General features: G+C 64.6%; 61 protein-coding genes and 4 tRNA genes (1 of these 65 only partly in view). 14 read left to right on the top strand and 51 right to left on the bottom strand.

Annotation, left to right across the window (positions count from 1 at the left end; all coding sequences use genetic code 11):
- A protein-coding gene (gene rapA / locus ACR80S_RS16440) for an RNA polymerase-associated protein RapA (protein ID WP_435403834.1) crosses the window boundary here: on the top strand, positions 1-2240 show its 3' portion. 709 nt of this gene lie to the left of the window's left edge; the window shows 2240 of its 2949 coding nt (coding positions 710-2949); the start codon falls outside the window, past its left edge; the stop codon is at positions 2238-2240.
- On the opposite strand, the gene ACR80S_RS16435 is transcribed toward rapA, so the two are convergent.
- On the bottom strand, positions 2237-3142 hold the full coding sequence (locus ACR80S_RS16435) for a TIGR01777 family oxidoreductase (RefSeq protein WP_435401169.1): 906 nt from the start codon (positions 3140-3142) through the stop codon (positions 2237-2239). The two genes, rapA and ACR80S_RS16435, sit on opposite strands and share 4 nt — an antisense overlap.
- A 118-nt stretch (positions 3143-3260) precedes the next feature.
- On the opposite strand from ACR80S_RS16435, the gene ACR80S_RS16430 reads away from it, so the two are divergent.
- The 11 genes from ACR80S_RS16430 (at position 3261) to fabB (ending at position 13872) form a co-directional block, all read left to right on the top strand.
- Entirely contained in the window at positions 3261-4298 is a 1038-nt protein-coding gene (locus ACR80S_RS16430; protein WP_435403833.1) for an NAD(P)/FAD-dependent oxidoreductase, read from the top strand.
- 76 nt (positions 4299-4374) lie between these two features.
- Positions 4375-5307: a MerR family transcriptional regulator gene (locus ACR80S_RS16425; RefSeq protein WP_435401167.1), complete on the top strand. Its 933-nt coding sequence runs from the start codon at positions 4375-4377 to the stop codon at positions 5305-5307.
- Positions 5308-5314: 7 nt separating this feature from the next.
- Entirely contained in the window at positions 5315-6730 is a 1416-nt protein-coding gene (gene phrB / locus ACR80S_RS16420; protein ID WP_435403832.1) for a deoxyribodipyrimidine photo-lyase, read from the top strand.
- 30 nt (positions 6731-6760) lie between these two features.
- Complete coding sequence (locus ACR80S_RS16415; RefSeq protein ID WP_435401165.1) at positions 6761-7201, top strand: nuclear transport factor 2 family protein; 441 nt, start codon at positions 6761-6763, stop codon at positions 7199-7201.
- A 57-nt stretch (positions 7202-7258) separates the two neighbouring features.
- A complete protein-coding gene (locus tag ACR80S_RS16410) occupies positions 7259-8050 on the top strand; it encodes an SDR family NAD(P)-dependent oxidoreductase (RefSeq protein WP_435403831.1) in 792 nt (263 codons plus the stop codon).
- Positions 8047-9402 carry an NAD(P)/FAD-dependent oxidoreductase gene (locus tag ACR80S_RS16405; protein ID WP_435403830.1) on the top strand — a complete coding sequence of 452 codons (1356 nt, stop codon included), beginning with the start codon at positions 8047-8049 and terminating at the stop codon, positions 9400-9402. Before ACR80S_RS16410 ends, ACR80S_RS16405 begins: the two co-directional genes overlap by 4 nt.
- Entirely contained in the window at positions 9399-10226 is an 828-nt protein-coding gene (locus ACR80S_RS16400) for a DUF1365 domain-containing protein (RefSeq protein ID WP_435401162.1), read from the top strand. Before ACR80S_RS16405 ends, ACR80S_RS16400 begins: the two co-directional genes overlap by 4 nt.
- Positions 10223-11494, top strand: a complete 1272-nt coding sequence (locus tag ACR80S_RS16395) for a class I SAM-dependent methyltransferase (RefSeq protein WP_435401161.1) — start codon at positions 10223-10225, stop codon at positions 11492-11494. Before ACR80S_RS16400 ends, ACR80S_RS16395 begins: the two co-directional genes overlap by 4 nt.
- Before the next feature lie 21 nt (positions 11495-11515).
- On the top strand, positions 11516-12052 hold the full coding sequence (locus ACR80S_RS16390; RefSeq protein ID WP_435403844.1) for a DUF2878 domain-containing protein: 537 nt from the start codon (positions 11516-11518) through the stop codon (positions 12050-12052).
- Between the two features lie 72 nt (positions 12053-12124).
- Positions 12125-12640 carry a 3-hydroxyacyl-[acyl-carrier-protein] dehydratase FabA gene (gene fabA / locus ACR80S_RS16385; protein WP_435401160.1) on the top strand — a complete coding sequence of 172 codons (516 nt, stop codon included), beginning with the start codon at positions 12125-12127 and terminating at the stop codon, positions 12638-12640.
- 14 nt (positions 12641-12654) lie between these two features.
- Entirely contained in the window at positions 12655-13872 is a 1218-nt protein-coding gene (gene fabB, locus ACR80S_RS16380; protein ID WP_435401159.1) for a beta-ketoacyl-ACP synthase I, read from the top strand.
- Between the two features lie 126 nt (positions 13873-13998).
- On the opposite strand, the gene ACR80S_RS16375 is transcribed toward fabB, so the two are convergent.
- The 4 genes from ACR80S_RS16375 to ACR80S_RS16360 form a co-directional block, all read right to left on the bottom strand.
- Positions 13999-14763, bottom strand: coding sequence for a lysophospholipid acyltransferase family protein (locus ACR80S_RS16375; RefSeq protein WP_435401158.1), 765 nt, complete (start codon positions 14761-14763; stop codon positions 13999-14001).
- Positions 14760-15653 (bottom strand): sugar nucleotide-binding protein, encoded by an 894-nt coding sequence (locus tag ACR80S_RS16370; protein ID WP_435401157.1) that lies wholly within the window; start codon positions 15651-15653, stop codon positions 14760-14762. The genes ACR80S_RS16375 and ACR80S_RS16370 overlap by 4 nt, the downstream gene beginning before the upstream one ends.
- Before the next feature lie 36 nt (positions 15654-15689).
- Positions 15690-16328 carry a single-stranded DNA-binding protein gene (locus ACR80S_RS16365; RefSeq protein ID WP_435403829.1) on the bottom strand — a complete coding sequence of 213 codons (639 nt, stop codon included), beginning with the start codon at positions 16326-16328 and terminating at the stop codon, positions 15690-15692.
- Positions 16329-16427: 99 nt separating this feature from the next.
- The gene (locus tag ACR80S_RS16360; RefSeq protein WP_435401155.1) at positions 16428-17816 is read right to left on the bottom strand and encodes an MFS transporter; all 1389 of its coding nucleotides are present in this window, start codon (positions 17814-17816) and stop codon (positions 16428-16430) included.
- A gap of 161 nt (positions 17817-17977) precedes the next feature.
- Here ACR80S_RS16360 and uvrA point away from each other — a divergent pair, with 161 nt between their 5' ends.
- Positions 17978-20830, top strand: coding sequence for an excinuclease ABC subunit UvrA (uvrA, locus tag ACR80S_RS16355; protein WP_435401154.1), 2853 nt, complete (start codon positions 17978-17980; stop codon positions 20828-20830).
- A 60-nt stretch (positions 20831-20890) separates the two neighbouring features.
- Here uvrA and rplQ read toward each other — a convergent pair whose 3' ends face one another.
- The 46 genes from rplQ to ACR80S_RS16125 form a co-directional block, all read right to left on the bottom strand.
- A complete protein-coding gene (gene rplQ, locus ACR80S_RS16350) occupies positions 20891-21283 on the bottom strand; it encodes a 50S ribosomal protein L17 (RefSeq protein WP_435401153.1) in 393 nt (130 codons plus the stop codon).
- Between the two features lie 39 nt (positions 21284-21322).
- Complete coding sequence (locus ACR80S_RS16345; protein ID WP_435401152.1) at positions 21323-22321, bottom strand: DNA-directed RNA polymerase subunit alpha; 999 nt, start codon at positions 22319-22321, stop codon at positions 21323-21325.
- Positions 22322-22401: 80 nt separating this feature from the next.
- On the bottom strand, positions 22402-23022 hold the full coding sequence (rpsD, locus tag ACR80S_RS16340; protein WP_435401151.1) for a 30S ribosomal protein S4: 621 nt from the start codon (positions 23020-23022) through the stop codon (positions 22402-22404).
- A 12-nt stretch (positions 23023-23034) separates the two neighbouring features.
- Positions 23035-23421, bottom strand: a complete 387-nt coding sequence (rpsK, locus tag ACR80S_RS16335) for a 30S ribosomal protein S11 (RefSeq protein ID WP_040183105.1) — start codon at positions 23419-23421, stop codon at positions 23035-23037.
- A gap of 39 nt (positions 23422-23460) precedes the next feature.
- On the bottom strand, positions 23461-23817 hold the full coding sequence (gene rpsM, locus ACR80S_RS16330; RefSeq protein ID WP_290906785.1) for a 30S ribosomal protein S13: 357 nt from the start codon (positions 23815-23817) through the stop codon (positions 23461-23463).
- 122 nt (positions 23818-23939) lie between these two features.
- Positions 23940-24053 carry a 50S ribosomal protein L36 gene (rpmJ, locus tag ACR80S_RS16325; RefSeq protein ID WP_008959154.1) on the bottom strand — a complete coding sequence of 38 codons (114 nt, stop codon included), beginning with the start codon at positions 24051-24053 and terminating at the stop codon, positions 23940-23942.
- Positions 24054-24130: 77 nt separating this feature from the next.
- Positions 24131-25462 (bottom strand): preprotein translocase subunit SecY, encoded by a 1332-nt coding sequence (secY, locus tag ACR80S_RS16320; protein ID WP_435401150.1) that lies wholly within the window; start codon positions 25460-25462, stop codon positions 24131-24133.
- Complete coding sequence (rplO, locus tag ACR80S_RS16315; RefSeq protein ID WP_435401149.1) at positions 25463-25897, bottom strand: 50S ribosomal protein L15; 435 nt, start codon at positions 25895-25897, stop codon at positions 25463-25465. It abuts the gene before it with no gap.
- A 3-nt stretch (positions 25898-25900) separates the two neighbouring features.
- The gene (gene rpmD, locus ACR80S_RS16310; RefSeq protein WP_290906756.1) at positions 25901-26083 is read right to left on the bottom strand and encodes a 50S ribosomal protein L30; all 183 of its coding nucleotides are present in this window, start codon (positions 26081-26083) and stop codon (positions 25901-25903) included.
- A gap of 5 nt (positions 26084-26088) precedes the next feature.
- Entirely contained in the window at positions 26089-26589 is a 501-nt protein-coding gene (gene rpsE, locus ACR80S_RS16305) for a 30S ribosomal protein S5 (protein ID WP_290906758.1), read from the bottom strand.
- Between the two features lie 11 nt (positions 26590-26600).
- Complete coding sequence (rplR, locus tag ACR80S_RS16300; protein ID WP_023007536.1) at positions 26601-26951, bottom strand: 50S ribosomal protein L18; 351 nt, start codon at positions 26949-26951, stop codon at positions 26601-26603.
- 9 nt (positions 26952-26960) lie between these two features.
- Complete coding sequence (rplF, locus tag ACR80S_RS16295) at positions 26961-27491, bottom strand: 50S ribosomal protein L6 (RefSeq protein WP_290906759.1); 531 nt, start codon at positions 27489-27491, stop codon at positions 26961-26963.
- A gap of 9 nt (positions 27492-27500) precedes the next feature.
- Positions 27501-27893, bottom strand: a complete 393-nt coding sequence (gene rpsH, locus ACR80S_RS16290) for a 30S ribosomal protein S8 (protein ID WP_290906760.1) — start codon at positions 27891-27893, stop codon at positions 27501-27503.
- Positions 27894-27922: 29 nt separating this feature from the next.
- Positions 27923-28228 carry a 30S ribosomal protein S14 gene (rpsN, locus tag ACR80S_RS16285; protein WP_290906761.1) on the bottom strand — a complete coding sequence of 102 codons (306 nt, stop codon included), beginning with the start codon at positions 28226-28228 and terminating at the stop codon, positions 27923-27925.
- A gap of 10 nt (positions 28229-28238) precedes the next feature.
- Entirely contained in the window at positions 28239-28778 is a 540-nt protein-coding gene (gene rplE, locus ACR80S_RS16280) for a 50S ribosomal protein L5 (protein WP_379761254.1), read from the bottom strand.
- 18 nt (positions 28779-28796) lie between these two features.
- Positions 28797-29114 (bottom strand): 50S ribosomal protein L24, encoded by a 318-nt coding sequence (gene rplX, locus ACR80S_RS16275; RefSeq protein ID WP_435401148.1) that lies wholly within the window; start codon positions 29112-29114, stop codon positions 28797-28799.
- A 14-nt stretch (positions 29115-29128) separates the two neighbouring features.
- Complete coding sequence (rplN, locus tag ACR80S_RS16270; RefSeq protein WP_290906764.1) at positions 29129-29500, bottom strand: 50S ribosomal protein L14; 372 nt, start codon at positions 29498-29500, stop codon at positions 29129-29131.
- A 52-nt stretch (positions 29501-29552) separates the two neighbouring features.
- Positions 29553-29813 (bottom strand): 30S ribosomal protein S17, encoded by a 261-nt coding sequence (rpsQ, locus tag ACR80S_RS16265; RefSeq protein ID WP_290906786.1) that lies wholly within the window; start codon positions 29811-29813, stop codon positions 29553-29555.
- Between the two features lies 1 nt (position 29814).
- Complete coding sequence (gene rpmC / locus ACR80S_RS16260) at positions 29815-30006, bottom strand: 50S ribosomal protein L29 (RefSeq protein WP_290906765.1); 192 nt, start codon at positions 30004-30006, stop codon at positions 29815-29817.
- On the bottom strand, positions 30006-30419 hold the full coding sequence (gene rplP / locus ACR80S_RS16255) for a 50S ribosomal protein L16 (protein WP_290906766.1): 414 nt from the start codon (positions 30417-30419) through the stop codon (positions 30006-30008). Before rplP ends, rpmC begins: the two co-directional genes overlap by 1 nt.
- Positions 30420-30434: 15 nt before the next feature.
- Positions 30435-31133, bottom strand: a complete 699-nt coding sequence (gene rpsC / locus ACR80S_RS16250) for a 30S ribosomal protein S3 (RefSeq protein WP_435403828.1) — start codon at positions 31131-31133, stop codon at positions 30435-30437.
- A gap of 11 nt (positions 31134-31144) precedes the next feature.
- The gene (gene rplV, locus ACR80S_RS16245; protein WP_010626471.1) at positions 31145-31477 is read right to left on the bottom strand and encodes a 50S ribosomal protein L22; all 333 of its coding nucleotides are present in this window, start codon (positions 31475-31477) and stop codon (positions 31145-31147) included.
- 18 nt (positions 31478-31495) lie between these two features.
- Complete coding sequence (gene rpsS, locus ACR80S_RS16240) at positions 31496-31771, bottom strand: 30S ribosomal protein S19 (protein ID WP_290906768.1); 276 nt, start codon at positions 31769-31771, stop codon at positions 31496-31498.
- 33 nt (positions 31772-31804) lie between these two features.
- A complete protein-coding gene (gene rplB, locus ACR80S_RS16235) occupies positions 31805-32635 on the bottom strand; it encodes a 50S ribosomal protein L2 (protein ID WP_435401146.1) in 831 nt (276 codons plus the stop codon).
- A 17-nt stretch (positions 32636-32652) separates the two neighbouring features.
- Positions 32653-32949: a 50S ribosomal protein L23 gene (gene rplW, locus ACR80S_RS16230; RefSeq protein WP_290906770.1), complete on the bottom strand. Its 297-nt coding sequence runs from the start codon at positions 32947-32949 to the stop codon at positions 32653-32655.
- Positions 32946-33551 (bottom strand): 50S ribosomal protein L4, encoded by a 606-nt coding sequence (gene rplD / locus ACR80S_RS16225; RefSeq protein WP_435401145.1) that lies wholly within the window; start codon positions 33549-33551, stop codon positions 32946-32948. Before rplD ends, rplW begins: the two co-directional genes overlap by 4 nt.
- Before the next feature lie 15 nt (positions 33552-33566).
- The gene (rplC, locus tag ACR80S_RS16220; protein WP_435401144.1) at positions 33567-34205 is read right to left on the bottom strand and encodes a 50S ribosomal protein L3; all 639 of its coding nucleotides are present in this window, start codon (positions 34203-34205) and stop codon (positions 33567-33569) included.
- 161 nt (positions 34206-34366) lie between these two features.
- Complete coding sequence (rpsJ, locus tag ACR80S_RS16215; protein WP_021819602.1) at positions 34367-34678, bottom strand: 30S ribosomal protein S10; 312 nt, start codon at positions 34676-34678, stop codon at positions 34367-34369.
- 161 nt (positions 34679-34839) lie between these two features.
- Positions 34840-36033 carry an elongation factor Tu gene (tuf, locus tag ACR80S_RS16210; RefSeq protein WP_435401143.1) on the bottom strand — a complete coding sequence of 398 codons (1194 nt, stop codon included), beginning with the start codon at positions 36031-36033 and terminating at the stop codon, positions 34840-34842.
- 29 nt (positions 36034-36062) lie between these two features.
- A complete protein-coding gene (fusA, locus tag ACR80S_RS16205; protein WP_435401142.1) occupies positions 36063-38183 on the bottom strand; it encodes an elongation factor G in 2121 nt (706 codons plus the stop codon).
- A 45-nt stretch (positions 38184-38228) separates the two neighbouring features.
- On the bottom strand, positions 38229-38699 hold the full coding sequence (gene rpsG, locus ACR80S_RS16200; RefSeq protein ID WP_435401141.1) for a 30S ribosomal protein S7: 471 nt from the start codon (positions 38697-38699) through the stop codon (positions 38229-38231).
- Between the two features lie 130 nt (positions 38700-38829).
- Positions 38830-39204 carry a 30S ribosomal protein S12 gene (rpsL, locus tag ACR80S_RS16195; RefSeq protein WP_110070664.1) on the bottom strand — a complete coding sequence of 125 codons (375 nt, stop codon included), beginning with the start codon at positions 39202-39204 and terminating at the stop codon, positions 38830-38832.
- A 160-nt stretch (positions 39205-39364) separates the two neighbouring features.
- On the bottom strand, positions 39365-43585 hold the full coding sequence (gene rpoC / locus ACR80S_RS16190) for a DNA-directed RNA polymerase subunit beta' (protein WP_435403827.1): 4221 nt from the start codon (positions 43583-43585) through the stop codon (positions 39365-39367).
- Between the two features lie 10 nt (positions 43586-43595).
- Positions 43596-47675 (bottom strand): DNA-directed RNA polymerase subunit beta, encoded by a 4080-nt coding sequence (rpoB, locus tag ACR80S_RS16185; protein WP_435403826.1) that lies wholly within the window; start codon positions 47673-47675, stop codon positions 43596-43598.
- A gap of 236 nt (positions 47676-47911) precedes the next feature.
- Positions 47912-48280 (bottom strand): 50S ribosomal protein L7/L12, encoded by a 369-nt coding sequence (gene rplL / locus ACR80S_RS16180; protein WP_435401138.1) that lies wholly within the window; start codon positions 48278-48280, stop codon positions 47912-47914.
- Between the two features lie 104 nt (positions 48281-48384).
- The gene (gene rplJ / locus ACR80S_RS16175) at positions 48385-48888 is read right to left on the bottom strand and encodes a 50S ribosomal protein L10 (RefSeq protein WP_435401329.1); all 504 of its coding nucleotides are present in this window, start codon (positions 48886-48888) and stop codon (positions 48385-48387) included.
- A 273-nt stretch (positions 48889-49161) separates the two neighbouring features.
- Positions 49162-49854 carry a 50S ribosomal protein L1 gene (gene rplA / locus ACR80S_RS16170; RefSeq protein WP_435401137.1) on the bottom strand — a complete coding sequence of 231 codons (693 nt, stop codon included), beginning with the start codon at positions 49852-49854 and terminating at the stop codon, positions 49162-49164.
- A 2-nt stretch (positions 49855-49856) separates the two neighbouring features.
- Complete coding sequence (gene rplK, locus ACR80S_RS16165) at positions 49857-50288, bottom strand: 50S ribosomal protein L11 (protein ID WP_016419070.1); 432 nt, start codon at positions 50286-50288, stop codon at positions 49857-49859.
- A gap of 89 nt (positions 50289-50377) precedes the next feature.
- A complete protein-coding gene (gene nusG / locus ACR80S_RS16160; protein ID WP_290906782.1) occupies positions 50378-50911 on the bottom strand; it encodes a transcription termination/antitermination protein NusG in 534 nt (177 codons plus the stop codon).
- 8 nt (positions 50912-50919) lie between these two features.
- Positions 50920-51288 (bottom strand): preprotein translocase subunit SecE, encoded by a 369-nt coding sequence (gene secE, locus ACR80S_RS16155; protein ID WP_435401136.1) that lies wholly within the window; start codon positions 51286-51288, stop codon positions 50920-50922.
- Positions 51289-51360: 72 nt separating this feature from the next.
- Positions 51361-51436, bottom strand: a tRNA-Trp gene (locus ACR80S_RS16150).
- Between the two features lie 144 nt (positions 51437-51580).
- Positions 51581-51655 (bottom strand) — tRNA-Thr (locus ACR80S_RS16145).
- Positions 51656-51678: 23 nt separating this feature from the next.
- Positions 51679-51752, bottom strand: a tRNA-Gly gene (locus ACR80S_RS16140).
- Positions 51753-51797: 45 nt separating this feature from the next.
- Positions 51798-51881 (bottom strand) — tRNA-Tyr (locus ACR80S_RS16135).
- 121 nt (positions 51882-52002) lie between these two features.
- Complete coding sequence (locus ACR80S_RS16130) at positions 52003-52842, bottom strand: type III pantothenate kinase (protein WP_435401135.1); 840 nt, start codon at positions 52840-52842, stop codon at positions 52003-52005.
- A complete protein-coding gene (locus ACR80S_RS16125; RefSeq protein ID WP_435403825.1) occupies positions 52839-53822 on the bottom strand; it encodes a biotin--[acetyl-CoA-carboxylase] ligase in 984 nt (327 codons plus the stop codon). Before ACR80S_RS16125 ends, ACR80S_RS16130 begins: the two co-directional genes overlap by 4 nt.
- 508 nt (positions 53823-54330) lie before the next feature.
- Here ACR80S_RS16125 and ACR80S_RS16120 point away from each other — a divergent pair.
- Complete coding sequence (locus tag ACR80S_RS16120; protein WP_435403824.1) at positions 54331-55086, top strand: glutaredoxin family protein; 756 nt, start codon at positions 54331-54333, stop codon at positions 55084-55086.
- The last annotated feature ends 369 nt before the right edge of the window (positions 55087-55455 follow it).

Below are 55455 nucleotides of genomic sequence, written 5' to 3'. Positions count from 1 at the left end.
ACGGCGATACCAACCCCTTCGAGGCGGGCCAGATCATCCTGGCCAGCCAGGACTGGCTATTCGCCAACCCCCACCGCCAGGCCCAGGCCCTGGCCTGCGCCTGGGACCTGCTGATCGTCGACGAGGCCCACCATCTGGACTGGAGCGAGGAGCAGGCAGGCCCCGGCTACGCCTGCGTGGCGCGCCTGGCCGGCGAGAGCGAGGGGGTGCTGCTGCTCACCGCCACCCCGGAGCAGATGGGACTCGCCAGCCACTTCGCTCGGCTGCGCCTGCTCGACCCGGACCGCTACCACAGTCTGGCGCGCTTCCGAGAGGAGGAAGCCCACTACGTGGAGGTGGCCGAGGCGATCGATGCACTGGAGCGCCTGCCGGGCGATAATGCGGACCGCGCGCGAGTCGCGGCGGTGATCGACGAGCCCGACAGCCTGGCACTGCTCACCACCCTGGCCAATTCCGAGAGCGACGAGGACCAGCAGGCTACCGCCCGGGACCAGCTGCGCGACCAGCTGCTCGACCGCCACGGCACCGGCCGGGTAATGTTCCGCAACAGCCGCCGCCACGTGGGCGGCTTCCCGGAGCGCCGCCTGCACGTCACCGCGTTGTCTCCGCCCTCGGCCTACCGCCGGGTGCTGCGCAAGCTGGAGCGCGACCAGGACTACCTGGACGAGCTCTTGATCGAGACCGGCCTCGACCACCCCGAGGTGCTGATCTACCTGGATGCCATGTACCGGGCACTGGTCGACGACCCGCTCAACGAGGAGTCCTGGTGGCAGATCGACACGCGGGTCAACTGGCTGCTGGAGCGCCTGGCCGACGACGGCGAGGCGGGCCTGGCCAACGACAAGGTGCTGGTGATCGCCCACGACCGTGAGACCGCCCAGGGCCTGGCCGAGGCGCTGCGGGTGCTGGGCGGCTACCACGCCCCGGTGTTCCACGAGGGGCTCTCCCTGGTGGAGCGCGACCGCGCCGCAGCGGCCTTCGCCGATGAGGAGGAGGGCTGCCAGGTGCTGGTCTGCTCGGAGATCGGCTCCGAGGGGCGCAACTTCCAGTTCTGCCGCCACCTGGTGATGTTCGATCTGCCGCTCCACCCGGACCAGCTGGAGCAGCGCATCGGGCGCCTGGACCGCATCGGCCAGCGCCACGCCATCGAGCTCCACGTGCCGGTGTTCGAGGGCAGCCCCGGCGAGAAGCTGCTGCGCTGGTACCGCGACGGCATGGACGCCTTCAGCGCCCCCCACGGCATCGGCAGCGAGCTCTTCGCCGCCTTCGGCGACCCCCTGGCCGAGGCGCTGCTCGACGACGACGCCATGGCGGAGGTGATCGAGGAGACCCGGGCGCTGTTCGAGAGCCGCCTGACCGAGCGCGATGCCGGGCGCAACCGTCTGCTGGAGCTCAACGCCTGTCGCCCCGGCCGCGCCGCGGCGGTGGCCGCGGCGATCCGCGAACTGGACGAGGACCGCGCCCTGCCCCGCTACCTGGACCTGGCGCTGGACATCTTCGGGGTCGACAGCCAGGAGCTGGGCGGCAGTATCCAGCACCTGCACCCCAGCCCCCAGATGCTCGATGGCCTGCCGGGCCTGGCCAAGGGCGAGGAGGGCTTCTCGGCCACCTTCTCGCGGCTGCGCGCCCTGTCACGGGACGACGTCCAGCGGCTCTCCTGGGAGCACCCGTTGCTGCGCGAGATGATGGGTCGGATACTGGACGGCACCATGGGCAACACCGCCCTGGCGCTGCTGAAGCATCCAACACTGCCCGCCGGGCGGATCATGGTGGAACTGGTGTTTCGCACCCACTGCCCGGCGCCCAGGAAGCTGCATCTCAACCGTTTCCTGCCGCCCACCGCGGTACGCGTGCTGCTCGACGAGTCCGGCGCCAACCTGACCGACAGGATCTCCTTCACCGGGCTCTCGAAGAACCTGCAGAAGGTCAAGAAGGCCATGGCCCGGGATCTGATCCGCAGCCGCCTGGAGGTGCTGCGCGAGCTGCTCGACCGCGGCGAGGCCGAGGCGGATCGCGAGCTGCCCTCCATCACCGAAGCGGCCCAGGTGCGCATGCGCGAGGCGCTGGACACCGAGCTGTCGCGCCTCACCGCCCTGGCTCGCCACAACCCGGCGGTGCGCGACGACGAGCTCACCGCGCTGCGCGCCGAGCGTCAGGCGCTGGACGAGGCCATCGAGGACACCCGCCTGCGACTGGACGCGGTGCGGGTCATCGTCACGGTGGGGGAAGACGCCCGCTAGCCCAGAATATCCGCCAGAGCGGCCTCCAGAGTCTCGAACCGGAACTGGAAGCCGGCCTTCTGGAGGCGCGTCGGGCGCATGTCGGCACCGGTGAGCAGCAGCCGCGACATCTCGCCGAAGGCGGTCTCCAGCGCGATGGCCGGCACCGGGAAGATCGCCGGACGCTTGAGCGCGCTGGCCAGGATGCGGGTGAACTCGGCGTTGGTGACCGGGTGCGGGGCGCTGCCGTTGAAGGGTCCCTCAAGCTCGGCGTTGTCGAGCAGGAAGAGGATGGCCCGCACCAGGTCCTCGCGATGAATCCAGGGCATGAACTGCTTGCCGTCGCCGAAGCGTCCGCCCAGGCCCAGCTTGAAGGGCGGCAGCATCTTCTGCAGGCTGCCGCCGCCGGTGTCGAGCACCAGGCCGATGCGCAGCAGCACCACCCGGGTGCCGAAGTCCTTCGCCTCCCGGGCGGTGTCCTCCCAGCGCTTGCAGAGCCGGTGGGCAAACTCGTCGTGGGGCGGCGTCTCCTCGCTGACCTCGCGATCCCCCTGGTCGCCGTAGTACCCCATCGCCGAGGCCGACACCATGACCCGGGGAGCGCGATCGCCGCTGGCCTTGAGCTGCTCGCAGAGGATCACCAGATCGCGGGTGATATTGACTCGCGAGTCGATCAGCCGCTTCTTCTGGTCGTCGCTCCAGCGCTTGCCCGCGATGGATTCGCCGGCGAGGTTGACGATGGCCTCCGGCGGCGTATCCACGAAGTCCAGCACCGAGCGGCGGATATCCGCCCCACGGGGCAGCCGCGACTTCACCGCCTCGGGGTCCCGGGACACCACCAGCAACCGATGCCCCGCATCGGCCAGGTGCTGGCACAGCCGCTGCCCCACGAATCCGCTGCCGCCGGTGATCAGCACTCGCATCGAGACCTCCTGATTTCTTTAGTGAATGACGTTCGAGATGACGGGTATCTGCCATGAGTTATACAGCTGTTGTACACTTCTGCTAGTCTAGCTGAAAACCACCGAGGATGACGCCGCCATGCGCTCCGATACCTGCCAGCATACTGCCATCATCGGCGCCGGCATCGCCGGGCTCGCCTGCGCCCGGGCGCTGGACGCCGCCGGCCTGCCAGCCACCCTGTTCGACAAGGCCCGCGGCGCCGGCGGCAGGATGTCTAGCCGCCGCCTGCCCGATGCCGTGCTCGACCTGGGCGCCCAGTTCTTCAGCGTCCGCAACGCCACCTTTCGCCGCGCCGTGGAGGGCTGGCACAAGGCCCGCAGCATCGCCCCCTGGCCCGCCTCGCTGTGGTCGGCACAGGCAGGCCGCTGGCAACGTCACGAGGATGACCTGGAGCGCCTGTGCGGCACCCCGAGCATGAGCGCCGTGACTCGCCACCTGGCCAAAGGGCTGACGGTGAAGGCCCAGACCCGCATCGAACGCCTGGTGGGCAGTGCCGGACAGTGGCAACTGGTGGATGAGCACGGCGAGCACCACGGTCCCTTTACCCGCGTGGTAATCAGCGCCCCCTCCCCCCAGGCCCATGCTCTGGTGGCGCCCCACGACGCGACCCTGGCCGAGGCCTGCGAGGCGGTGATCCAGCGTCCCTGCTGGGCCGCCTGGGCGCTGTTCGACGCCCCCCTGCCGGCGCTGCCCGGCGTCGACGATGACTGGCAGGCGGTCCGGGTGAACGACCCGCGGCTGCGCTTCGTGGTCCGCAACCAGCTCAAGCCCGGCCGCCAGGATCAGGGCGAGAGCCTGAGCCTGCTGGCCAACCTCGAGTGGAGCGAGGTGCGCTTGGAGGACAGCCCGGAGACCATCGTGGAAGCGCTGCTCGACGCCTTCCAGCAGGCGCTGCCCGACGGCAGCCGCCTGCCGGAGCCCAGCGCCCTGGGTGCCCACCGCTGGCGCTATGCCCAACCCGACGTCTTCGCCGGCGGCGAGGCCGTCAACCTCGATTATCGACTCTCGGCCAGCGGCCTTTCGCTGTGCGGCGACGGCTGGCGCGGCCCGCGGGTCGAGGACGCCTGGCTCTCCGGCCACCATCTCGGCGAGGCCCTGGCCGCCGACGCCATCTGAATCGACCGTGACAGGAGTTCGTCATGCCTTACGCCCAGACACACATCGCCGCCGGGGCCGGGAGGTCCTGCCAGCCATGAGTGACCCCTCACAGCACGCCGGCGATACACCGCTCTACCCGATTCGCGAGGTTTCCCGCCTCACCGGCGTGAACTCGGTGACGCTGCGCGCCTGGGAGCGGCGCTACGGGTTGATCAAGCCCCAGCGCACACCCAAGGGACACCGCCTCTACGCCCGGGAAGACATCGAGCGCGTGGAGCAGATCCTGCAGTGGCTCAATCGCGGAGTACCGGTCAGCCAGGTGCGCGAACTGCTCGACCGCCCCGAGGCCAGCGAGGCCCCCATGGCCGACGCCAGCGACTGGCCGGGGCAGCGCGCGCAGCTGGTCACCGCGGTGGAGGCCCTGAACCTGGCCCGCCTGGAGACCCTCTACGCCCAGTCGCTCTCGCTCTATCCGGTGCCAGTATGCATCACCGAGCTGTGGGCGCCCACGGTGCAGATGCTGGAAGAGCGATGGGGCGAGAGGCTCGGCGATACCCTGCAGCGACTCAGCCTGGAGGCTTTCCTGCGCACCCGCATCGGCACCCGCCTGCTCCACGCCAATGCCCTCGCCCCAGGCCCGGTGCTGCTGATGGTGCCGCTGCCCGACGACCCCGGCACCCTGTGGCGGCTGCTGGCGGCCCTGGCCGCCAGCGATTGCGGCTACCGGGTGGAGCTGCTGGACACGGCACTGCCCTTCGGCGAGATGCCCCTGGCGGTGGAGGCACTGGGCGCCGGCGGCGTACTGATGGCCGGTAGCCACGCGGGGCGCAGCGACCTGGTGCGACGCCAGCTGCCGCGCCTGGCGGAGCAGCTGGAGGTGCCCCTGGCGCTATGTGGGCCGGTGGCGCGCATACGCGAGGCCGACCTTGAAGAGAGTCGCGTGGCGGTGCTGGGCGATGACCTGGGCCAGGCGATGACCCAGCTGTCCGCCTTGCTGCCCCTGACCCGGCTGCCCCAAACGACGTGAGCACACCATGCCCCTCACCCTGATGTGGTTTCGCAGCGACCTGCGCATCGCAGACAACCGCGCCCTGTCCGCGGCCGCCGCCCGTGGCCCGGTCGTGGCCATTTTTCTGCGCAGCCTGCCCCACTGGCGGCGTCACGGCCATGGCGCCAACCCGCTCAACTTTCGCGCCCGCGGTGTGGCGGCCCTGAAGAAGGCCCTGGCGGGGCTCAACATCCCGCTGCTGCACCGCGACATCGATGACTTCGCTGAGGCGCCCGCGACGCTGCTGACCATTGCCCGGGAGCTGGGCGCCGACGCCCTGCACTTCAATCACGAGTACCCCCTGGACGAGCAGCGCCGCGATGCCGCCGTGGCCGCCGCCTTTCAGGAGGCCAGGCTCGAGGCCCGCGGCCACCACGACGCCGTGGCCTTCGCCCCGGGGGAGCTGCTCACCGGCAAGGGCGACTACTACGGCGTCTTCACACCCTTCGCGAAGAGCTGGCATCGCCAGCTGACGGCAGAACGCCTGGCGGTGAGCAACACCCCCGCCCCGCAGGCCGCCACCGGCATCGCCGGCGAGGCGCTGCCCGAGCTGCCCGCCCTTGAGGACACTCCCGTCGACGGCCACCAGTGGCCCGCCGGGGAGGGGCCGGCCGCCGACCGCCTGGAGCGCTTCCTGCGCTTTCGTGGGCGACACTATGGGCGACAACGAGACTTTCCATCGATCCGCGGCACCAGTGAACTCTCGCCCTACCTGGCGCTGGGCATGATCTCCCACCGCCAGTGCCTGCAGGCAGTGCTGGCCGAGAACGGCGGCAGCCTGGCCGAGGGCGACGCCGGTCTCGTCACCTGGGTCAACGAACTGGTGTGGCGGGAGTTCTACCGCCACGTGGCGGTAGGCTTCCCCCAGGTGTGCCGCCACCGTCCCTTTCAGGCCCACACCGAGGCACTGGCCTGGCGGGATGATGACGAGGGCTTCGCCGCCTGGTGCGAGGGGCGCACCGGCTACCCCATCGTCGATGCCGCCATGCGCCAGCTGCTTGCCACCGGCTGGATGCACAACCGCCTGCGCATGATCACCGCCATGTTCCTCAGCAAGCATCTGCTGATCGACTGGCGCCGCGGCGAGACCTTCTTCATGCGCCACCTGGTAGACGGCGAATTCTGTGCCAACAACGGCGGCTGGCAGTGGGCGGCCTCCACGGGCACCGACGCCGCGCCCTACTTCCGGATCTTCAACCCCACCACCCAGTCGAGCCGCTTCGACCCCGAGGGCACCTTCCTGGCCGAGTGGCTGCCGGAACTGGTCGAGCTGCCCCCCAAGGCCCGACACGCGCCTCCCCGGGACCTGCTCGGTGGCGTCGACTATCCGCCTCCCATCGTCGACCACAAGGCGGCGCGCGCCCGGGCCCTGGACGCCTTCAAGGCGCTCAAGGCCGACTGATGTCCGGCACCGACCGATCCAGGAGCCCCCATGGCAGCCCTTGCAGATAACCGATTGGAGGCCTTCTGCGCCTTCTTCAATAAACTAGACAAGAGCTGTACAAACGAGCTGTACAGGTTCTATACTCCTGATGCGCTATTTATCGACCCGATGCACCGGATCGAGGGTGCCAAGGCCCTGGAGCGCTATTTTGCGACCCTATACGAGAACGTGACAGCGTGCCGCTTCAGCTTCCATGAGCGACAGATGTCGGGAGACCAGGCCTTTGCGACCTGGACCATGCACCTGACCCACCCGCGGCTCGATGGCGGTCGCGAGATCCACGTCGACGGATGCTCACACCTGACCTTCGCCGAAGACGGCCGGGTGGCGCGTCACCGCGACTACTTCGATGCCGGCGCCCTGCTTTATGAGCGCCTGCCACTGCTGGGCGGCGCTATACGTCTGGTGAAGAAACGAATCGACGGCTGACCGGTGGACTGCGGCGGCCAACCATCCCGGCCGAGGTTGCCGGACTCAGGAGGCCCCATGCCACTCCACGGCAAGCAACGCATCTGGCTTACCGGCGCCACCTCCGGCATCGGCCACGCCCTCGCCGAGCGCCTACTGGCGGATGGCCACCGGGTGGCGCTGAGTGCGCGGGGCGAGCCCGAACTCCGGGCGCTGGTCGCCGGGCGCGACAACGCCCTGCTACTGCCCCTCGACGTGAGCGACCGTCAAGCGGTGACCCGCGCCGGTGAGCGCATCGCCGCGGATTTCGGCGGCCTCGACTTGGCGCTGCTCAACGCCGGCACCTGTGAATACCTGGATGCGCAACGCTTCGACGTCGCGCTGGTGGAGCGGGTCTTCGCCCCCAACTTCTTTGGCGCCGTCTACTGTATCGATGCCGCCCTGCCGTTGCTTCGCCGGTCCCGCGCCGAGGGTGGCCGCCCGCTGCTGGCCGCAACGTCAAGCTCCGCGGCCTATCTGCCCCTGCCCCGCGCCGAGGCCTACGGCGCCTCCAAGGCGGCGCTCAGCCACTTTCTAGAATCCCTTCGCCTGGACCTCCACGCCGAGGGTATCGGCGTCAGCCTGATCCACCCCGGCTTCGTGAAGACCCCGCTCACCGATCGCAACGACTTCCCGATGCCGATGCGCATCGGGGTCGAGCAAGCCGTGGAGGCGATCCTCGACGGGCTCTCGCGCCGCCGCCTGGATATCCACTTCCCGCGCCGTTTCACCCTGCTGTTGAAACTGATGGGCATCATGCCCCCCTCGCTGCGCCACCGCCTCGGCCTGCGCTTGGTACGCCCGGCCACCACGTCGGAGATAGCCCCATGACCGCTTTTCATCGCCACCCCGGGGCGCCAGAGCCGGAGCGCCGCATCGCCGTGATCGGCAGTGGCATCGGCGGCATGGCCGCCGCCTGGTACCTGTCGAGCCGCCACCGGGTGACGCTCTTCGAGGCCGCCGACCGCCTGGGCGGCCACACCGCCACCATGGATGTCGAATTCGAGGGCCGCCACTACGCCATCGACACCGGCTTTATCGTTTTCAACGACTGGACCTACCCCCACTTCCAGAGTCTGCTGGCCCGGCTCCGGGTGCTCACCCAGCCCACCGAGATGAGTTTCTCGGTCCACGAGACCTCCCGCGACTTCGAGTACAACGGCCACACCCTGGCGAGCCTGTTCGCCCAGCGTCGCAACCTGCTGCGCCCGAGCTTCTACCGCCTGCTGCGCGACATCCTTCGCTTCAATCGCGAGGCGACCCAAGCCCTCGAGAGCGGCAGCCTGGACCCGGCCATGGCCCTCGGCGAGTGGCTCGACGCCGGCGGTTACGGCGCGACCTTTCAGCGCCATTACCTGCTGCCTATGGGGGCCGCCATCTGGTCGGCGAGCCTTCAGGACCTGCGCGACTTCCCGCTGCAGTTCTTCGTGCGCTTCTTTCGCCACCACGGCCTGCTCTCGGTGAGCAATCGCCCCCAGTGGTACACCCTGATGGGCGGCTCACGCAGCTACATTCCGGCGCTGACCGCGCCCTACGCGGGCCGCATCCGACTCTCGACCCCGGTGCGCGGCATCCGCCGTCTGGCCGATGGCGTAGAGGTCCGCAGCGACACCGGCACTGAGCGCTTCGACGAGGTGGTACTGGCCTGCCACGCCGACCAGGCCCTGGGCCTGCTGGAGGATCCTACTACCGCCGAGCGCGAGGTCCTCGGCGCGCTGCCCTACCAGGACAACGAGGTGGTGCTGCACACCGATACCCGGTTGCTGCCGCGCCGCCGCCGCGCCTGGGCGAGCTGGAACTACCGCCTCGACGGACGCGGCGAGGGCGAGCGCATCTCAGTGACCTACGACATGAATATTCTCCAGCGCCTGGAGTCCCCCCACACCTTCTGCGTGACCCTCAATGACGGCGACGCCATCGACCCGGCCAAGGTGCTGGGCCGCTATACCTACGCTCACCCCCAGTTCACCCTGGCCGGCGAGGCGGCCAAGGCGCGCCACGCCGAGATCTCCGGCCCCGCCTTCCGTACCCACTACTGCGGCGCCTACTGGCGCAACGGCTTCCATGAGGACGGCGTGTGGAGCGCGCTGCGGGTCGCCCGCGGCCTAGGCTGTGACGAGGACTCGCCCCGCCCCGGCGAGACCGGCTGGGCGCCTGAGGCCCTCGAGGGCGCGGTGGCATGAGCACCACGCCCCGCTCGCGCATCTATCGTGGCACCCTGCGCCACCGCCGCTACCTGCCACGCCACCACGCCTTCAGCTACCGGGTGTGGATGGCCTGGCTGGATCTGGATGAGCTGCCCGAGCTGTTCGACGGCGTCCCGGGTTTCAGCGCCCGCCGCCCGGCCCTGGCGCGCTTCCGCCGCGAGGACTATCTCAAGGACGAACTCAAGGACGAACTCAAGGACGACCTCAAGGACGATCTCACCTCCCATGACCGGCCGCTGAAGCAGGCGGTGCGGGAGGAGCTCACGCGCCAGCTCGGCTTCGCTCCGGAGGGACGCATCTGCCTGCTGACCCAGCTGCGCACCCTGGGGGTCGGCATCAACCCGGTCTCGCTCTACTACGCCTTCGATGCCGATGGCGAACTGCGCGCCGTGCTCGGTGAGGTGACCAATGTGCCATGGGGCGAGCGCGCCCGTTATGCCTGCGCCGTCGAACCAGGCCGCCATAGCCACGAGGCCACCTTCGCCAAGACGATGCACGTCTCCCCCTTCAACCCCATGGACATGACCTACCGCTGGCGCTTCAACACGCCGGACGAGCGGCTGATGATGCACATGGAGACCTGGCAGGGAGACGCGCGTCCCTTCGACGCCACCCTGACCCTGGAGGCCCGCCCGGCGACCCGCGGCGTGCTGCTGGGCACCCTGGCACGCCAGCCTTGGATCAGCCTCAAGACCCTGGCCGGCATCCACTTCGAGGCGCTGCGACTGTGGCTCAAGCGCGTGCCGATCCATGACCACCCCGGTCCTGACCCGAGTACCCGTAAGGAGAGTTCGTCGTGAACACCCTGCGCTCCGCAAGCACCAACCGGCCCCTCGTGGAGGAGCCCGATCGCCTGACCCGCTGGCTGCGGCCGCGGCTGCTGAAGCAGCTGGACCGCCTGGAGGGCGGCCAGGTCACCCTGATCGAGGGACACCGCCGCCACCGCCTCGGCCAGGGCGGCCCCCTCAACGTGACTCTGGTGGTGCGCGACACCCGCGCCTGGAAGCGCCTGGCGCTGGGCGGCACCGTGGGGGCCGCCGAGGCCTACATGGACGGCGACTGGGACGTCGACGACCTGGTCGCCCTGGTGCGGCTGCTCGCTGCCAACCTGGAGCGGGTCAACGGCGAGATGGAGAACGGCACGGCGCGACTGGGGCGCTGGCTGATGGCCGCCCTTTACCACCTGCAGCGCAACAGCCTGAAGGGCTCGCGGCGCAATATCGCCGCCCACTACGATATCGGCAATGAGCTGTTCGCCACCTTCCTGGACGAGCACCATCTGATGTATTCCAGCGCGGTGTTCCCCCACCCGGAGGCGAGCCTGGAGGAGGCCTCCACCTTCAAGCTGGACCTGATGCTCGACCGCCTCGACGTGCGCCACCAGCACCACCTGCTGGAGATCGGGACCGGCTGGGGCGGGCTGGCCATCCACGCCGCCCGCACCCGCGGCTGCCGAGTCACCACCACCACCATCTCCGAGGAGCAGTACGCCCATACCGCCCGGCGCATCGAGGAGGAGGGCCTGGGCGACCGCATCACCCTGCTCAAGCTGGATTACCGGGAGCTCGAAGGTCGCTTCGATCGGCTGATCTCGGTGGAGATGATCGAGGCGGTGGGTCACCAGTACCTGGACACCTACCTGGCCACCCTGGATCGCCTGCTGACCGACGACGGCATGGCCATGCTGCAGGCCATCACCATCCGCGACCAGCGCTTCGAGGCGGCCAAGCGCGAGATGGACTTCATCAAGCGCTACATCTTTCCGGGCGGCTTCCTGCCCTCTCACCGCGCCATCCTCGACGGCCTGGCCCGGCGCACCTCCCTCAACGTGCTGGCCATGGACGAGATCGGCACCCACTATGCGCGCACCCTGCGCGAATGGCGCCACCGCTTCGAGGCCAACCTCGAGCGGGTGCGCAAGCTGGGTTATGACGAGCGTTTCATCCGCATGTGGCGCTACTACCTCTGCTACTGCGAGGGCGGCTTCCTGGAGCGCAGCATCGGCACCTGCCACCTGCTGTTGGCCAAGCCCGGGGCTCGCCCCGCTCCCCTTACCGGGAGTCACTGAGCGATGGCCTTGCCGTCGGCCCTGCGCCGGCCCGGCACCCGCCGGGCCCTGCTCAACCTGGTGGCCTTTGAACTGGGCTGGATGGCCTGCGTGCTGGGGGGCTCCTGGATCGCGGCACTGGCCGCCGCCGTCGTGCTGACCCTTCACCTGGTCTGGCAGGCGCGGCCCGGCGAGTGGCGCTGGCTAGTGGGCTTTGCGGCGCTGGGGCTCGTGGTGGACGGGGGGCTGACGCTGGCCGGCGGCTTCGACTTCGGCGACCAGCCGCTGATGTTCGGGGTGCTGCCGCTGTGGATATGGCTCCTCTGGCCGCTGTTCGCCACCCTGCTGCACCACTCGCTCGCCTGGCTATGGCAGCGCCCCTGGCTCGCCGTGCTGGGGGGCGCCATCAGCGGCCCGGCCTCCTATTACGCCGGTGCCCGCCTGGCCGATGTGGCCCTCGCGCCCTGGCTGCTGCCGGCCCAGGCGCTGGTGTGGGGTCTGCTCTGCCTGTGGCTATGTCGTCTCCTGGGTCAAGGTTCCAAGCGCGCCTGGCGTGCATTCCCCCTGCGCGGACAGTAGACTTACCGTCTGTCACCTGGCGGCGGCCTGTCGCCTGCCGTGCACAATACCTTCGACCTTCGGAATGACCCAGTGACCAAGCAACACTCCTTTGATCGCGACGAACTGCTTGCCTGCTCCCGCGGCGAGCTGTTCGGCCCGGGTAACGCCCAGCTCCCTGCTCCCAACATGCTGATGCTCGACCGCATTACTCGCATCTACGAGGATGGCGGTGATTTCGGCAAGGGCGAGCTGATCGCCGAGTTGGATATCGACCCCAAGCTCTGGTTCTTCGAGTGCCACTTCCCCGGCGACCCGGTGATGCCCGGCTGCCTGGGCCTCGATGCCATGTGGCAGCTGGTCGGCTTCTACCTGGGCTGGCTCGGCCATCCGGGGCGCGGACGCGCCCTGGGCTGTGGCGAGGTGAAGTTCACCGGCCAAATCCTCCCCGAGGCCAGCAAGGTCACCTACAAGATCGACATCAAGCGCATCATCACCCGGCGCCTGATTCTCGGCATCGCCGACGGTACCGTGTCGGTCGATGGCCGCGACATCTACCAGGCCACCGACCTGCGTGTCGGCCTGTTCACTTCCACCGCGAACTTCTGAATCAGGAGGCTCCCATGCGACGAGTGGTAGTCACCGGTCTGGGCATCGTGTCCTGCCTGGGCAACGACCGTCAGGCCGTTCTCGAGGCGCTCAAGGAAGGGCGCTCGGGTATTCGTTTCAAGGAGGAGTATGCCGAGCGTGGCTTCCGCAGCCAGGTTGCCGGCAGCGTCGACATCGACCTCGACGCGCTCATCGACCGCAAGCTGCGCCGCTTCATGGGTGATGCCGCGGCCTACGCCTACGTCTCCATGGCCCAGGCCGTCGAGGATTCGGGGCTGGCCCCGGAGATGGTTTCTCACGAGCGTACCGGCCTGATCGCCGGCTCCGGCGGCGCCTCAAGCGCTAACCAGGTGGAGGCCGCCGATCTGATGCGCGAAAAGGGCCTGCGCCGCGTGGGGCCCTACCGGGTCACCCGCACCATGGGCAGCACCGTTTCCGCCTGCCTGGCCACGCCGTTCAAGATCAAGGGCATCAACTACTCCATCTCCTCGGCCTGCGCCACCTCGGCCCACTGCATCGGCAGCGCCATGGAGCAGATCCAGATGGGCAAGCAGGACGTGGTCTTCGCCGGCGGCGGCGAAGAGGAGCACTGGACCCTCTCCTGCCTGTTCGACGCCATGGGCGCGCTCTCCACCCAGTACAACGACACCCCCGACAAGGCCTCGCGCCCCTATGACCAGGCCCGCGACGGCTTCGTCATCGCCGGCGGTGGCGGCATGCTGGTGCTCGAGGAGCTGGAACACGCCCGCGCACGCGGAGCGAAGATCTATGCGGAAGTCGTGGGTTACGGTGCCACTTCCGACGGCCACGACATGGTCGCCCCCTCAGGAGATGGCGCGGTGCGCTGCATGCGCCAGGCCATGGCCACGGTGGAGGGCAAGATCGACTACATCAACACCCACGGCACCTCCACCCCGGTGGGCGATGTGGCCGAGCTCAAGGCGATCCGTGAGGTGTTCGGCGACAGCACGCCGGCCATGAGCTCCACCAAGTCGCTCACCGGCCACTCGCTGGGCGCTACCGGCGTGCAGGAGGCGATCTACGCGCTGCTGATGATGGAGAACGACTTCATCGCCGCCTCGGCCAATATCGAGACCCTCGACGAGCAGGCCGACGGCTTCGACATCGTCATGCAGCGTCGCGACGGCGTGAAGGTCGAGCGGGTGCTCTCCAACAGCTTCGGCTTCGGCGGCACCAACGCGTGCCTGGTGCTGGAAAGGTTCACGGACTGACATTCCGGGACTGAGTCCCACGGGCCGACCGAGCGTCGGCCCAACGCAAGGAGGCGCCCTTCGGGGCGCCTCCTTGCGTTGGTGGAGTCTTTGGATTGACAGGCATTGCGTTCGCGAGGCCTCGACTCAGACCGCATTCTTCTCGGCGGTGGCCGGCGGCGTCGGCGAGGCTGGCCGCGGCACCTCGGAGATCTCGGCCAGCCTCGCCTCGATCCAGGCCTCCACCTCGACCATCACCTCCTCCGGGGAGCGCCCGGTAGTCTCGATGGCCTCGCCCACCACCAGCGACAGCCGCCCCGGGTTCTTGACCCAGTGGCGCCCCGGCCAGCGCTCGCCGGCGTTGTGGGCGATCGGCAACACCGGTACGCCGGCGCGACAGGCGATCACCGCGCCTCCCTTGTTGTAGCGCTTGCGCTGCCCCGGCGCGACCCGGGTCCCCTCCGGAAAGATCAGCACCGAGAGCCCCTCCTCCAGACGCTGCCTGCCCTGGGTGAGCACCTGCTTCATGGCCCGGGCCGGCCGACTGCGATCCAGGGCGATGGGGTGAAGCAGGCGCAGCCCCCAGCCGAACAGCGGAATCCTCAGCAGCTCCTGCTTGAGCACGGTACAGATCGGCGGCTTGAGGACCTGCAGGTAGATGGTCTCCCACTCGCTCTGGTGGTTGGAGAGGATCACGCAGGGGCCTGCAGGCAGGCGCTCGCGCCCACGGATCTCGTAGCGCACCCCGCACGCCCAGCGAAACCAGGCGGTGATCAGGTGGTTGTAGACGTTGAGCAGGCGGTAGCGGCTGCTCAACGGCAGCAGCGGCGCCAGCGGCACGAACAGCAGGCCGCTCACCAGCATGATGAGGAAGTAGCCGACGTAGAAGAGCAGGCTGCGCAGGGCATTCATGAGGGCGATGGCTCCTGCGGCGGCTCATGGTAGCGATGGTTGACCTCGCACCAGGCGTCGAGCATCCGTCCCACCTCCAGCCGCCAGGGCTTCTGATGGACGCCGAACACCTCGAGCACCCGCCGGCAGTTGAGCACCCGCCGCAGCGGATGGTCGTGGTGGTGGTGCAGGGCCTTCACCTCCCCCAGGGCAGCCGGCTCGCCGAGCCCCTCGAGACGGGTCGCCAGCTGGGTGCGCACCATGGAGACGAAGGTGTAGACGCTGATCGGCTCGGTGCCGGCCAGGTGGTAGCTGCCCCAGGCCTCGGCGCCGCAGTGCTGCTGCTGGAGCATGCCGATCAGCGACATGGCCACGGCGTCGGCGGAGGTGGGACAGCAGGTGACGTCGGCCTCGCCGCGCACCTCCCGTCCCGCCACCAGGGTGTCGATCAATTCCCCCAGCCAGGCGTGACCGCCCTCCAGGGCGAACAGCGGCCCCAGGCGCACGATCAGGTGCCGCGGGTACTCCGCACGGATGCGATCGCCGGTGACCACCAGGCGACGCAGGCTCTCGTCCCGGGGCCGTGGGATGACGTGCTCGTCGATGGGCTCGGCGAAGCCGTCCTCGTAGAGCTGGTCGGAGACGCACCACACCAGCGGCACTCCGGCCTCCCGGCACACCTCCATGCAGTGCTCTACCGCCTCGGCGTGGGCGGACACCTCGGCCGGCGCGGCTCGGATGGGCCGCGAGAGCGGGGGAATGATCAGGGCATCCGGCGCCACCTCGGCAAGCCGCTCGGCATCGAGCACGCTGCCGGTGTCGATGACCAGTTCGGTATCGCTACGCCGATTGACCTCCCGGGCCAGCGCCAGGCTCAGGCAGTGGCCGGCATCCAGTATCAGCAGCTTCACTCGTGCTCCTCCCTGCCACCGACGGGTCGCTGCATCCTAGAATGGGATCTCGTCATCGAAGTCGTCGAAGCTGCCCGGATCCGGCGCCCCGTAGTTGCTCTGCTGGTTGCCCTGCTGCTTGCCTGGTTGACCGCCCTGGGGCTGCCCGGCCGGCGGGGTCGGGGCGGGACGCTGCTGGGGCTGAGCTGGCGGCTGGGACTGGCCGCCATAGCCGCCGCCCTGCTGCTGGGGAGCACCGCCATAGCCGCCCTGCTGAGGAGCGCCGCCGTATTGGCCGCCCTGGGGGGGCATGTTGACGCCCTGGGGCGCCCCACCGCCCTGGAAGTCACCGCCACCGGCCCGGGAGTCGAGCATCTGCATGTCGTTGACCACGATCTCGGTGCTGTAGCGATCCTGGCCGTCCTGCCCCTGCCACTTGCGGGTCTGGAGGCGACCCTCGACGTAGATGCGCGAGCCTTTCTTGAGGTATTGCTGGCCGATCTCGGCCAGCTTGTTGAACATCACCAGGGTATGCCACTCGGTGCGCTCCTGGCGCTGGCCGGATTGCTTGTCCATCCAGGTATCGGTGGTGGCCAGCCGCAGGTTGGCCACCGGGGCCCCGGAGGGCAGGAAGCGAACCTCGGGATCCTGTCCCAGGTTGCCGATCAGAATGACCTTGTTGACGCCACGGGCCATGTTGGACTCCTTGCTGTCATGAATGCTTGGGGCTGCAGGCAGGCCTGCAGGATGGCGCATCGAGCGCCTGCTTGCGAGCCAGACGTGGCGGGCCCGCCATCAGGCCCGCTCTTTGGGATTATCGATCACTCTCGCCAGGGCCTCTTCATCGAGGTGCCGGCGGTCCACCTTGAGATAGGCCAGTCGCTCCTCGGGGACCACCAGCACGTCCTCGACCCCGGCCACCTCGGCGAAACGTGCCGCCAGGCTCTCGAGGGCCGCGCCCTGGTGCTCGCCGTCCAGCGCCACCACCTCGCTGGCCAGGTGGGGTGGCGGCGTCATGCCCGCCATCAGCGCCAGCCACACCAGCCCCAGCAGGCCGCAGCCGACGAACACCGCGGCCAATCCCCACTGCTGGGCGAGGAAGCCGCCCAGCACCCCGCCCAGGAAGGCGCCCAGGAACTGGCTGGTGGAGTAGACCCCCATGGCGGTGCCCTTGGCCCCCGCCGGCGCTAGCTTGCTGAGCATCGAGGGCAGGGTGGCCTCGAGCAGGTTGAAGGCGATGAAGAACAGCAGCAACCAGCCGAACAGGCTCCACAACCCGTCGCCCAGGCCGGCCAACCCGCCGAGGCTAAGGCTGATGGCGCCGATGGCCAGCAGGCACATCGCCTTCATCTGGCGGCGCTTCTCGGCCAGGATCACCAACGGCACCATGCCGGCGAAGGCCAGCAGCATGACGCCCAGATAGGTGAGCCCGTGACGCTCCACCGCGATCCCGGCCTCCACCAGCCGGAAGGGGACGGCGACAAAGATGGCCATCAGGATCAGGTGCAGGGCGAAGATGGAGAGATCCAGGCGCAGCAGGTCAGGACGACCCAGGGTTGCGGTCAGCTGGCTGCGCTCGATGCCCACGTCGCGGTGCTGCAGGCGGCGCGGCGCGGGAGGGACCAGCTTCCACAGCACCAGCAGGCCCAGAGTGGCCAGCGCCGCGGTGAACCAGAACACCGCCGAGAGGCCAAAGCTGGCGGCCAGCCAGGGGCCCAGCACCATGGCCAGGGCGAAGGCCACGCCGATGGAGAGCCCGATGGTGGCCATGGCCGCGGTGCGCACCTGCTCGCGGGTCTGGTCGGCGAGCAGCGCCATGATGGCGGCGGCCACCGCCCCGCTGCCCTGAAGGCTGCGTCCCAGGATTACTCCGCCGATGGACTCGGCGTTCGCCGCCACCACGCTGCCGATCAAGAACAGCAGCAGGCCGAAGGCAATCACCGGCTTGCGACCGAGACGATCGGAGAGCGCGCCGAAAGGGATCTGCAACAGCGCCTGCGTTAGGCCATAGACGCCCAGCGCCAGCCCCACCATCAGCGGGGTGGCGCCGGCGAGGTCGTCGGCGTAGAGCGCCAGCACCGGCAGCACCATGAACAGGCCCAGCATGCGCGTGGCGTAGAGGCTGGCCAACCCGGTAATGGCGCGCCGCTCGCTGGACAGCAGCAGCCCGGAAACCTTTCGCATAGGGAGGATGACGTTCCATGCTCGGGTGCATTGCACCCCTGAGTGAAGCGCATATTCTAGCGGCTCGCCGCCACCCAGGGAAAGCCGCGTCCCGACGCCACTTTGCCGCCACGGCAGCCGGCCCCGTATAATCGCTCTTTTGCCGTGCGCCCGAGGTGGGAATGGACAGGATTCTGGTGAGGGGTGCCCGCACCCACAACCTGAAGGATATCGATGTCGAGCTGCCCCGCGACGCTCTGATCGTGGTCACCGGGCTCTCCGGCTCGGGCAAGTCGTCGCTGGCCTTCGACACCCTCTACGCTGAGGGGCAGCGCCGCTACGTGGAGTCGCTCTCCACCTATGCGCGACAGTTCCTGTCGATGATGGAGAAGCCCGACGTCGACCATATCGAGGGGTTGTCACCGGCGATCTCCATCGAACAGAAGTCCACCTCCCACAACCCCCGCTCCACCGTGGGCACCATCACCGAGATCTATGACTACCTGCGCCTGCTGTTCGCCCGCACCGGCACTCCCCGCTGCCCGGAGCACGGCGAGGACCTGGAAGCCCAGACGGTCTCCCAGATGGTCGACCAGGTGCTGGCGCTGCCGGAGGGCAGCAAGCTGATGCTGCTGGCCCCGGTGGTCAAGGGACGCAAGGGCGAGCACCTGCAGCTGCTGGCGGAGCTTCGCGCCCAGGGCTTCGTGCGGGCCATGGTCAATGGCCAGGTGCTCGAGCTGGACGACATCGCGCCCCTGGACAAGAACAAGAAGCACGATATCAGCGTGGTGGTGGACCGCATCAAGGTCCGCGAGGGGCTCCAGCAGCGCCTGGCGGAGTCCTTCGAGACGGCGCTGGGCCTCTCCGACGGTATCGCCATGGTCCACTTCATGGACGGCGAGCGCGACGATCTGGCTTTCTCGGCGCGCTTCGCCTGCCCGGTATGCGGCTACTCCATCGCCGAGCTCGAGCCGCGCATGTTCTCCTTCAACAACCCGGCCGGCGCCTGCCCAAGCTGCGACGGCCTCGGGGTGCAGCAGGTATTCGACCCGGACAAGCTGATCAGCCACCCGGAGCTCTCCCTGGCCGAGGGCGTCATCAAGGGCTGGGATCGGCGCAGCGTCTTCTACTTCAACCAGCTGCAGTCGGTGGCGGAGCACTACCGTTTCACCCTGGAGACCCCCTGGCAGGCGTTGGCGCGTCATGAGCGCGAGGTGATCCTCCACGGCAGCGGCCACGACGAGATCGCCTTCCACTACGTCAACGACCGGGGCCGCAAGGTGACCCGCCAGCACCCCTTCGAGGGGGTGCTGCCCAACCTGAAGCGCCGCTACCGCGAGACCGAGTCCAACATGGTCCGCGAGGAGCTGGCCCGCTACATCGCCGTGCAGCCCTGCCCCACCTGCCATGGCTCGCGGCTGCGCAAGGAGTCGCGTCACGTCTTCATCGACGAACGCAATTTGCCGGAGATGGTTCGGCTGCCCATCGGCGAAGCCTGGACCTACTTCAAGACGCTGACGCTGCCGGGGCGGCGCGGCGAGATCGCCGTGAAGATCATCAACGAGATCCACGCCCGCCTGGAGTTCCTGGTCAACGTGGGGCTCGACTACCTCAACCTGGAGCGCAGCGCCGAGACCCTCTCCGGCGGCGAGGCCCAGCGCATCCGCCTGGCCAGCCAGATCGGCGCCGGCCTGGTGGGGGTCATGTACATCCTCGACGAACCCTCCATCGGCCTGCACCAGCGCGACAACGACCGCCTTCTCAAGACCCTGGAGCGCCTGCGCGACCTGGGTAACACCGTGATCGTGGTGGAGCACGACGAGGATGCCATTCGCGCCGCGGACCACGTGCTGGATATCGGCCCGGGGGCCGGCGTCCACGGCGGGCGCATCGTCGCCCAGGGCACCCCCGAGGCGGTGATGGCCAATCCCGACTCCCTCACCGGCCAGTACCTGGTCGGCACCCGGCGCATCGAGGTGCCGCCGTGGCGGATTCCCGGCAACCCGGAGAAGGTGCTGCGCCTGGTGGGCGCGACCGGCAACAACCTCCAGGACGTCACCCTCGAGCTGCCCCTGGGGCTGTTTATTTGCGTCACCGGCGTCTCGGGCTCCGGCAAGTCGACGCTGATCAATTCGACCCTGATGCCCATCGCCGCCCGGGAGCTCAACCACGCCACCAGCCTGACCCCGGGGCCCCATGAGCGCATCGAGGGGCTCGACCAGCTCGACAAGGTCATCGACATCGACCAGAGCCCCATCGGCCGCACCCCGCGCTCCAATCCCGCCACCTACACCGGCATCTTCACGCCGATCCGCGAGCTCTTCGCCGGCACCCAGGAGGCGCGTTCCCGCGGCTACAAACCGGGGCGCTTCTCGTTCAACGTCAAGGGCGGGCGCTGCGAGGCGTGCCAGGGCGAGGGGATGATCAAGGTGGAGATGCACTTCCTGCCGGACATCTACGTGCCCTGCGACGTCTGCAAGGGCAAGCGCTACAACCGCGAGACTCTGGAGATCCAGTACAAGGGCAAGACCATCGACGAGGTGCTGGGGATGACCGTGGAGGAGGCGCTGGCGTTCTTCAGCCCGGTGCCGGCCATCGCCCGGCGCCTGCAGACCCTGCTCGACGTGGGACTTTCCTACATCCGCCTCGGGCAGAGCGCCACCACACTCTCCGGCGGCGAGGCCCAGCGGGTCAAGCTGGCCCGGGAGCTGGCCAAGCGCGACACCGGCAAGACGCTCTACATCCTCGACGAGCCCACCACCGGGCTGCACTTCGAGGACATCCGCCAGCTGCTCACCGTGCTCCACCGCCTGCGCGACCACGGCAACACTATCGTGGTGATCGAGCACAACCTGGACGTGATCAAGACCGCCGACTGGGTGGTCGACCTGGGCCCCGAGGGCGGCTCCGGCGGCGGGCGCATCATCGCCGAGGGCACCCCGGAGCAGGTGGCGAAGATGGACGCCTCCCACACCGGGCGCTTCCTCAAGCCGCTACTGGAACGCGCCCGACAGCACAAGGCCGAACCGGCATAAAAAACCGGCCCCTCTCGAGGGGCCGGTTTGGCGTACCGTAGCCGGAAACGCGGTCGAGGATCACTCCTCGGCGGCGTCTTCCTCGACCTCGACGACCGGACGGTCGACGAGTTCGATATAGGCCATGGGCGCGTTGTCGCCGGTGCGGAAGCCGCACTTGAGAATACGGACATAACCGCCCGGACGCTCGACGTAACGCGGACCCAGCTCGTTGAACAGCTTGCCCACCGCTTCCTTGGAACGGGTGCGGGAGAAAGCCAGACGACGATTGGCTACGCTATCCTGCTTGGCCAGAGTGATGAGCGGTTCGATGACGCGACGCAGCTCCTTGGCCTTGGGCAGGGTTGTCTTGATGACCTCGTGCTCGATCAACGACACGCTCATGTTCTTGAACATGGCCTGGCGGTGCGAGCTGGTCCGATTGAGGTGACGACCACTCTTACGATGACGCATGGGTGTGATTCCTTACCAAACTGGGACTCGAGTCGGCGCTCACGCGGAGGCCTTGTCGTCCTTCAGGCTAGCCGGCGGCCAGTTTTCCAGCCGCATGCCCAGGGAAAGACCGCGCGCTGCAAGGACGTCCTTGATCTCGTTCAGGGACTTCTTGCCGAGGTTCGGCGTCTTCAACAGCTCCACCTCGGTGCGCTGGATCAGATCGCCGATGTAGTAGATATTCTCGGCCTTCAGGCAGTTGGCGCTGCGAACGGTCAACTCGAGATCGTCTACGGGGCGCAGCAGGATCGGATCGATATGATCCTCTTCCTCCTCCACTTCCTGTTCCTTGTCGGCTTCCAGATCGACGAACGCAGCCAGCTGATCCTGCAGGATGGTCGCGCTGCGACGGATCGCCTCTTCGGGATCCAGGGTACCGTCGGTTTCCAGGTTGATGATCAACTTGTCGAGGTCGGTGCGCTGTTCGACACGCGCGGCCTCGACGGAGTAGGAAACCCGACGCACGGGGCTGAAGGTCGCATCCAGCTGCAGGCGGCCGATGGCACGAGACTCATCGTCGGCGCCAAGGCGAGCGTCTGCCGGCTCATAGCCGCGGCCGAGGGCCACCTTGAGCTGCATCTTGAGCTCGGCACCCTCGTTGACATGGGCGATGACGTGCTCGGGGTTGACGATCTCGACGTCGTGGTCGAGGGCGATATCACCCGCCGTGACGACGGCCGGGCCCTGCTTGTTCAGCGAGAGCACCGCCTCATCGCGGGTGTGCATCTTGATCGCCACGTCCTTGAGATTCAGGAGGATCTCGATGACATCTTCCTGGACCCCTTCGATCGCGCTGTACTCGTGATCGACACCGCTGATCTCGGCTTCCACCACGGCACAGCCGGGCATGGACGAGAGCAGAATGCGACGCAGTGCGTTGCCCAGGGTGTGGCCGAAGCCACGCTCGAAGGGCTCGAGCACGATCTTCGCGTGATGTGCGCTGATCTCTTCGACCTTGATGTCGCGCGGACGAAGAAACTCGTTCACTGAACGCTGCATATGTACACCTTTCAGGCTGCCAAACGGATACTCGGTACTCTGAGCCGGCCCCCACTCGGGGGGCCGGGCGCTAGCAGCGCTTACTTGGAGTACAGCTCGACGATCAGGGCCTCGTTGATGTCGGCTGTCAGGTCGCCGCGCTCGGGCAGCGCCTTGAACGTGCCTTCCATCTTCTTGGCGTCGATCTCGATCCAGGCCACATCGCCGCGGTTGGCGGCCAGGGCCAGGGCATTCTGGATGCGCGCCTGGTTCTTCGATTTCTCGCGAACGGAGACAACGTCACCGGGCTTGACCTGGTAGGAGGCCACGTTGACGGTCTTGCCGTTCACGGCGATGGCCTTGTGGCTGACCAGCTGCCGAGCTTCGGAGCGGGTCGAGCCGTAGCCCATGCGGTAGACGACGTTGTCCAGTCGGGATTCGAGGAGCTGCAGCAACACTTCGCCGGTCGCGCCCTTGAGACGGGCCGCTTCCTTGTAGTAGTTGCGGAACTGCTTCTCGAGTACGCCATACATGCGACGTACTTTCTGCTTCTCGCGAAGCTGCAAGCCGTATTCGGAAATACGCTGACGGCGCTGGCCGTGCACACCCGGAATCTGCTCGGATTTGCACTTCTTCTCGAAGGGGGTCACACCACTCTTCAGAAAGAGATCGGTGCCTTCCCGACGAGACAGTTTGCACTTCGGTCCAATGTAACGAGCCATGAATCTGTCTCCTTAAACGCGGCGTTTCTTCGGCGGACGGCAGCCATTGTGGGGAATGGGCGTCGCGTCGGTGATGCTCTGCACGCGGAAGCCGGCGGCATTGAGCGCGCGCACGGCGGATTCACGGCCAGGACCGGGGCCCTTGACCAGCACGTCGACGTTTTTCACACCATACTCGGCTGCAGCAGTCGCTGCACGCTCGCTTGCTACTTGAGCAGCGAACGGGGTGCTCTTGCGAGAACCACGAAAACCCGAACCACCGGCAGTCGCCCAAGAAAGAGCGTTGCCCTGGCGGTCTGTGATCGTAATGATCGTGTTGTTAAAAGAGGCGTGGATATGCGCAATGGCATCCACTACCTGCTTTTTAACCTTCTTGCGATTGCTACGCGGGTTAGCCATGTTGATGATTCTTCCTGTCTTTACGCCAGAACGTGCGTGTTATTTGCGGATCGGCTTGCGCGGGCCCTTGCGGGTACGCGCATTGGTCTTGGTACGCTGACCACGCAGCGGAAGACCACGACGATGACGCAGACCACGGTAGCAACCCAAGTCCATGAGACGCTTGATATTAAGCGTGACATCACGGCGAAGGTCGCCCTCTACGGTATACTTGCCAACCTCGGAACGCAGGGTGTCGAGCTCTTCGCTGGACAGCTCCTGGATCTTGGTGGTCGACGCGATGCCGGACGCGGCACAGATTTCCTGTGCACGAGTGCGGCCAATCCCGAAGATATAGGTCAGCGAGATCGCCGCATGCTTGTTGTCCGGGATATTGACGCCTGCAATACGGGCCATCAGCTTACTCCGAAATTTGAGCGGCTTGCTCGTTGGGTCATCTTAAAAGGCGCAACAGCATACCCCTTTCCCTGCGACAGGGCAAGAGGCATGCCGACGCCGGTCCATCACAGTGCCAGGAATCAACCCTGGCGCTGCTTGTGCCGCGGCTCGCTGCAGATGACGCGGACAGCGCCATTGCGACGAATGATCTTGCAGTTGCGACACATTTTCTTAACGGAAGCTCGAACTTTCATCGTTCCATCTCCAAGGTTGGCTCGCGCCGCGGTCCAGTGCTTCGGGTCGCGGCGCGCCAATTCACGAGCGGCGCGCCTCAGCGCATCATGCCGCCGCTACCGTAGCCTTTCAGGTTGGACTTCTTCATCACCGACTCGTACTGGTGCGACATGAGGTGCGATTGCACCTGGGCCATGAAGTCCATGATGACCACCACCACGATCAGCAGCGCCGTGCCGCCGAAGAAGAACGGCACGTTCCAGGCCACGATCAGAAATTGAGGCATCAGGGAAACCGCGGTGATGTACATGGCGCCGAACAGGGTCAGACGGGTCATGACCTTGTCGACATAGCGAGCCGTCTGCTCGCCTGGACGAATCCCCGGCAGGAAGGCACCCGACTTCTTGAGGTTGTCGGCGACGTCCTTGGGATTGAAGACCAGCGCTGTGTAAAAGAAGCAGAAGAATATCACCGCCGCGGCGAAAAGCAAGATATGTAGTGGCTGACCCGGCCCGAGAGCCTGGGAAGCACGCTGAAGCCACTCGAGGCCGTCGCCACTCCCTACCCACTGGCCCAGCGAGGCCGGGAACAGCAGGATACTGGAGGCGAAGATCGCCGGGATGACACCAGCCATGTTCACTTTCAATGGCAGGTAGCTGCTCTGCCCCGCGTACATCTTGTTACCGACCTGGCGCCGTGGGTAGTTCACCGTGATGCGGCGCTGGCCGCGCTCGATGAACACCACGAAGGCGACGGTAGCGACGCCCAGCACGGAGAGGGCCAGCAGCGGAAGTACGTTCCAGGCGCCTTCATTGCGAGCCAGCTCGAAGGCCTGTCCCACCGCGCTCGGCAGACCGGCGACGATGCCCGAGAAGATCAGCAGCGATATGCCATTGCCGATGCCCTTCTCGGTAATCTGCTCGCCCAGCCACATCAGGAACACCGCACCGGTCACGAAGGTGATGATCGCGGTGAAATAGAAGCTGAAGTCTGCGGTGTAGGCGATACCCTGGTTGGCCAGGCCGACCGACATGCCGGTGCCCTGAACCAGGGCCAGGACCACGGTAAGGTAGCGTGTGTATTGGCTGATCTTGCGACGACCGCCCTCGCCTTCCTTCTTGAGCTGCTCAAGATGGGGCGAGACCGCGGTCATCAGCTGCATGATGATCGATGCCGAGATGTAGGGCATGATGCCCAGCGCCATGATACTCATCCGCTCCAGGGCGCCACCCGAGAACATGTTGAACATGCCGAGGATGGTACCCTGCTGCTCCCTGAACAAGGCAGCAAGCTGGTCAGGATTCATACCGGGCACGGGGATGTGGGCACCGATCCGGTACACCACGATGGCGAGGAGCACAAAGCGCAGGCGCGCCCAGAGTTCACCCAGACCGCTGCCCGTCGCCGGCATTTTTCCTGACTTGGCCATTTAGTCCTCTACCTTGCCACCGGCGGCTTCGATCGCGGCACGGGCACCCTTGGTGACCTTGATGCCGCGGACCGTGACCGCCTTGTTCAGTTCGCCGGACAGGATCACCTTCGCGTGCAGCGTGGCATCCTTCAGCACGTTGGCCTGCTTGAGGGTTTCCAGAGTGACCTCGTCACCCGCCACCTTGACCAGCTCACCCAGGCGGACTTCTTCGGAAACCAGCGACTTCATGGAGGTGAAGCCGAACTTCGGCAGACGCCGCTGCAGCGGCATCTGACCGCCCTCGAAGCCGGGCTTGACGCTGCCGCCGCTGCGTGATTTCTGGCCCTTGTGGCCACGGCCGCCGGTCTTGCCCAGACCGGAGCCGATGCCACGACCAACACGCTTCTCGGCGTGCTTTGAACCCGGTGCCGGGCTCAGGCTATTGAGTTTCATGGATTACTCTCCCTCAACGCGCACAAGGTAGGTCACCTTGTGGATCATGCCGCGTACGGCAGGGGTGTCTTCCAGTTCAACCGTGTGACCGATTCGGCGCAGCCCAAGACCCTTCATTGTGGCCTTGTGCGTGGGCAAGATGCCGATGGTGCTGCGGGTCTGGGTCACCTTGAGTGTTGCTGCCATGGTATTTACCCCGTGATCGCTTCGACAGACAGACCGCGCTTGGCGGCTATGTCTTCCGGCGCTTGCATGGCGGTCAGGCCCCTGACGGTAGCCCGCACCACGTTCACCGGATTGGTGGACCCGTAGCACTTGGCCAGGACGTCATGGACACCTGCCAGCTCGAGCACGGAGCGCATGGCGCCGCCTGCGATGATGCCAGTACCCTCGGAAGCGGGCTGCATGTACACCTTGGAGGCGCCATGACGGGCCTTGACCGGGTACTGCAAAGTGCCACCCGCGAGGTTGACCTTGACCATGTTGCGGCGAGCCTGGTCCATCGCCTTCTGGATCGCGACCGGCACTTCACGCGCCTTGCCGCGACCGAAGCCGACTCGGCCCTTGCCGTCACCCACGACGGTCAGAGCGGTGAAACCGAAGATACGGCCACCCTTGACCACCTTGGCGACACGGTTGACCTGTACCAGTTTCTCCTGGAGGTCGCCGCTTTGCTGTTCGTTCTTCGCCATCGTAAAACCCTTTAGAATTCCAGGCCGCCTTCACGAGCGGCGTCGGCCAGGGCCTTCACGCGCCCATGGTACTTGAAACCGGCACGATCGAAGGCCACCTGGGTGATACCTGCTTCCTTGGCGCGCTCGGCAATCAGAGCGCCCACCTTGGCGGCGGCGTCGGCATTGCCGGTTGCACCCTCACGCAGGGCCTTGTCCAGCGTGGAAGCGCTGGCGAGGACCTTACCACCATCCGGCGAGATGATCTGCGCATAGATGTGGCGGGGGGTACGGTTGACGCACAGGCGATACACGCCCAGCTCGCGGATCTTGGCGCGAGCGCGGCGGGCACGACGGAGACGAGATTCTTTCTTCGCGTTCATAACCCTGCCTTACTTCTTCTTGGCTTCTTTGCGACGCACCTGCTCGTCGGCGTACCGTACACCCTTGCCCTTATAGGGTTCAGGCGGACGGAAGGCGCGGATTTCCGCGGCAACCTGGCCGAGCATCTGCTTGTCCGCGCTCTTCAGCACGATCTGGGTGTTCTTCGGCGTTTCCGCGGAGACACCCTCAGGCAGCGTGTATTCGACCGGGTGCGAGAAGCCCAGTGACAGATTGAGCGTCTGGCCCTTGGCTTGGGCACGATAACCGACGCCGATGATTTCGAGAGACTTGGTGAAGCCTTCGCTCACGCCGGTGACCAGGTTCTGAACCAGGGCACGGGTGGTACCGGACATGGCCCAGCTCTTGGCGGCCTCGCTCGGCGCGAAGGTCAGCTGACCCTCTTCCTGACCAATCACCACATCGGGGTGAATCGTCAGGGACAACTTACCCTGACCGCCCTTGACGGTCAGCTGGTCGCCGTCGAGATTGATCTCGACGCCAGCGGGCACTTTAACCGGATATTTGGCTACGCGTGACATTCCAAACTCCTAGAATACGGTGCAGAGGACTTCGCCACCGACACCGGCCTTGCGAGCCGCGCGATCGGTCATCACCCCGTTGGAGGTGGTGACGATAGCGATACCCAGGCCATCGGCGACCTTCGGCAGCGCGTCCTTGCCCTTGTACTGGCGCAGGGACGGCTTGGAAACTCGCTGAATGTGCTCGATGACCGGCTTGCCCTCGAAGTACTTGAGGGTCACCGTCAGCTCGGGCTTGGCAGCCTCGGACACCGCGAAGTCGTTGATGTAACCCTCTTCCTTCAATACGCGGGCCACCTCGATCTTCAGCTTGGAGGACGGCATGGTGACCGTCTCCTTGGTGGCCATCTGCGCATTGCGGATACGAGTGAACATATCCGCCAGAGTGTCTTGCATGCTCATTTACGTTGCGCTCCTGATTCTCGCGTGGCTTACCAGCTGGACTTCTTCAGTCCAGGGACGTCGCCACGCATGGCGGCTTCGCGAAGCTTGTTGCGGCCGAGGCCGAACTTGTTGTAGTAGCCGTGCGGACGGCCGGTGATGCGGCAACGGTTACGCTGACGCACCGGGCTGGAGTCTCGCGGCAGCTGCTGCAGCTTCAGCGTCGCCTCGAAGCGCTCTTCATCGGAAGTGTTGACATCCTGGATGATCGCCTTGAGCTCGGCGCGCCTGGCGGCAAATTTCGCCACCAGTTTGGTGCGCTTGAGCTCACGCTCTACCATGCTTTTCTTTGCCATGATCCCACCCTTATTTCTTGAACGGGAAGTTCAGCGCGCTCAACAGCGCACGACCTTCATCATCGGTTTTGGCGGTGGTGGTGATGGTGACATCCAGACCACGGATCCGATCGATCTTATCATACTCGATCTCCGGGAAGATGATCTGCTCACGCACCCCCATGGAGTAATTGCCACGACCGTCGAAGGACTTCGGGTTGAGACCACGGAAGTCACGAACGCGGGGGATCGCGATATTCACCAGGCGATCGAGGAAGTCCCACATGCGCTCGGAGCGCAGCGTTACCTTGATCCCGATCGGCCAGCCTTCACGCACCTTGAAGCCCGCGATGGACTTGCGTGCCTTGGTCACCATCGGCTTCTGACCGGAAAGCTTCTCCAGATCACCGATGGCATTGTCGATCAGCTTCTTGTCGCTGGTCGCTTCGCCGATGCCCATGTTAAGAGTCACCTTGGTGACCCGCGGCACCTGCATCACGTTGGCGTAGCTGAACTGCTCTTTGAGTTGAGCCACCACCTCGTTCTGATAACGTTCTTTCAAGTTCGCCATTTTGCTACCCGACTCGCGTTAGGCGTCGATCTGCGTCTGCGTCGACTTGTAGATACGTACCTTGGTACCGTCTTCCTTCACCTGGAAGCCGACGCGATCCGCCTTACCGGTCTCCGAATTGAAGATGGCTACGTTGGACACGTGAATCGGAGCCTCACGCTCGACGATACCGCCCTGATTGCCCGCCATGGGATTGGGCTTGGTGTGACGCTTGATCATGTTCACACCGGACACGACATAGCGATCGTCCTTGAGGACGCGCTTCACCGTGCCACGCTTACCCTTATCCTTGCCGGCGATGACGACGACTTCATCGTCACGTTTGATTTTTTGCATATCCGCCTCGCTCCTTACAGCACTTCAGGCGCCAAGGAAATGATCTTCATGAACTTCTCGTTGCGAAGCTCACGGGTCACCGGCCCGAAGATACGGGTACCGATTGGCTGTTCGTTGGTGTTGTTCAACAGAACCGCCGCATTTCCATCGAAACGGATCAGCGAACCGTCGGAACGACGGACGCCGCTACGGGTGCGAACCACCACCGCCTTGAGGACCTGGCCCTTCTTGACCTTGCCACGCGGAATGGCTTCCTTCACCGTGACCTTGATGACATCGCCGATGTGAGCGTAGCGACGGTGTGAACCGCCCAACACCTTGATGCATTGCACCCGGCGCGCTCCGCTGTTGTCGGCGACATCCAGCATTGTCTGAGTCTGAATCATCGGTTTTCTCCAAACCTAATCTGACTGCACTGGTTTGACAGGCGTGAGCTGATCAGCCCTTGGCCTGCTCGACCACCTCGACCAGCTTCCAGGACTTGGTCTTGGACAGCGGGCGGCACTCCTGGATGGAGACCGTATCGCCGTCCTTCGCCTGGTTCGCCTCGTCATGGGCGTGCAGCTTGGTGGAGCGCTTGACGTACTTGCCGTAGATCGGGTGACGCACGCGGCGCTCGATCATCACGACGATGGACTTATCCATCTTGTCGCTCACCACCTTGCCGGTGAGCGTACGAGCTTTCTTTTCTTCGACCATCTCAGTCACCTGCCTTCTCGTTGAGCACAGTCTTCACCCGGGCGATATCCCGACGAACCTGCTTGAGCAGATGAGTCTGGCTGAGCTGACCGGTGGCCTTCTGCATGCGCAGGTTGAACTGCTCGCGGAGGAGTTCGAGGAGCTGACTCTTCAGCTCATCGACTGATTTTTCACGGATTTCCTGGGCTTTCATCACATCACCGTCCGTTTCACAAAGGTGGTGGATATGGGCATCTTCTGGGCCGCCAGAGTGAAGGCCTCACGGGCCAACTCTTCGGAAACGCCTTCGATCTCATACAGGACCCGACCCGGCTGGATCTGCGCGACCCAGTACTCGACGGAGCCCTTGCCTTTACCCATACGGACTTCGAGTGGCTTCTTGGAAATCGGCTTGTCCGGGAACACGCGGATCCAGATCTTGCCGCCACGCTTGACGTGACGGGTGATCGCGCGACGGCCGGCCTCGATCTGGCGCGCAGTGATGCGGCCGCGACCGGTTGCCTTAAGGCCGTATTCCCCGAAGCTGATCTTGCTCCCGCGATGCGCCAGGCCACGGTTACGGCCTTTCTGCATCTTGCGGAATTTCATACGCTTGGGTTGTAACATCGACTCGCTCTCCCCTTACCTGGAACCTTTCTTCTTGGAGGGCGCGGCCTGAGGCTGCTTCGCCTTGGCGCGGACCTCTTCGATGCCCCCGAGGATCTCGCCCTTGAAGACCCACACCTTGACACCGATGATGCCGTAGGTGGTCTTGGCCTCAAAGGCGGCGTAGTCGATGTCCGCACGCAGGGTATGCAGCGGAACACGACCTTCCCGGTACCATTCGGTGCGCGCGATTTCCGCGCCACCGAGACGGCCGGCCAGCATCACCTTGATGCCACCGGCGCCCAGGCGCATGGCGTTCTGTACCGCACGCTTCATGGCGCGACGGAACATGACGCGGCGCTCGAGCTGGCCGGCGATGTTCTGGGCCACGAGCATGGCGTCCAGCTCGGGCTTGCGAACTTCCTCGATGTTGACGTGCACAGGCACGCCCATCATCGCGGTGACTTCACGGCGCAGGCGATCGACATCTTCGCCCTTCTTGCCAATCACGATGCCCGGACGGGCGGTGTGAATGGTGATGCGCGCGTTATTGGCAGGACGCTCGATAGTGATGCGGCTCACGGAAGCGTTCTTGAGACGCTCCACGAGAAAGCTTCGCACTGCGAGGTCGCTGTTGAGCTTATCGGCATAGGCGCCGCGCTCGGCGTACCAGACTGAAGTATGGTCTTTGACGATACCCAGTCGGATGCCTGTTGGATGTACTTTCTGACCCATCTGGTCGACTCCTACTTCTCGGCTACCTTGACGGTGATGTGGCAGGTGCGCTTCAAGATACGATCCGCGCGGCCCTTGGCACGCGGCTTGATACGCTTGAGCGTCATGCCCTCATCGACGCAGATGGTCGAGACACGCAGCTCGTCGATATCCATGCCGTTATTTTCTTCCGCATTCGCGATGGCGGACTGCAGCACTTTCTTGACCAGTTTGGCAGCCTTCTTCGGTGAGAAGGTCAGCAGGTCCAGCGCCTCGGCGACCGGTTTACCGCGCACCTGGTCAGCCACCAAACGGGCCTTCTGGGCGGATAAACGAGCGCCACGCAGCTTAGCTGTGACTTCCATCTCTCAATCCTCTCTGGCTTACCGTTTGGCTTTCTTGTCCGCCGCATGACCGCGATAGGTGCGGGTAGCAGCGAATTCGCCCAGCTTGTGGCCAACCATCTCCTCGGCGACGTGCACCGGGACGTGCTGGCGACCGTTATGGACCGCAATGGTGAGCCCGACCATGTTGGGCAGGATCATAGAACGACGTGACCAGGTCTTGATCGGTTTGCGGTCGTTCTTCTCCACTGCAGCCTCAACCTTCTTCAGCAGATGAAGGTCAATGAAGGGACCTTTCTTCAGTGAACGTGGCACAGCCGTTACCTCTTAAAGTCTTGGCGTTTTCAATCAGTTCCGGGCCTTGCGGCGACGGATGATCAGCTTGTCGGTGCGCTTGTTCTTGCGGGTCTTGTGGCCCTTGGTGGGGATACCCCACGGGGACACCGGATGACGACCACCGCTGGTGCGACCTTCGCCGCCGCCGTGGGGGTGATCCACCGGGTTCATGGCCACGCCGCGAACGGTCGGGCGCACACCTCTCCAGCGCTTTGCACCGGCCTTGCCAAGCTGACGCAGGCTGTGCTCGGAGTTGCTCACTTCCCCCAGGGTCGCGCGGCATTCGCTCAGCACCTTGCGCATCTCGCCGGAGCGCAGACGCAGCGTGGCATAGCTGCCTTCACGGGCGACCAGCTGGGCGCTGGTGCCGGCACTGCGAGCGATCTGAGCGCCCTTGCCGGGCTTAAGCTCGATGCAGTGCACGGTAGAACCCAGCGGAATGTTACGCAGCGGAAGAGCATTGCCCTTCTTGATGGCCGCGTTGACCCCGGACTCGAGTTTGTCGCCTGCGCTCACGCCCTTGGGCGCGATGATGTAGCGACGCTCACCGTCCAGGTACTTCAGCAGCGCGATGTGAGCGCTTCGGTTTGGGTCATACTCAATGCGCTCGACGATGGCCGGAATGCCATCCTTGATACGCTTGAAGTCGATGATCCGGTAGTGCTGACGGTGCCCACCGCCCACGTGACGGGTGGTGATACGACCGTTGTTGTTACGACCACCACTGCGCGACTGCTTTTCGAGCAGTGCCGCGAAGGGCTTGCCCTTGTGCAGGTCTTCACCAACGATCTTGACGACGTGGCGACGGCCGGCGGATGTGGGTTTGGTCTTGACGATTGCCATTGTCCGTACTCCTGCCCTTATTCGGCGCCAGAGAAGTCTTCAAGGGTTTCGCCGGCGGCCAGCGATACATAGGCCTTGCGATACCCCTTGCGGTGACCCAGTCCATGCGCGGTGCGCTTGGTCTTGCCCTTGACGTTCAGCGTCTGAACGCGTTCGACCTTCTTGCCAAACAGGGCCTCGACGGCCTTCTTGATCTCGGGCTTGGTCGCGTCGCTGGCCACTTTGAACACGTACTGGTTGCGTTCGGCTGCCATTGCGGCCTTCTCGGTCACGTGCGGACCCAGCAGGACCTTGAATACACGCTCCTGGTTCATGCCAGCTTCTCCTCGAATTTGCGCAGGGCCGAGACGGTGACCAGCACCTTGTCGAAGGCGACCAGGCTCACCGGGTCAGCGGCGGCCACGTCCACCACATCCACGTTGGGAATGTTGCGGGCGGCCAGATAGAGCTTCTCGTCGACTTCTTCGGTGACGATCAGCACCTTCTCAAGGCCCAGTTCGCTGAGCTTGGCCACCAGCTCCTTGGTCTTCGGCGCTTCGACGGAGATCTCCTCGACGGCCACCAGTCGCTCCTGACGCACCAGCTCGGAGAGAATGGAGCGCATCGCCGCGCGATACATCTTGCGGTTGACCTTCTGCGAGTGGTCCTGAGGACGCGCTGCAAAGGTCACACCGCCGCTGCGCCATAGCGGAGAGCGGATGGTGCCGGCACGAGCGCGACCGGTGCCCTTCTGACGCCACGGCTTCTTGCCGCCGCCACGCACGTCGGAACGGTTCTTCTGGGCGCGAGTCCCCTGACGACCACCGGCCAGATAGGCGGTGACGACCTGGTGCACGAGCGCTTCGTTGAAGTCTTTGCCAAAGGTGGCGTCGGACACTTCGACAGTGCCAGCCCCGGCTGCAAGATTCAGATTCATCGGTCTCTATCCCCTTCAGCCAGCTTTCACGGCGCTGCGCACGATCACGTCACTGCCGGTGGCACCGGGCACGGCGCCCTTGACCAGCAGCAGGTTGCGTTCAACATCGACACGCACGACTTCAAGGCTCTGGACGGTGCAACGGACGTTGCCCATCTGGCCGGCCATCTTCTTGCCCTTGAACACGCGGCCGGGGGTCTGGCACATGCCGATGGAACCCGGCGCGCGGTGGGACAGGGAGTTGCCGTGGGTGGCATCCTGGGTGCGGAAGTTCCAGCGCTTGACGGCGCCCTGGAAGCCCTTGCCTTTGGAGGTGCCGGTCACATCGATCTTCTGACCAGCTTCGAAGAGGGATACGGTGAATTCGCCGCCCACCGCCGGAGCCTCGTCGCCTTCTTCCAGGCGGAACTCCATCAGCGAACGACCGGCCTCGACACCCGCCTTGGCGTACTGACCCGCCTGAGCTTTGGTAAGGTGCTTGGCCTTGCGAGAGCCGGCTGTCACCTGAACCGCCGCGTAGCCGTCATTCTCGACGGTCTTGACGCGAGTGATGCGGTTGGGAGCAACCTCGATCACGGTTACGGGCACAGAAGCGCCGTCTTCGGCAAAGACACGGGTCATCCCGGCCTTTTTACCGACTAAACCGATAGTCATACTCAGTCTCCTTTAGTGTACGGGGCTGTCACCCGCTATGGCTGCCCTTTCCAGAGCATTCCACTAGCACGTTGTATGGCGCCTCACGGCGCGGCGGCTGCTGCTCATGCCAGCTCCGTAAGAGCAGGGATGAGCGCTGGGCCGCAAGTGTCTAGTTGGAATCAGTCGAGCTTGATCTGCACGTCCACGCCGGCGGCGAGGTCGAGCTTCATCAGCGCATCGACGGTCTTTTCCGTGGGTTCGACGATGTCGAGCACACGCTTGTGGGTACGAATCTCGTACTGGTCCCGCGCGTCCTTGTTGACGTGCGGCGAGATCAGCACGGTGTACCGCTCGCGGTTGGTCGGCAGGGGAATCGGTCCACGAACCTGGGCGCCGGTACGCTTGGCGGTCTCAACGATCTCCGCGGCGGACTGGTCGATCAGGCGATGGTCGAAGGCCTTCAACCGAATGCGAATCTTCTGGTTCTGCATTTGCCCTTAACTCCAATGGATCTCGACGGCGCGAGCCGTCAACCCACGCATTCAAAGGATGCGCATTATAGGTGCGCCGCGGACGAGAGTCAAACACTCTCCGCGATGCGCAGAAAGGGGGCCCCTGACGGGGCCCCCTTTGATCATCGTTCGGCCGCAGCTTACTTGAGGATCTTGGCCACGACGCCGGCGCCGACGGTGCGGCCGCCTTCACGGATGGCGAAGCGCAGACCGTCGTCCATGGCGATCGGGGCAATCAGGGTGACAACCATCTTGACGTTGTCGCCCGGCATGACCATCTCGACGCCTTCCGGCAGCTCACAGGTACCGGTGACATCGGTGGTACGGAAGTAGAACTGCGGACGGTAGCCCTTGAAGAACGGCGTGTGACGACCACCCTCCTCCTTGGACAGCACATAGACTTCGGCTTCGAAGACGGTGTGCGGGTTGATGGAGCCAGGCTTGGCCAGGACCTGGCCACGTTCGACGTCGTCACGTTTGGTGCCACGCAACAGGGCGCCGACGTTCTCACCGGCACGACCCTCGTCGAGAAGCTTGCGGAACATCTCGACACCGGTCACCACGGTCTTGGTCGTGTCGCGGATACCGACGATCTCGATCTCTTCGCCGGCCTTGACGATGCCACGCTCGATACGGCCGGTGACCACGGTGCCGCGGCCGGAGATGGAGAACACGTCCTCGATCGGCATCAGGAACGGCTGATCGATGGCACGCTCCGGCTCCGGAATGTACTCGTCCAGGGCCTTGATCAGGTTGGCAACGGCGGTGGTGCCCATGCCGTTGTCGTCCTTGCCTTCCAGGGCCATCAGGGCAGAGCCGGTGATGATCGGGGTGTCGTCGCCCGGGAAGTCGTACTCGCTGAGGAGTTCGCGCACTTCCATCTCGACCAGCTCGAGAAGCTCCTCGTCGTCGACCATGTCGGCCTTGTTCAGGAACACGACGATGTACGGAACACCAACCTGACGAGAGAGCAGAATGTGCTCGCGGGTCTGAGGCATGGGGCCGTCGGCGGCGGACACCACCAGAATGGCGCCATCCATCTGGGCCGCACCGGTGATCATGTTCTTCACATAGTCGGCGTGGCCGGGACAGTCGACGTGCGCGTAGTGGCGCTGCTCGGACTGGTACTCCACGTGAGAGGTGGCAATGGTGATGCCGCGCTCACGCTCTTCCGGAGCGTTGTCGATGGTGTCGAACTCGCGCCAGTCACCGCCGAATACCTCGGCGGAGACGCGGGTCAGGGCCGCAGTCAGCGTGGTCTTGCCGTGGTCGACGTGACCGATGGTGCCGACGTTGACGTGCGGTTTGGAACGCTCAAATTTTTCCTTAGCCACTGCTATAACCTCTTTACGTTAGCTAACGGTTAACCGTTTTGGTTGATGACGGCTTCAACGACGCTGGACGGCGCCTCTTCGTACTGCGCGAACTCCATGACGTAGCTTGCGCGGCCTTGGGTCTGAGAACGCAGATCGGTCGCGTAACCGAACATCTCAGCCAACGGCACCCGAGCGCGGATGATCTTGCCCATTGACGAGTCATCCATGCCCTCCACCAGGCCACGACGGCGGTTGAGGTCGCCCATGACATCCCCCATGTAGTCCTCGGGAGTCACGACCTCGACCTTCATCACCGGCTCCAGCAGCACGGCCTTGGCCTTCCTGGCGCCTTCCTTGACGGCCATGGAAGAAGCGACCTTGAACGCGGTCTCGTTGGAGTCCACGTCGTGGAAGGAACCATCGTACAGCGTAACCTTGACGTCGATCATCGGGTAGCCCGCGATGACACCGTTCTTCAGCTGCTCGTAGGCCCCTTTCTCGACGGCCGGCACGTATTCCTTGGGAACCACACCGCCGACGATCTCGGAAACGAATTTGAAGTGCAGGTCTTCATCTTCGCCCTTGTCTTCCTGGGTGAGCGGCTCGATGCGCAGCCAGACGTGGCCGTACTGGCCGCGACCGCCGGACTGACGCACGAACTTGCCTTCCTGCTCCACTTTGCCGCGAATGGTCTCGCGATAGGCCACCTGAGGCTTGCCAATGTTGGCCTCGACCTTGAACTCGCGACGCATGCGGTCGACCAGGATGTCCAGGTGCAGCTCGCCCATACCGGAGATGATGGTCTGGCCGGTCTCCTCGTCGGTGCGGACCTGGAAGGAGGGGTCTTCCTGGGCCAGCTTGCCCAAGGCCACGCCCATCTTCTCCTGATCGGCCTTGGACTTGGGCTCCACGGCCACGGAGATCACCGGATCCGGGAACTCCATGCGCTCCAGCACGATCTTCTCGTTCAAATCGCACAGGGTGTCACCGGTGGTGACATCCTTGAGGCCGATACAGGCGGCGATGTCGCCGGCACGCACTTCCTTGATCTCCTCGCGGGAGTTGGCGTGCATCTGGACGATACGGCCGACGCGCTCCTTCTTCTGCTTCACGGAGTTGTAGACGCCGTCGCCGGAGTTCAGCACGCCGGAGTAGACGCGGATGAAGGTCAGGGTGCCCACGAAGGGGTCGGTGGCGATCTTGAACGCCAGGGCGGCAAAGGGGGCGCTGTCGTCGGCCTCACGGGTGGCGACCGTGCCGTCCTTGTCGTCCAGCTCGCCCTCAATGGCCTTGACCTCGGTGGGGGACGGCATGTACTCGATGACGCCATCCAGCACCGCCTGCACGCCCTTGTTCTTGAACGCGGAGCCACAGGTGACCAGCACGATCTCGTTGGCCAGGGTGCGACGACGCAGACCGGCCTTGATCTCCTCGACGGTCAGCTCACCACCTTCGAGGTACTTGTCCATCAGCTCCTCAGACGCCTCGGCGGCCGCCTCGACCATCTCCTCGCGGTACTTCTCCGCGGTCTCCTGGAGCTCGGCCGGGATATCGACGAGGTCATACTTCATGCCCAGACTGGCTTCATCCCAGAGGATGGCCTTCATCTGAATCAGGTCGATAACGCCCTTGAAGTCTTCCTCGGTGCCCCAGTTGATCTGGATCGGCACGGCGTTGGCACCCAGGCGATCCTTCAACTGCTCGACGACCATGAAGAAGTCGGCGCCAGTGCGGTCCATCTTGTTGACGAACACCATGCGCGGCACTTCGTACTTGTTGGCCTGGCGCCAGACGGTCTCCGTCTGGGGCTGAACGCCGGACGAGCCGCACAGCACCACCACGGCACCGTCGAGAACCCGCAGGGAACGCTCTACCTCGATGGTGAAGTCCACGTGCCCGGGGGTGTCGATGATGTTGATGCGGTGCTCATCGAACTGCTGGTTCATGCCCTTCCAGAAGGTGGTGACAGCAGCGGATGTGATGGTGATGCCACGCTCCTGCTCCTGCTCCATCCAGTCGGTCGTTGCCGCGCCGTCATGAACCTCACCCACCTTGTGGGAGAGGCCGGTATAGAACAGCACCCGCTCGGTCGTGGTGGTCTTGCCGGCATCGACGTGGGCGACGATGCCGATATTGCGATAGCGATTTAGTGGAGTCTTGCGAGCCACGGTGGAACTCCCCGTTGGTTGGCGATGCGTTTGGAAGCGCTGCCCTTAGAAGCGATAGTGCGAGAAAGCCTTGTTGGCTTCCGCCATGCGATGCACGTCTTCACGCTTCTTGACCGCGGAGCCCTTGCCTTCGGAGGCGTCCAGCATCTCGCCAGCCAGGCGCTGCACCATGGTCTTCTCGCCACGACGGCGAGCGGCATCCACCAGCCAGCGCATGGCCAGGGCCTGGCGGCGTGACGGACGAACTTCCACCGGCACCTGATAGGTCGCACCGCCAACGCGGCGAGACTTCACTTCGACCATGGGCTGGATGGCTTCCAGCGCCTTGTCGAAGATCTCCAGCGGGTCCTCATTACTGCGCTCGGCAACCCTGTCCAGCGCACCGTAGACGATGCGCTCAGCTACGGACTTCTTACCGCCGAACATCAGGTGGTTCATGAACTTCGCAAGACGCTCACTTCCGAACTTGGGATCCGGAAGGATCTCGCGTTTTGCCGCAATTCTTCTTCTAGGCATGATAAGCCCTCTGTGGAAGGGTCCTTCAGGTAAACCCGGAACTCACGCTCGACCGTCTTGGGGCGGCGCCGCCCGACCTTACTCTTATCAGACCGATATCGATTCTGGTGTAGGTGCGTGCCGAGACCGATCAGGCCTTGGGACGCTTGGCGCCGTACTTGGAACGGCCCTGCTTGCGGTTCTGCACGCCGGAGGTGTCCAGGGCACCACGCACGGTGTGATAACGCACACCGGGAAGGTCCTTGACGCGACCGCCGCGGATCAGGACCACGGAGTGCTCCTGGAGGTTGTGACCCTCACCGCCGATGTAGGAAGAGACCTCGAAGCCGTTGGTCAGGCGCACGCGGCAGACCTTTCGCAGGGCCGAGTTAGGCTTCTTCGGGGTGGTGGTATAGACGCGGGTACAGACGCCGCGCTTCTGCGGACAGGCCTGCAGCGCCGGCACGTCGCTCTTGCTGACGGGGCGCTTGCGCGGCTTGCGCACGAGCTGATTGATCGTTGCCATGGTGTAGTAGCTGACTCCAATGGGTTGCCTTGGCCTTTTCAGCGGGTGCGGGCGTACCCACCCCACTGTTAAAGGCTGCGCATTCTAATAGCTGACCCCATGCCCCGTCAAGACCGAGGGGCCGCCCGCCTGGACGGACCCTCGCTCCCCGGGGCTCGGATCAGAGTTCCTCGTCGCCGGAATCCAGCGCGGTGAGCTGGGCGCCCAGTTCCTGCTCGACGTCGTAGGCCGACGGGGCCAGCGGACGCTCGGGGCCTTCACGCCGGCGGCGACGCTCCTCATGGTGGGCAAGGCCGGTACCGGCCGGGATCAGACGCCCCACCACCACGTTCTCCTTCAGGCCGCGCAGGTAGTCGCGCTTGCCGGTCACCGCCGCCTCGGTCAGCACCCGCGTGGTCTCCTGGAAGGAGGCCGCGGAGATGAACGACTCGGTGGCAAGGCTGGCCTTGGTAATACCCAGCAGTACCCGCTGGTACTTGGCCGGGAACTTCTCCTGCTTCTCGAGACGGGCGTTCTGCTCCAGCACTCGCGCCAGTTCGACCTGGTCACCGGTGATGAAGTCGGAGTCACCGGCATCGGTGATCTCCACCTTGCGCAGCATCTGACGCACGATCACTTCGATGTGCTTGTCGTTGATGCCCACGCCCTGGAGGCGGTAGACCTCCTGGATCTCCACGGTGATGTACTTGGCCAGCTCCGCCACACCCAGCAGTCGCAGGATGTCGTGGGGGTTGCTCGGCCCGTCGGAGATCACCTCGCCCTTCTCGACGGTCTCGCCCTCGAACACCGCGATCTGGCGCCACTTGGGGATCAGCGCCTCGAAGGGATCGCCGCCCCCTTCCGGGGTGATGGTCAGGCGACGCTTGCCCTTGGTCTCCTTGCCGAAGCTCATCACGCCGCTGATCTCGGCAAGGATAGCCGGCTCCTTCGGCTTGCGCGCCTCGAACAGGTCGGCCACGCGGGGCAGACCCCCGGTGATGTCCTTGTTGGCAGACGCCTCCACCGGGATACGCGCCACGACCTCGCCGACGCCGATCTTCGCGCCGTTGTCCGCGGTGACGATCGACTTGCCGGGCAGCAGGTACTGTACCGGGGTGTCGGAACCGCTGACGGTCACTGACTTGCCGGCCTCGTCGTTGAGCAGGATCATCGGGCGCTTGTCGCGGCCGGCCATGGGACGAGCGGCCGCCTCGATCACCTCGATAGAGGAGAGGCCGGTCATCTCGTCCACGCTGCGATGGATGGTCAGGCCCTCATCCAGGTCGGCGTACTGCACGGTACCCTCGGCCTCGGCGACGATGGGGTGGGTGTGCGGATCCCACTTGGCCACCGCCTGACCGGAATCGACGATATCGCCGTCCCGGACGGAGAGCTCGGCGCCGTAGGGCAGCTTGTAGTACTCGCGTTCGCGGCCGTGGTCGTCGGCGACGGCCAGGGCACTGGAGCGGGACACCACCACCAGCTTGCCGTCGGCGCGCTCCACGTACTTGATGTTGTGCAGGCGCACCTTGCCGCCATGCTTGACCTGGACGCTGTCCACCGCGGAGGCACGCGAGGCCGCGCCGCCGATGTGGAAGGTCCGCATGGTCAGCTGGGTACCGGGCTCACCGATGGACTGGGCGGCGATGACGCCGACCGCCTCACCGATGTTCACCTGGTGGCCACGGGCCAGGTCGCGGCCGTAGCAGGTCGCGCAGACGCCGTGAACGGTCTGACAGGCGATCGCACTGCGGACCACGATCTCGTCGACGCCCATGGTGTCCAGCTCGGCGCACCATTTCTCGTCGAGCAGGGTGCCGCGCGGGATCAGCACATCGTCGCTGGCCGGATCGATGACGTCCTGGGCGACCACGCGACCCAGTACGCGCTGGGCCAGGGAGACGATGATATCGCCACCCTCGATCACCGGGTGCAGGGTCAGGCCGTTCTCGGTGTCGCAGTCGGTCTCGGTGATCACCATGTCCTGGGCCACGTCGACCAGGCGGCGGGTCAGGTAACCGGAGTTGGCGGTCTTGAGTGCCGTATCCGCCAAACCCTTCCGCGCGCCGTGGGTCGAGATGAAGTACTGCAGTACGTTCAGGCCCTCGCGGAAGTTGGCGATGATCGGCGTCTCGATGATCGAGCCGTCCGGCTTGGCCATCAGGCCACGCATGCCAGCCAGCTGGCGAATCTGGGCGGCACTACCCCGGGCACCGGAGTCGGCCATGATGAAGACGCTATTGAAGGAATCCTGCTCGACCTCGTTGCCGTCACGATCGATCACGGTCTCCTTCTCGATGCCGTCCATCATCGCCCGGGCCACCTTGTCGTTGGCCTTGGACCAGATGTCGATCACCTTGTTGTACTTCTCGCCGGCGGTGACGAGACCCGAGGAGAACTGGTCCTCGATCTCCTTCACCTCGTCCTCCGCGGCATCGATGATCGAGGCCTTGGCGTTCGGGATGACGAAGTCGTTGACGCCGATGGAGGCGCCGGACCAAGTGGCCATGCGGAAGCCGGTAAACATCAGCTGGTCGGCGAAGATCACCGTCGGTTTGAGGCCCGCGCGACGGTACACCTCGTTGAGCAGCTTGGAGATGGCCTTCTTCTTCATCGGCTGGTCGATCAGCGCGAAGGGCACCCCCTCCGGCAGGATGCGAAACAGCAGCGCGCGACCCACGGTGGTGTCGTAGAGACGGCGGTGGCGGCTGCGTTCGCCGGTCTCCTCGTCCACATCCACCTCGTCCAGGCGCACCTTGACCCGGGCATGCATGGCGACGTTCTGGGTTCCGAAGGCGCGATCGACCTCGTCGAGGTTGGCAAACACCATGCCCTCGCCCTTGGCGTTGATCTTCTCGCGGGTCATGTAATAGAGACCCAGCACCACATCCTGGGAGGGCACGATGATCGGCTCGCCGTTGGCCGGCGACAGCACGTTGTTGGTAGCCATCATCAGCGTCCGCGCTTCGAGCTGGGCTTCCAGGGTCAGCGGTACGTGAACCGCCATCTGGTCACCGTCGAAGTCGGCGTTGTAGGCGGCACACACCAGCGGATGCAGCTGGATCGCCTTGCCCTCGATCAGCAGGGGCTCGAAGGCCTGGATGCCGAGGCGGTGCAGGGTCGGGGCGCGGTTGAGCAGCACCGGATGCTCGCGGATGACGTCGGCGAGGATGTCCCACACCTCCGCCGTCTCGCGCTCGACCATCTTCTTGGCCGCCTTGATGGTGGAGGCGTAGCCGAGGCTCTGCAGCTTGGAGTAGATGAACGGCTTGAACAGCTCCAGCGCCATCTTCTTGGGCAGGCCGCACTGGTGCAGGCGCAGGGTCGGCCCGACGGTAATGACCGAGCGGCCGGAGTAGTCGACGCGCTTGCCCAGCAGGTTCTGGCGGAAGCGACCCTGCTTGCCCTTGATCATGTCGGCCAGGGACTTCAGCGGGCGCTTGTTGGACCCGGTGATGGCACGGCCGCGGCGACCATTATCAAGCAGGGCGTCCACCGCCTCCTGCAGCATACGCTTCTCGTTGCGCACGATGATATCCGGCGCATTGAGGTCGAGCAGCCGCTTGAGGCGGTTGTTGCGGTTGATCACCCGGCGATACAAGTCGTTGAGGTCGGAGGTCGCAAAGCGACCGCCATCCAGCGGGACCAGCGGGCGCAGGTCCGGCGGCAGCACCGGCAGCACCTCCATAACCATCCACGCCGGCGCATTGCCGGAGTTGTAGAAGGCCTCGAGCAGCTTAAGCCGCTTGGAGAGCTTCTTGATCTTGGTCTCGGAGTTGGTCTGCGGGATCTCCTCGCGCAGGCGATCGATCTCCTCGGCCAGGTCGATGTCCTTGAGCAGCGCCTGGACGGCCTCGGCACCCATGCGGGCATCGAAGTCGTCACCGAACTCCTCTAGGGCCTCGAAGTACTGCTCGTCGTTGAGCAGCTGGCCACGCTCCAGCGTGGTCATGCCCGGGTCGATGACCACGAAGCTCTCGAAATAGAGCACGCGCTCGATATCGCGCAGGGTCATGTCCAGGAACATGCCGATGCGGGACGGCAGCGACTTGAGGAACCAGATGTGGGCGACCGGGCTTGCCAGCTCGATGTGGCCCATCCGCTCGCGACGCACGGCGGCCTTGGTGACCTCGACGCCGCACTTCTCGCAGATGATGCCGCGGTGCTTCATGCGTTTGTATTTGCCGCACAGGCACTCGTAGTCCTTCACCGGACCGAAGATCTTGGCACAGAACAGGCCATCCCGCTCCGGCTTGAAGGTGCGGTAGTTGATGGTCTCGGGCTTCTTGACCTCGCCGAACGACCAGGAGCGAATCATGTCCGGCGACGCCAGCGTGATCTTGATCGCATCGAACTCTTCGGACTGAGACTGCGACTTCAGGACTTTAACCAAATCTTTCATCGGACGGCTCCTAGCTCTCTAACTCGATATCGATGCCCAGCGAGCGAATCTCCTTCACGAGTACGTTGAAGGATTCCGGCATGCCTGCCTGCATGGTGTGATCGCCGTCCACGATGTTCTTGTACATCTTGGTGCGACCCTCCACGTCGTCGGACTTGACGGTGAGCATCTCCTGGAGGGTGTAGGCCGCGCCGTAGGCTTCCAGGGCCCAGACCTCCATCTCGCCGAAGCGCTGACCACCGAACTGCGCCTTGCCGCCCAGCGGCTGCTGGGTGACCAGCGAGTAGGAGCCGGTGGAACGGGCGTGCATCTTGTCGTCCACCAGGTGGTTGAGCTTGAGCATGTACATGTAGCCGACGGTCACCGAACGGTCGAAGGCGTCACCGGTACGGCCGTCATAGAGCGTCATCTGACCGGAGTCGGGCAGATCGGCCAGGCGCAACAGGTGCTTGATCTCGTGCTCGTCCGCGCCATCGAAGACGGGGGTGGACATGGGCACGCCGGACTTGAGGTTCTTCGCCAGGGCGATCACCTCATCGTCGGAGAGGGTCTCGAGCGCCTCGACCCGGGTACCCGGGGTGGAGTTGTAGACCTTCCCCAGGAAGTCACGGATCTCGGCCACCTGCTGCTCACGGGCGTCGCGCAACAACCCATCGATCTTGCGACCCAGGCCCCAGGCGGCGAGGCCCAGGTGGGTCTCGAGGATCTGCCCCACGTTCATGCGCGACGGTACGCCCAGCGGGTTGAGGACCACGTCCACGGGCTCGCCGTTGTCATCGAAGGGCATGTCCTCGATGGGCATGATCGCCGAGATAACACCCTTGTTACCGTGACGGCCGGCCATCTTGTCACCCGGCTGCAGGCGACGCTTGACCGCCATGTAGACCTTGACGATCTTGAGCACGCCCGGGGCCAGATCGTCGCCCTGGGTCAGCTTGCGCTTCTTGTCCTCGAAGCGCTCGTCCATTTCCTTGCGCCGGTTCTCGAGCTGCTCATCGGCCTGGGCCAGCAGTTCGTTGAGGGCCTCGTCCTGCAGGCGGAGTTTGAACCACTGCTGCCGCGGTAGCTCCTCGAGATAGCTCTCGGTGAGCACGTCGCCCTTCTTCAGCTTGGGCCCGCCATTGACGGCCTGGCCGCTCAGGGTGCGCTTGAGGCGTTCGAAGGTGGCGTCCTCGGCGATGCGGTAGGTCTCCTGGAGATCCTTGCGCACTTCGTCGAGCTGCATCTGCTCGATGGCGATGGCCCGGGAGTCCTTCTCCACGCCGTCGCGGGTGAAGACCTGAACGTCGATGACGGTCCCCTTCATGCCGGTAGGGGCACGCAGGGAGGTGTCCTTCACATCGGATGCCTTCTCGCCGAAGATCGCGCGCAGCAGCTTCTCTTCCGGGGTCAGCTGGGTCTCGCCCTTGGGCGTGACCTTGCCGACCAAGATATCGCCCGGGCCCACTTCGGCACCGATATAGACCACCCCGGCCTCATCCAGCTTGGAGAGCGCCGACTCGCCCACGTTGGGGATGTCGGAGGTGATCTCCTCCGGGCCCAGCTTGGTGTCGCGTGAGACGCAGGTCAGCTCCTGGATATGGATGGTGGTGAAGCGATCCTCCTCGACTACCCGCTCGGAGAGCAGGATGGAGTCCTCGAAGTTGTAGCCGTTCCAGGGCATGAAGGCGATGCGCATGTTCTGACCCAGGGCCAGGTCGCCCATGTCCACGGAGGGACCGTCGGCCAGGATGTCACCGCGGGCCACCTGGTCACCGGGGCGCACGATGGGCCGCTGGTTCATGCAGGTGTTCTGATTGGAACGCACGTATTTGGTGAGGTTGTAGATATCGACACCGGCCTCGCCGCCGATGATCTCGTCCTCGTTGATGCGCACCACGATGCGCCTGGCGTCGACAGAATCGATCACCCCGCCGCGAGTCGCCACGGCGCAGACGCCGGAGTCGCGGGCCACGAAGCGCTCCATGCCGGTGCCGACCAGCGGCTTGTCGGCACGCAGGGTGGGCACTGCCTGACGCTGCATGTTGGCCCCCATCAGGGCGCGGTTGGCGTCATCGTGCTCGAGGAATGGGATCAGCGCCGCGGCCACGGAGACCACCTGGCGCGGGGAGACGTCCATCAGCGTCACCTGCTCGGGACGCATGAAGGTGGTCTCGCCCTTGTGGCGCACCTGGACCAGATCGTCGATCAGCTTTTTCGACTCGTTGACGGTGGCTGAGGCCTGGGCGATGACGAAGTCACCCTCCTCGATGGCCGACAGGTGCACGACGTCGTCGGTCACCTGGGCGTCCACGACCTTGCGGTAGGGCGTCTCGAGGAAGCCGTAGCTGTTGGTGTGGCTGTAGGTGGCCAAGGAGTTGATCAGGCCGATGTTGGGGCCTTCCGGCGTCTCGATCGGACACAGCCGGCCGTAGTGGGTGGCGTGAACGTCACGCACCTCGAAGCCGGCCCGCTCACGGGTCAGGCCGCCCGGGCCAAGCGCGGAGACGCGGCGCTTGTGGGTGACCTCGGAGAGCGGGTTGTTCTGGTCCATGAACTGGGAGAGCTGGCTGGAACCGAAGAACTCTTTGACCGCCGCGGCGACGGGCTTGGCGTTGATCAGGTCCTGGGGCATCAGGCCCTCGCTCTCGGCCATGGAGAGACGCTCCTTGACCGCGCGCTCGACGCGCACCAGGCCGACGCGGAACTGGTTCTCGGCCATCTCGCCCACGCAGCGGATGCGACGGTTGCCCAGGTGGTCGATGTCGTCCACCTCGCCGAAGCCGTTGCGGATGTGGATCAGCTCCCTGAGCACGTCCAGGATGTCGCGACGGTCCAGTACGCCGGAGCCGGTGTCGGCGTCACGACGCAGGCGACGGTTGAACTTCATGCGACCCACGCCGGAGAGGTCATAGCGGTCAGTGCTGAAGAACAGGTTGTTGAACAGGGTCTCGGCGCTCTCCTTGGTGGGCGGCTCGCCGGGACGCATCATGCGATAGATCTCGACCAGCGCCTCGAGCTGGGAACCGGTGGTGTCCAGCCTGAGGGTGTCGGAGATGAAGGGACCGCAGTCGAGATCGTTGGTGTAGAGGGTCTCGATCTGCGTGATACCGGCCTGGGCGATCTTCTCCAGCAGCTCCGGGGTGATCTCGGTGTTGCAGGAGCAGATCAGCTCGCCGGTGTTCGGATCCACCTGGTCGCGGCCCAGGGTCTTGCCAAAAAGGTACTCCATCGGCACATCAAGACGCTCGAGGCCGGCCTTTTCCAGCTGGCGAATATGCTTCTGGGTGATGCGGCGACCTTCCTCGACGATCACGCCGCCATCGGCATCCTTGATGTCGAAGGTGGCGGTCTCACCGCGCAGCCGCGACGGCACCAGCTCCACGCTGAAGCCGGACTTCTCTATGTGGAAGGTGCTGGTCTCGAAGAACTCCTCGAGGATCTCCTCGGCGCTCATGCCGAGTGCGCGCAACAGCACGCTCGCCGGCAGCTTGCGGCGACGGTCGATGCGCACGAAGACGCTGTCCTTGGGATCGAACTCGAAGTCGAGCCAGGAGCCGCGGTAGGGAATCACGCGGGCCGAGTAGAGCAACTTGCCGGAGGAGTGGCTCTTGCCCTTGTCGTGGTCGAAGAACACGCCCGGGGAACGGTGCAGCTGCGAGACAATGACCCGCTCGGTGCCGTTGATCACGAAGGTGCCGTTTTCGGTCATCAGGGGGATCTCCCCCATGTAGACTTCCTGCTCCTTGATGTCCTTGATCGCCTTGTTGGACGATTCCTTGTCATAGATGATCAGGCGGACCTTGACGCGCAGCGGCGCCGAATAGGTGACGCCACGCAGCTGACACTCCTTGACGTCGAACGCCGGGGTACCGAAACGGTAGCTCACATATTCAAGGGCGGCGTTGCCGGAGAAGCTCTCGATCGGGAAGACGGACTTGAAGGCGGCATGCAGGCCGATTTCCATCCGCTCTTCGGACGAGCGGTCCTGCTGAAGGAAGTCGTAATAGGAATCAAGCTGGATCGCCAGCAGGTAGGGCACATCCATCACTTGGGGCAGTTTGCCAAAATCCTTGCGGATGCGTTTTTTCTCAGTGTATGAGTAAGCCATCTGTATTCCCCAGCTTGTTCACCATGGGTGACCGATGCGTGGTCGGCGCCACCCGACGGACGCGACGCCGTCAGGCGATGAAGGCAAGCGCCTGGCATGGGCGCTCGCCTTCGGAATTCGGCTGGCAATTCTGCCCTGTCGGCAGAGGCCAGTGACAACAGAAAAAGGCCGGCAGCGGGTGTCCCGCCACCAGCCATGGAAGCTTACGCAGCGCGTGAAGCCATGTAGCCCAAGTGTTACTTGAGCTCCACGCTCGCGCCGGCTTCTTCCAGCTTGGCCTTGGCCGCTTCAGCGTCGTCCTTGGACATGGCTTCCTTGATAGTTGCCGGAGCGCCGTCGACGGCACCCTTGGCTTCCTTCAGGCCCAGGCCGGTGATCTCGCGAACAACCTTGATCACGTTGACTTTCTTGTCGCCGACGGCGGTCAGCACCAGGTCGAACTCGGTCTGCTCTTCGGCGACTTCACCAGCTGCAGCCGGGCCGGCCATGACAGCGGCGGCGGCAGACACGCCGAACTTCTCTTCCATCGCTTCGATCAGCTCGACCACTTCCATGACGGACATGTCGGCGACGGCGTTGATGATGTCTTCTTTGGTCAGTGCCATTGTCACGTTTCCTAACTTTGCGGGAGTCGCGGTGACCCGTCGACTCGGGATTCAATATACGATTCGGGCGGCCAGCAGGAGTTCGCCTATCAGGCGGCCTGCGATCAGGCGGCTTCTTCCTGCTTCTGGTCGCGCAGGGCGGCCAGGGTACGGACCAGCTTGCCGGCGGACGCTTCCTTCATGACGGACATCAGCTTGGCGATGGCCTCGTCGTAAGTCGGCAGGGTCGCCAGGCGGTCAATATCGGCAGCCGGGATCAGCTCGCCTTCGTAGGCCAGCGCCTTGACTTCGAAGTCCTTCTCAGACTTGGCAAACTCCTTGAACAGGCGGGCGGCGGCGCCCGGATGCTCGGTGGAGAAGGCCAGTAGGGTCGGACCCACAAAGCTCTCGTTCAGGCATTCCCACTGGGTGCCTGAGAGGGCGCGGCGCGCCAGGGTGTTGCGAACAACACGCAGCTGGACGCCATTCTCGCGGGCCTGCTTGCGCAGATCGGTCATCTTCTCGACCGAGACGCCACGAGAATCGGCAACTACGACGGAGAGTGCATCCTTGGCCGCTTCACTGACCTCGGCAACAATCGCTTTCTTGCCTTCGAGTGCTAGTGGCACAGTGATCACTCCTACTTGCCGGAACCTCGCGATGAGGACTCCGGTGGTTACCATCTCCTCCGGCGCTGCCCTGAGGCGGCGACCGGAGATCCTGGGTGATGGTGCTCACCAGAAACCTGGCGGCCACACCATCTGCGCAGGCCATCCGGCGGATGATTAAGCCGCCCTTCACGGGGAGGGGCGGCACCTACGGTCTTTGACGGTGCCCCGCCGGCGAGTCTAGCTCCGCTCGGGGACCGCAAAGTTATTGCAATCGATAGATCCGCTGCTCGATCAGGCCAGGGCAGAGTGATCGATGGTCAGGCCCGGACCCATGGTGGTGGACACGGTGACCTTCTTGAGATAGATGCCCTTCGAGGCGCTCGGCTTGAGACGCTTCAAGTCGGCAACCAGCGCCTCCAGGTTGCCCTGGATCGCGGCGGCGTCGAAGTCGACCTTGCCAAGGGTAGTGTGAATGATGCCGTTCTTATCGGTACGGAAACGCACCTGACCGGCCTTGGCGTTCTTGACGGCGGTGGCTACGTCCGGGGTCACGGTGCCGACCTTGGGGTTCGGCATCAGGCCACGCGGACCGAGGATCTGGCCCAGTTGACCGACGACACGCATGGCGTCCGGCGAGGCGATGACCACGTCGAAGTCGAGCTGGCCTTTCTTGACCTGCTCGGCCAGGTCGTCCATGCCGACGATGTCGGCACCGGCTTCCTTGGCGGCATCGGCGTTGGCACCCTGGGTGAAGACAGCGACACGCACGTCCTTGCCGGTACCGTTCGGCATGACGGTGGCACCGCGCACCACCTGGTCAGACTTACGCGGATCGACGCCCAGGTTGATGGCGACATCCAGCGACTCCTTGAACTTGACGGTGGACAGCTCGGCGAGCAGGGCCACGGCCTCTTCCAGGGGATACGCCTTGGTCGGGTCGACCTTCTCACGAATCAGTTTGGTACGCTTGGTCAGCTTGGCCATGATCAGAGACCCTCCACATTCAGGCCCATGCTGCGGGCGCTACCGGCAATGGTACGCACCGCGGCGTCGAGATCGGCAGCCGTCAGATCCGGCTCCTTGGTCTTGGCGATCTCCTCGAGCTGCTCCCGGGTCACGGTACCGACCTTCTTCTTGTTCGGCTCACCGGAGCCGGACTTGATACCAGCGGCCTTCTTCAGCAGGACCGCGGCGGGCGGGGTCTTGGTGACGAAGGTGAAGCTGCGATCGGAATAGACGGTGATCACCACGGGAGTGGGCAGACCCGGCTCGATCTCCTGGGTCGCAGCGTTGAACGCCTTGCAGAACTCCATGATGTTCACGCCGTGCTGACCCAGTGCGGGGCCGACGGGGGGACTCGGGTTGGCTTTACCGGCTGCAACCTGCAGCTTGATGTAAGCCTGTACTTTCTTGGCCATGTTGGACTCCAGTTGGGTAGTAGCGCCTTTCGGCTCCCCGGTGATACGACGGCTTCGGCAGCCGACTTACTTGTGTCAGGCCGAGCGGATCACTCCTTCTCGACCTGAGCGAATTCCAGTTCGACAGGAGTGGAGCGACCGAAGATCAGCACGCTGACCTGCACGCGACTCTTGTCGTAGTTGACCTCTTCGACCACGCCGTTGAAGTCGGCGAAGGGACCGTCGACCACGCGCACGGACTGGCCCGGCTCGAACAGCGTCTTGGGACGCGGCTTGTCGGTACCGTCCTGGACGCGGCGAAGGATGGCGTCAGCCTCCTTCTGTGTGATCGCTGCCGGCTTCTCCTTGGTGCCACCGATAAACCCCATGACGCGCGGAGTCTCGTTGACCAGGTGCCATGTCTCGTCATCCATCTCCATCTCGACCAGCACATAGCCGGGATAGAACTTGCGCTCACTCTTGCGGCGCTTGCCGTCACGCATCTCGACGACTTCTTCGGTCGGCACCAGGATCTCGCCGAAGCGATCCTCCATACCGTACATCTTCACACGCTCGATGAGCGAGCGCATGACATGCTTCTCGAAGCCAGAGTAGGCGTGCACGACGTACCAACGCTTGGACATGGAGGCTCCTAACCAATGACGCCGGACATCGCCCAGCCAAGAAGGGTGTCGATCAGCCACAGCATCAGGCCAACCACCAGCACGGCCACCAGCACGATGGCGGTGGTCTGCACGGTTTCGGGGCGCGTCGGCCATACCACGCGCTGGATTTCCTTCTTGGCGGCGCGAGCCAGTTCAGCGAGCTCGCGGCCGCGGGTGGTGGTCAGCGCCACCACGCCGGCCAGCGCACACAGCGCGACGACACCCAGCACACGATAGAGCATGGCCAGATCGGCAAAGTAGGTATTGCCGACCACGGCCAGAACCAGCAGTGTGACGACAGCCGCCCATTTGAGCCCGTCGTGGCGCGACTCCTGCACCTCGGCGCTATGCTTCATGAAAACGAGACTCCTCAGGGTGCAGCAATCGAAACGTGAAATCTTTTGGGGACTCGCCAGCCTGGGGAAGACTGGCAGGCCAGGAGGGAATCGAACCCCCAACCTGCGGTTTTGGAGACCGCTGCTCTGCCAATTGAGCTACTGGCCTGTATCTACGTCTTGACCGCCCCTTTGCAGGCGGTCTTGCAACAGCGGGCGCCATGATAGCGGATCGATATCCGCCTGACAACCCCTCCCCCGCCACGCTCGACAGGGAAAGAGAAAAGGCGAGCCGCGGCTCGCCTTTTCAATGTGGAGCTCATGGACGGATTTGAACCGTCGACCTCACCCTTACCAAGGGTGTGCTCTACCCCTGAGCTACATGAGCAAAACCAATGCATCTTAGGATGCTGGAGCGGGCAGCGGGAATCGAACCCGCACCATCAGCTTGGAAGGCTGAGGTTCTACCATTGAACTATGCCCGCTTACCCACTCTTGCTGCCTAAACCTGTCACAGGCTCGGCGAAATCTGGTGGAGGGGGAAGGATTCGAACCTTCGAAGCTTTCGCGGCAGATTTACAGTCTGCTCCCTTTGGCCACTCGGGAACCCCTCCAACTGGCGGCATATGTTACCACCCCTTCCCAAGGTGTCAAGATGCTGTTTTCTCAGCCTTCTTGAAGAGAAACCTGGGGCTTTTTGGGCACTGGCTTCCCCTTGGAACGCGGCGAATTGTGTCAAAGCAGCATGGAGAAAGCAAGCCCTGCGCGAATCTTTTCCAGTGCAACCGGCGGCGGGACCCTGGGCGCTCCGGACATCCGTCCGGCACGCTCGGCCGCCGTGAGCGGGAAGCATGCCTCGAGGCCGCCATATACCATGTCCGGCCAGACCGCATGGGGTACCTGGAGCCCCCTGGAGACCACCCGGGCATCACCGCCGGTCAGCAGCAGCGGCAGCGCCACCCCTTCCATGTCGCACACTTCGGCATAGGTGCGATTGATGGCGCTCACCGCCGCCATGTAGATCCCGTGATTGACCGCCTCCACCGTGCGCCTGCCGGGAACCAGCAGCTCCTCGGCTTCGCTGTCCGGGTCGATGGCCACGTTACGGGTCCCGAGCTTGAGACTCTCCTTCATCAGCCGCAGCCCCGGCAGGATATAGCCCCCCAGGTGGCGACCACCCGGCAGCACGAAATCGATAGTAATGGCGCTGCCGCAGTCCACCGCACAGCAGCCTCCCGCCAGCTGATAGCCGGCCAGCGCGCCCAGCCAACGGTCGACGCCCAGACGTTCCGGCTCCTCATAACCGTTGGTGACGCCGAGCGATTCCGACGTCGAGCGTGCCACGTGGACGTGTCCCACCTGGCGATACAGCAACGCCACGGTCTCCTCCAGCACAGCGCGCCGTGCCACACTCGAGATGCGCACTGCCTCTACGACATCCAGATCGGGAATGTCCGACCCCGGCCGCCACTCCTCTCGAGTCCATACGGCCCCACGGGAGCGGATCTCGCTGCTGTTGGCGTCCTTGAGCCGCCACTTTGACAGGGTGTTGCCGATATCAAGGTCGAGGATCATGGCCGAACTCGCAGGCTGATCTCACCGCCTGACAGCCGCCGCCGCTCCCCCTGCTGACGGACCAGCAGGTTCCCTGCGGCATCCACACCCTCCGCCACCGCCTGTTCGCGCTGCTGGCCCCGCACCACATCCACCTCATGGCCCGCGAAGGCGTGGCGCTCATTCCAGGCCGCCTGCCACACCGCGAAGCCTTCCTTCTCGAAGTTGCCCATCAGAGCCAGGAGCCCCTCGACCAGCTCCACGGCGAGCTCGTTACGCGACAACCCAGGGGCCTGGTCATGGATGGCCGCCGCCGGCTGGTCCAGGCCCTTGCGGAATGCCGGGGGCAGGTCAACGTTGATGCCCATTCCGATCACCACCGTGCAGGGTCCGGCGGTGTCTCCCGTCACTTCCACCAGGATGCCGGCCAGCTTCCCCAGGTCCCCACCAGGCCCCGCCAGCAGCACGTCGTTGGGCCACTTCAGGCGCGGCGCCACCCCATGGCGCTCCAGCACCTTGGCCAGCACCACTCCTGCCGCCAGGCTCAGCCCCTCCAGGGCCGTCACGCCGGACTCCACCCGCCAACCGAGCGACAGCATCAGGCTTCGCCCCCAGGGGGTGCTCCAGGTGCGTCCACGCCGACCACGCCCGGCACTCTGCTGCTCGACCAGGCAGACCTCGCCATGACCGGCGCCCTGGTCGAAGCGCTCGCGCAGGAAGGCATTGCTCGACGGCAGGGTCTCCTCGACGAAGAGACGGGTCAGCAATCCGCGTGACTCCCGCGACAGCCCGGCAACGATGCGCGCGCCATCCAGAAGCTCCAGCGGCTCGGCCAGGCGGTACCCCTGCCCCTTCACCGCCTCCATGACGATCCCCAGCGCTTCGAGCTTGCGCAGCTGCTTCCACACGGCGGCACGCGACACGCCGAGCCGCTCGCCGAGCTGCTCGCCGGAGTGAAACTCGCCGTCACTGAGCAGGCGAATCAGGTCTACGATGGTCATTCGTAACCCTCAGGCGGGAAAGGGCTCATTCTAGCGGATGCAAGGCGCCCCCGGAAACGCCGCAGGCAGAAACGCCGGCATCCGGCCTCTGTCGATGACCCGCTGCTGAACTCCTCTGTCGAAGGAGTCGGAATTTCTGAGCGCAGATGTACGCTTCTGAACAGGTGGACACTCACCGTCCTTGCCAATGGCATTCCGCCACTGGTGGCGAGCATTTCCTCACCTCTGGTCCTGTTCAAGGCGATCGACACCATGCATGAAGTGTGGACTTTGCGATATCACCCCCCTACACGAGTAATGTTCATGGAGAGTTCATCTTACCCTCAGGTAGGCAAGTGATACTCTCATCTACCAGTGTGGCGCAACGACGCCGGTGCAGGGTGGGGAGGACGTCATTCCATGACTTGCAAAACGTCATCCGTGTCGGAAAATTGACTTCAGGTCGGCGCCGAGTTCTAAGCTTTTAGATAGGCAACATAAGCGCTTACAGGCAACAAGGAGGCTAGTGATGGCACCTACCACGCACGCTACTGCACGCATTTACCGGATGAAAACACCAGAGCACATCTGCCCGTTCGGTTTGAAAACCGTCGACCTGCTCAAGCGAAAAGGCTTCGAGGTAGACGACAATTTGCTGACCTCGCGGGAGGAAATTGACGCGTTTAAAGAGAAGGAAAAAGTCGAAACGACTCCCCAAGTGTTCATAGACGATGAGCGTATCGGAGGCTACGAAGAACTCCGTGAGCACTTGGGGATGAGTGTTGCAGACCCCGATTCCACCACCTACCGACCGGTGCTGGCGATTTTCGGCACCGCGCTGCTAATGGGCTTTGCGATCAGTTGGGCCGTCCAGGGGACGCTGTTAACGTCGCGCATGCCGGAATATGCCGTCTCGACAGCGATGGTGCTGCTGGGCCTGCAGAAGCTACAAGACATAGAGAGTTTCAGCACCATGTTTCTCAACTACGACCTACTCGCCCAGCGCCACGTCCCTTATGGTTACGTTTACCCCTACGTCGAAACGCTTGCGGGCCTGCTCATGCTGGCGGGCACGTTGATCTGGCTGGCCGCGCCACTGGCGCTATTTGTTGGCACCGTAGGGGCAGTATCGGTCTTTAAAGCGGTATATATCGATAAACGCGAACTCAAGTGCGCCTGCGTGGGCGGCAACAGCAACGTACCGCTTGGGTTCGTATCGCTCACCGAAAACCTGGTAATGATCGCCATGGGGCTGTGGATGCCGTTGCGTATGCTGCTCGCGTGAATAATACCGTAATTTTTATTAATTATTTATCCAAAGTAATTCTTGTGCGACTCCTGTTCCTCGGGCGTGGAGGTGCTTTGGGGTAATCAGGGTAGGTGCCCACTTATGAATAAATGGGCACCCAACGTCGCGCAAATCGAAGCGCCGCGGTATATTGGCTCACCGTCCCGTTACAAATGCTCTGCCCGGTCTCAGACAAGACCGGGGTGTCGATGGAACGGGAACTGGCATGCATGGCGGCACCGCAGAATCGAATGAGCGACCCCGAGTTCGACAGATAGAAGCGTAAGCTACTGATTAACCTGGAAACGCCTTTTCAAAATTGGCACTACAAGCGCGATGCGGTAGGCGCCGGCAGGCCAATCGCTT

Origin of the sequence: Halomonas salsilacus, from assembly GCF_051216275.1 — a bacterium.
GTDB lineage: Bacteria > Pseudomonadota > Gammaproteobacteria > Pseudomonadales > Halomonadaceae > Halomonas.
This window is presented reverse-complemented; position numbering and strand designations above follow the sequence as displayed.

Bases quoted from the DNA above. Each gene is read 5' to 3' on its own strand.
- ACR80S_RS16435 (WP_435401169.1), bottom strand. From the start codon at position 3,142: ATGCGAGTGCTGATCACCGGCGGCAGCGGATTCGTGGGGCAGCGGCTG.
- ACR80S_RS16430 (WP_435403833.1), top strand. From the start codon at position 3,261: ATGCGCTCCGATACCTGCCAGCATACTGCCATCATCGGCGCCGGCATC.
- ACR80S_RS16425 (WP_435401167.1), top strand. From the start codon at position 4,375: ATGAGTGACCCCTCACAGCACGCCGGCGATACACCGCTCTACCCGATT.
- phrB (WP_435403832.1), top strand. From the start codon at position 5,315: ATGCCCCTCACCCTGATGTGGTTTCGCAGCGACCTGCGCATCGCAGAC.
- ACR80S_RS16415 (WP_435401165.1), top strand. From the start codon at position 6,761: ATGGCAGCCCTTGCAGATAACCGATTGGAGGCCTTCTGCGCCTTCTTC.
- ACR80S_RS16410 (WP_435403831.1), top strand. From the start codon at position 7,259: ATGCCACTCCACGGCAAGCAACGCATCTGGCTTACCGGCGCCACCTCC.
- ACR80S_RS16405 (WP_435403830.1), top strand. From the start codon at position 8,047: ATGACCGCTTTTCATCGCCACCCCGGGGCGCCAGAGCCGGAGCGCCGC.
- ACR80S_RS16400 (WP_435401162.1), top strand. From the start codon at position 9,399: ATGAGCACCACGCCCCGCTCGCGCATCTATCGTGGCACCCTGCGCCAC.
- fabB (WP_435401159.1), top strand. From the start codon at position 12,655: ATGCGACGAGTGGTAGTCACCGGTCTGGGCATCGTGTCCTGCCTGGGC.
- ACR80S_RS16375 (WP_435401158.1), bottom strand. From the start codon at position 14,763: ATGAATGCCCTGCGCAGCCTGCTCTTCTACGTCGGCTACTTCCTCATC.
- ACR80S_RS16365 (WP_435403829.1), bottom strand. From the start codon at position 16,328: ATGGCCCGTGGCGTCAACAAGGTCATTCTGATCGGCAACCTGGGACAG.
- ACR80S_RS16360 (WP_435401155.1), bottom strand. From the start codon at position 17,816: ATGCGAAAGGTTTCCGGGCTGCTGCTGTCCAGCGAGCGGCGCGCCATT.
- uvrA (WP_435401154.1), top strand. From the start codon at position 17,978: ATGGACAGGATTCTGGTGAGGGGTGCCCGCACCCACAACCTGAAGGAT.
- rplQ (WP_435401153.1), bottom strand. From the start codon at position 21,283: ATGCGTCATCGTAAGAGTGGTCGTCACCTCAATCGGACCAGCTCGCAC.
- ACR80S_RS16345 (WP_435401152.1), bottom strand. From the start codon at position 22,321: ATGCAGCGTTCAGTGAACGAGTTTCTTCGTCCGCGCGACATCAAGGTC.
- rpsD (WP_435401151.1), bottom strand. From the start codon at position 23,022: ATGGCTCGTTACATTGGACCGAAGTGCAAACTGTCTCGTCGGGAAGGC.
- rpsK (WP_040183105.1), bottom strand. From the start codon at position 23,421: ATGGCTAACCCGCGTAGCAATCGCAAGAAGGTTAAAAAGCAGGTAGTG.
- rpsM (WP_290906785.1), bottom strand. From the start codon at position 23,817: ATGGCCCGTATTGCAGGCGTCAATATCCCGGACAACAAGCATGCGGCG.
- rpmJ (WP_008959154.1), bottom strand. From the start codon at position 24,053: ATGAAAGTTCGAGCTTCCGTTAAGAAAATGTGTCGCAACTGCAAGATC.
- secY (WP_435401150.1), bottom strand. From the start codon at position 25,462: ATGGCCAAGTCAGGAAAAATGCCGGCGACGGGCAGCGGTCTGGGTGAA.
- rplO (WP_435401149.1), bottom strand. From the start codon at position 25,897: ATGAAACTCAATAGCCTGAGCCCGGCACCGGGTTCAAAGCACGCCGAG.
- rpmD (WP_290906756.1), bottom strand. From the start codon at position 26,083: ATGGCAGCAACACTCAAGGTGACCCAGACCCGCAGCACCATCGGCATC.
- rpsE (WP_290906758.1), bottom strand. From the start codon at position 26,589: ATGGCGAAGAACGAACAGCAAAGCGGCGACCTCCAGGAGAAACTGGTA.
- rplR (WP_023007536.1), bottom strand. From the start codon at position 26,951: ATGAACGCGAAGAAAGAATCTCGTCTCCGTCGTGCCCGCCGCGCTCGC.
- rplF (WP_290906759.1), bottom strand. From the start codon at position 27,491: ATGTCACGCGTAGCCAAATATCCGGTTAAAGTGCCCGCTGGCGTCGAG.
- rpsH (WP_290906760.1), bottom strand. From the start codon at position 27,893: ATGAGCATGCAAGACACTCTGGCGGATATGTTCACTCGTATCCGCAAT.
- rpsN (WP_290906761.1), bottom strand. From the start codon at position 28,228: ATGGCAAAGAAAAGCATGGTAGAGCGTGAGCTCAAGCGCACCAAACTG.
- rplE (WP_379761254.1), bottom strand. From the start codon at position 28,778: ATGGCGAACTTGAAAGAACGTTATCAGAACGAGGTGGTGGCTCAACTC.
- rplX (WP_435401148.1), bottom strand. From the start codon at position 29,114: ATGCAAAAAATCAAACGTGACGATGAAGTCGTCGTCATCGCCGGCAAG.
- rplN (WP_290906764.1), bottom strand. From the start codon at position 29,500: ATGATTCAGACTCAGACAATGCTGGATGTCGCCGACAACAGCGGAGCG.
- rpsQ (WP_290906786.1), bottom strand. From the start codon at position 29,813: ATGGTCGAAGAAAAGAAAGCTCGTACGCTCACCGGCAAGGTGGTGAGC.
- rpmC (WP_290906765.1), bottom strand. From the start codon at position 30,006: ATGAAAGCCCAGGAAATCCGTGAAAAATCAGTCGATGAGCTGAAGAGT.
- rplP (WP_290906766.1), bottom strand. From the start codon at position 30,419: ATGTTACAACCCAAGCGTATGAAATTCCGCAAGATGCAGAAAGGCCGT.
- rpsC (WP_435403828.1), bottom strand. From the start codon at position 31,133: ATGGGTCAGAAAGTACATCCAACAGGCATCCGACTGGGTATCGTCAAA.
- rplV (WP_010626471.1), bottom strand. From the start codon at position 31,477: ATGGAAGTCACAGCTAAGCTGCGTGGCGCTCGTTTATCCGCCCAGAAG.
- rplB (WP_435401146.1), bottom strand. From the start codon at position 32,635: ATGGCAATCGTCAAGACCAAACCCACATCCGCCGGCCGTCGCCACGTC.
- rplW (WP_290906770.1), bottom strand. From the start codon at position 32,949: ATGAACCAGGAGCGTGTATTCAAGGTCCTGCTGGGTCCGCACGTGACC.
- rplD (WP_435401145.1), bottom strand. From the start codon at position 33,551: ATGAATCTGAATCTTGCAGCCGGGGCTGGCACTGTCGAAGTGTCCGAC.
- rplC (WP_435401144.1), bottom strand. From the start codon at position 34,205: ATGACTATCGGTTTAGTCGGTAAAAAGGCCGGGATGACCCGTGTCTTT.
- rpsJ (WP_021819602.1), bottom strand. From the start codon at position 34,678: ATGCAGAACCAGAAGATTCGCATTCGGTTGAAGGCCTTCGACCATCGC.
- rpsG (WP_435401141.1), bottom strand. From the start codon at position 38,699: ATGCCTAGAAGAAGAATTGCGGCAAAACGCGAGATCCTTCCGGATCCC.
- rpsL (WP_110070664.1), bottom strand. From the start codon at position 39,204: ATGGCAACGATCAATCAGCTCGTGCGCAAGCCGCGCAAGCGCCCCGTC.
- rpoC (WP_435403827.1), bottom strand. From the start codon at position 43,585: ATGAAAGATTTGGTTAAAGTCCTGAAGTCGCAGTCTCAGTCCGAAGAG.
- rpoB (WP_435403826.1), bottom strand. From the start codon at position 47,675: ATGGCTTACTCATACACTGAGAAAAAACGCATCCGCAAGGATTTTGGC.
- rplL (WP_435401138.1), bottom strand. From the start codon at position 48,280: ATGGCACTGACCAAAGAAGACATCATCAACGCCGTCGCCGACATGTCC.
- rplA (WP_435401137.1), bottom strand. From the start codon at position 49,854: ATGGCCAAGCTGACCAAGCGTACCAAACTGATTCGTGAGAAGGTCGAC.
- rplK (WP_016419070.1), bottom strand. From the start codon at position 50,288: ATGGCCAAGAAAGTACAGGCTTACATCAAGCTGCAGGTTGCAGCCGGT.
- nusG (WP_290906782.1), bottom strand. From the start codon at position 50,911: ATGTCCAAGCGTTGGTACGTCGTGCACGCCTACTCTGGCTTCGAGAAG.
- secE (WP_435401136.1), bottom strand. From the start codon at position 51,288: ATGAAGCATAGCGCCGAGGTGCAGGAGTCGCGCCACGACGGGCTCAAA.
- ACR80S_RS16130 (WP_435401135.1), bottom strand. From the start codon at position 52,842: ATGATCCTCGACCTTGATATCGGCAACACCCTGTCAAAGTGGCGGCTC.
- ACR80S_RS16125 (WP_435403825.1), bottom strand. From the start codon at position 53,822: ATGACCATCGTAGACCTGATTCGCCTGCTCAGTGACGGCGAGTTTCAC.
- ACR80S_RS16120 (WP_435403824.1), top strand. From the start codon at position 54,331: ATGGCACCTACCACGCACGCTACTGCACGCATTTACCGGATGAAAACA.